The sequence below is a fragment of the Microbacterium sp. CFH 31415 genome (assembly GCF_022538185.1).
Lineage (GTDB): Bacteria > Actinomycetota > Actinomycetes > Actinomycetales > Microbacteriaceae > Microbacterium.
Window position 1 is genome coordinate 1 of the sequence record NZ_JAKYXC010000001.1, and the last position, 57,404, is coordinate 57,404.

Below are 57,404 nucleotides of genomic sequence, written 5' to 3' on the forward strand. Positions count from 1 at the left end.
CGAACCCGGAAGCTAAGCCTCTCAGCGCCGATGGTACTGCAGGGGGGACCCTGTGGGAGAGTAGGACACCGCCGGACTTCCATTACCGAAATGGCCACCCAACGCAGGGTGGCCATTTCGCGTTAACCGTCGCCTCCGGAGTGCAGATACTGCTGCCCGCGCGACGGAACGCATCAACGACGGCATCGGTAGACTCGGGGGATGCCGGCGCTCGATCTCACCGCGACCTCTGCCGACCTCACCCGCACGATCTGCGACATCCCGAGCGTCTCGGGTGACGAGACCACGCTGGCTGACCTCATCTTCGCGGAGGTGTCCGCACTCCCTCATCTCGAGGTCTATCGCGACGGCGACACGATCGTGGCGCGCACCACGCAGGGCAGAGCTCAGCGGGTCGCGATCGCCGGTCACATCGACACCGTGCCGATCAACGGCAACGTGCCGACGCGTGACATCGAGATCGACGGCGAGCCATTCATCTGGGGTCGCGGCACCGTCGACATGAAGGGCGGTGTCGCCGTCCAGCTCAAGCTCGCGGCCGAGCTGGTCGCGCCTCGAGTGGACATCACCTGGATGTGGTACGACCACGAGGAGGTCGACGCCGACCTCAACGGCCTCACCCGACTCGCCCGGACGCGCCCAGATCTGTTCGCGGCCGACTTCGCGATCCTCGGCGAGCCGTCCAACGGCGAGGTCGAGGGCGGCTGCAACGGCAACCTCCGCGCCATCGTGCGGACCCACGGTGTCCGCTCCCACAGCGCGCGGGCCTGGATCGGCCAGAACGCCATCCACAGCGCCGCCCCGGTGCTCGCCCGCCTCGCCGAGTACCGTCCGCGTGACGTGCCGGTGGAGGGACTCGTCTACCGCGAGGGCCTCAACGCCGTCCGCATCAGCGGCGGGGTCGCGGGCAACGTGATCCCGGATCTGTGCGAGATCGAGGTCAACTACCGCTTCGCACCGAGTCGCGACGCCGCCGAGGCGGAGCAGCACATGCGCGACGTGTTCGCCGGGTTCGACGTCGAGATCGTCGATCTGGCCGTCGGCGCGCGACCGGGACTCGATGCACCGCTCGCGCAGGAGTTCGTCGCCGCAGTCGGGGCCGAACCGCGCCCGAAGTACGGCTGGACCGATGTCGCGCGTTTCAGCGCACTGGGCGTGCCGGCGGTCAACTACGGTCCGGGCGACCCCCACCTCGCGCACCACGACGAGGAGCGCGTGCCCGTCGGCCAGATCGACGCGGTGGAGCGGGGCCTGCGCGCGTGGCTGAGCGGCAGCTGACCTCCGCGGTCCACCCGCGCCTGAGCGCGGGACGCGCGGCGGTCCGGGTCGGTGCGATCTACTTCGTGGCTCGCGTGGTGACGACGGGGTTCCTGCTGCTCGCTGCGGAGCTCTCGGGCTTCGACTCGCGATTCGGTCCGGACCCGACGCTCGCCGATTTCGTTCTGGGCTGGGACGCGCAGTGGTACTGGCTCGTCGCCGTAGGGGGCTACCCCACCGAGCTCCCGCTCACGGACTCCGGAGCGGTGGCCGAGAACGCCTGGGCTTTCATGCCCATCTATCCGCAGCTGGCGAAGATCGTCGCGCTGCCGTTCGGCACCTTCGCGGCAGGCGCGTTCGTCGTCTCGTTGGTGGCTGGGTACGCGGCATCCCTCGTCCTCTTCCACCTGCTGCGCAGCCGGATCGACGACACCGCGGCGCTGTGGGCGGTCACGTTCTTCGCTGCCGGCCCGCTCGCCGCGCTCTTCCAGGTGGGCTACGCCGAGGCGCTGTACCTGCTCTGGCTCTTCCTCGCCCTGTGGTGCGTGATGCGTCGCCGCTACGTGTGGCTGTACGGGCTTATCCCGGTGATGGGATTCACCCGCCCCGGCGTGCTGGCGTTCGCTCTGTTCCTCGGCCTCTTCGGCATCTGGCGCTGGTTCACGCGTCGCCGGGAGCCGTTGCCCGCCCGAGAGATCGTGAACATCGTCGCCCTCGGCCTCCTCGCCGTCCTCGTCGGGTTCGCGTGGCAGGTCGTCGCGGGACTCCTCACCGGTGACAGCGGCGCGTACCTCGCGACGGAGCTCGCATGGCGGCGCAACTGGATTCCGGGGGAGGCGGCGTTCTTCCCGTTCGAGGGATTCCTCACCGCGACCGCCTTCTGGTTCGACACCGTGTGGCACCTGCCCATCGCGCTCGGCTACGTCGTGGTCGGGGCAGCCGTCCTCGCCATCGGGGCCGTTCTCCTGTTCGTGCCGCAGGTCAAGCGACTCGGCGTCGAGGTGCGGCTGTGGAGCGCGAGCTACGTCGTGTACCTCCTGCTGGTCTTCTTCCCGCAGTCGAGCCTGTTCCGCCTGCTCGTCCCGCTGTCGCCGCTGTGGGGGGCGGTCGCCGTGCCGCGTTCGAACATCTGGCGAGTCGGCGTGCTCGTCGCCTGCCTCGTCGGGCAGTGGTGGTGGATCTACAACATGTACGCGCTCGGGAATGTGATCTGGCAGGTGCCGTGAAGTATTGCGGTATGGGACTCCATGTCCACAAGTGTCGCGCGAGCGTCGCAGGGTCACGATAAACTTGATGTGCAGACCATCGATGAAAGGGAGCCGCAATGGCAGCCATGAAGCCGAGAACCGGAGACGGGCCAATGGAGGCCGTGAAGGAGGGTCGCCTCATCATCGTGCGCGTGCCGCTCGAAGGTGGCGGTCGTCTCGTCGTCTCCGTCAACGACGCTGAGGCCAAGGAGCTCTACGACGTTCTGGGCGGAGTCGTCAGCCCCGCCTGAGTCACACTCGTTCCACGGAACGGCCGGTCTTCGGACCGGCCGTTTTCGCGTCCGCGGACGACGCGGCTCAGTCGGTCGGAACGGTGGTCAGCTGCAGGAGCCCCTCACCGACGATCGACAGTGCGCCGATGACAGCGGGCGACGCCTGCGTCTCCTGGATGAGCGATCGGTACGCGGTCGTCACGGGATCACGGCGCACCGGGTCGGCGACCGCGCCGCCGGCCATCACCCGCGGAACGAGCACCGTGCCTCCCGCGCGCACCAGCCGCAGGCCGTGCTCGACGTACTCGATGACTCCCTCGGGGTCGGCGTCGACGAGCACGATGTCGTACGAGGCCTCGTTCATCCGGGGGAGGACTTCGGCGGCGCGCCCCGTGATGAAGCGCGCCCGCGCCGGCGGGATCTTCGCGTCGGCGAACGCCTGGCGTGCAGCGCCGAGGTGCTCCGGCTCCTTGTCGATCGTCGTCAGCGTGGCCCGAGGCGAGCCGCGCAGCAGCCACAGACCCGAGACGCCGGCACCGGTGCCGATCTCGACGATGTTGAGGGCTTGGGATGCTGCGGCGATGAGGGCGCACTGAGCGCCGACGGGGGCGCTGATCGGCGCGGCACCGAGCTCGAGCGCGTGGGCACGCGCCCTCGCGATGTGGTCCGGCTCGACCGTCGCCTCGGCGGCGAATCGCTGATTCGCGTTCTGCTCTCCCATCGACATCCTCCGCGGAAAGCCTACGGGGAACGCGTGCGCTCACGGCTCAGGCGCGGCGGTAACCTGATCTCATGTTCTTCGGCCTCACGATCGAGAAGCTGCTGCTGATCGGCCTCGTCGCCGCGCTCATCGTCGGTCCCGAACGGCTTCCCCGGTACGCGGAGTCGCTCGGCAGCTTCACCCGTCGCGCACGGGACTGGCTCTCGACGGCGCGCACCCGCGTGCGCGACGAGATGGGGGAGGACTTCGACGACGTCGACTGGCGTACGCTCGACCCGCGGCAGTACGACCCGCGGCGGATCATCCGGGAAGCGCTGCTCGACGACGCGCCGGTTCCCACGGTGCGGGCTGCTCAGGCCGGTGCTGCCGTCGCGTCCACGGGGACCCCGCCGCCGCCCCCCGTGCGCTCGCCCTTCCGCGGACCGGAGGACGGGCCGACGCCGTACGACACCGAGGCGACCTGACAAGTCCCGATCACTGCGGACGCAGCGGCAGCGAACGACCCGCGAGACCCCGCGGCTCGACCAGGAGAGCCTGCGCGATGCGCCCGATCTCGCGCGCCGCCGCATCCTCGGGGTGGGCGAGGACGGCCGGGATGCCGGCGTCCGCGTCCCCTCGCAGAACGGGACTGAGGGGCACCGAGCCCATCAACGGCACCTCCGCCCCTTCGCGCGACAAGGCTGACGCGACCGCCGTCCCGCCGCCGGATCCGAAGAGGTCGAGCGTCGTGCCGTCGGGCAAGGTCATGGCGGCCATGTTCTCGACGACGCCGACCACCCGCTGACCGGTCTGGCGGGCGACGAGTCCGCTGCGCACGGCGACGTCGGACGCAGCCGCCTGGGGCGTGGTCACCACCAGCACATCGGCGTTCGGCAGCAGCTGACCGACGGAGATCGCGACGTCGCCCGTGCCGGGCGGCATGTCGAGCAGCAGCACGTCGAGATCGCCGAAATACACGTCGGTGAGGAACTGCTGCACGGTGCGGTGCAGCATGGGTCCGCGCCACGCCACCGCGCCGAGCGGCTCGGTGCCGGGCCCGCGGCGCAGGAACATGCCGATCGAGATGACCTTCACTCCGTGGGCGACCGGCGGAAGCATGAGGTCGTCGATGCGCGTCGGCTGCGGCACCGCGCCGTCGGGTCCGACGAGGCCGAGCTGCCCGGGGATGGAGAAGCCGTGCACATCGGCGTCGATCAGCCCGACGGCCAGCCCGCGGGCGGCCAGCGCGACGGCGAGGTTGGCGGTGACGGTCGACTTGCCCACGCCGCCCTTGCCGCTCGTCACGGCGATCACCCGGGTGAGGGTGCCGGGACCGAAGGGCATCTCGCGGGTGCGGCCGCCGCGCAGTCGCTCGGTGAGCCCCTGGCGCTCCTGAGGCGTCATCACCCCCACGTCGAGCGCGACCTCCGAGATTCCGGGAACGGATGCCGCGGCCCGGCGCACATCGGCCGCGATGCGCTCGGCGGCGGGGCAGCCGACGATCGTGAGCACGATGGCGACTTCGGCGATTCCGCCGTTGACGGCGATGTCGCGCACCATGTCGAGCTCGCCGATGGGCCGACGCAGTTCGGGATCGAGCACGGCGTCGACCGCCCGGCGGACGGCGTCCGCGGTGGGTTCGCTCATCAGCCGGTGCCGTCCGGCGTGTCGTCGCGCAGCTCGATCTTCTCGAGGAGCGCACGCAGCTCGGCGCGGAGCACCTCGCGCGTGACGACCTCGTCGGAGAAGTCGGTCACCGCCATGCGCAGCGCTACCACCTCGCGGGCCAGGTATTCGGTGTCGGCGAGGTTGCGCTCGGCGCGCTGGCGGTCCTGCTCGATCTGCACGCGGTCGCGGTCGTCCTGGCGGTTCTGCGCGAGGAGGATGAGCGGTGCGGCGTACGAGGCCTGCAACGAGAGGATCAGCGTGAGCAGGGTGAAGTTCTGCGCGCGCGGATCGAACTGCAGCGGGACGGGCGCGAAGGTGTTCCACGCGAGCCACACGACGACGAAGACCGTCATGCCGATGAGGAAACCCGAGGTGCCCATGCCCCGGGCGAATGCCTCGGAGAAACGGCCGAACCGGTCCTGCGACGGCTGCGGCGTGCGCTGCAGCATCCCGGAGCGGCCGCGCGGTGCGTCGAGCGCCACCTGGCGCGCCTGCCGGCGCGCCATCACGAGCGCCTCGGAATCGTCGCGGTCGAGACGGGGACCGCCGGTGGCGCCTCGCCGTGCGAGCGCCAGTCGTCGGGCAGCAGGTAGTCGAGCACGTCGTCGATGCTGACGGCGCCGACGAGCCGGTGCGCCTGGTCGACGACCGGCACCGACACGAGGTTGTAGCTCGCGAGGAGACGGGCGACCTCGGCGGCCGATGCCGAGGCCGGCAGCGGATCGAGCGTGTCGTCGATGATGGCGCCGAGCCGCTCGTGCGGCGGATAGCGCAGCATCCGCTGGAAGTGCACGGTGCCCAGCAGCCGACCTGTCGGCGTCTCGTACGGCGGGAGGGTGACGAAGACGGCGGCGGCCAAGGCGGGGTGCAGCTCGTGCCGGCGGATGAGGGCGAGGGCCTCGGCGACGGTCGCGTCGGCGGACAGCACGATGGGCTCGCTGGTCATGAGACCGCCCGCGGTGTCGGGGCCGTACTTCAGCAGCGCGCGCACGTCTTCGGCCTCTTCGGGCTCCATGAGCTCGAGCAGCTCTTCGGACCGCGATTCCGGCAGCTGGCCCAGCAGGTCGGCCGCGTCATCCGGCTCCATAGCATCGAGGATGTCGGCCGCGCGCTCATCGCCGAGCGCCTCGAGGATGTGGACCTGCTCCTCTTCGGGCATCTCTTCGAGCGCGTCGGCGAGTCGGTCGTCTGGCAGCTCCTCGGCGACCTCGATGAGCCGCTCGTCGGGAAGGTCGAGCAGGGTGTTGGCGAGGTCGGCCGGCTTGAGGTCGGAGTAGGTCGCCACGAGCTGCTCGGCCGACTGAGCCTCGCCGGGGTTCTGCTGCTCGCGCACGTCCTGCCACGACGCGAAGGTCGTCGGACCCTTGGCGAACGGCGACGCGCTCGTTCGCGGCCGGCGCAGGAAGAGCTGACCGATGTCCCATTCGCCGAGACGGTTGCGCTCGATCGCGACGTCTTCGATGACCGCGGTGCCCGAGCCGTCGTTGAGGTACACCTTGCGCCCGAGGAGCTCGGCCATCACACGCACCTCGCCGCCGCGCTGCTGGAACCGCCGCACGTTGATGAGACCGGTCGTGATGACCTGCCCGGTGGCGATCGACGTGACGCGGCCGATCGAGACGAACACGTGACGACGGCCCGGGATCTCGACCACCAGCCCGATCACCCGCGGCGGATCGTCCTTGCGGTATATGACCACGACGTCGCGCACCCGCCCGAGGCGGTCGCCTGCGGGGTCGAAGACGGAGCACCCGGACAGGCGCGCCACGAATACCCTCTGCGTGCTCACGCGTTCCAGCGTAGTCCGGACACCGTGGGAGGATGGGGAGATGACCATGATGGGCGGACGCTTTCCCCAGGGGTCTGAGGAGGTCGGTCAGACCGTCGCCAGCTTCCCCACGTACGACGCCGCGCAGAAGGCCGTGTCGTCACTCATCGCCGGCGAGGTGCCCGCCCGTGACATCGCGATCGTGGGGCAGGGCCTGCGCTCCATCGAGAAGGTGACCGGACGGCTCGGCTACGCCTCCGCCGCCCGCTCCGGCGCGATCAACGGACTGCTGCTCGGCCTGCTCTTCTCCGCCATCCTCGTGATCGGCTCGCCCACGGTGCCGATCCAGGCCTTCGTCGGTGTGCTGTTCGTCGGCATCGCGATCGGCATGCTCCTGAGCATCATCACCTACTCGTTCGTGCGCCGTCGTCGCGACTACGCGTCGGTGATGCAGGTGGTCGCGGACCACTACGAGGTCACCGTCGCGGCGACCAGCATCCACCGCGCCCGCCAGGTGCTCGGCCCGCAGGCCGCGCCCGACCCGCCCGCGCAGAGCTCGACGCCGCCGGTGGTCCTTGGGGCGCCCGAAGGCGACCCCGAACCGCCGCGCTACGGCGAGCGTGTGTCGCCGGCGTCGACCGCTGCGGCGGACGACGGTCCGGCGGGGGCCGCCCCCGCTGCTCCCGCTGCTCCCGCTGCTCCCGCTGCGCCTCGTGAGCCCTCGGAAGGCGAGGCCGCCGGGTCCGAGGCGGGCTCCGACCGCTGATGGCGACGGTCGAGACCGACCTGCGCATCGCGGTCGAGCTCCCCAGCGGCCAGGTCGAGGTGTCGGCCCTGCTCGGTCGCCCCGACGACGCGTGGGCGCTGCTCGGCATCGCGCACGGCGCCGGCGCCGGGATGCGGCATCCGTTCCTCACCGGACTTGCGCATGCGCTCCACGACAACGGCGTCGCAACCCTGCGGTTCACCTTCCCCTACCTCGAAGCAGGACGACGGATGCCGGGCCCGGCCGCCCACGCCGTCACGACGTGGGCCGCGGTCGAGGCGGCGGCGACGGAGCACGCCCCGGACCTGCCGCTCTGGGCGGCGGGCAAGTCGTACGGCGGACGCATGGCCTCGATGGCGGCGGCGGAGGGGCGCATCGCCCCGCGCGGCCTCATCTACCTGGGCTACCCGCTGCACCCGCCCGGCGACCCCGGCAAGGCGCGCACCGCGCACCTTCCCGACGTCACGCCGCCGCAGCTCTTCCTCGAAGGCACGAACGACCCGTTCATCCAGCCCGTCGAGCAGCTCGAACAGGCGGTCGCGTCGTGCCAGGATGCCGAGATCCTCTGGATCGACGGGGGCGGGCACTCGTTCGAGATCAAGGGCCGCAAGCGCCCGGCCGACGAGGTCGGCGCCGAACTGGCCCCGGCCGTCGCTCACTGGATGCGTCGTCGGTCGGAGTAGCGTCAGCGCCCGGCCGCGTATCCCTGCATGCCGCGCGGGTTCGCCGCCGCCCACAGGACGCCGGTCGCGGCATCCCTCCCCACCGCAGAGACACGGCCCAGCGACCAGTCGCCTGCGCGGGTCACGGCATGCCCCCGGCGCTCGAGGCCCGCGATGACCGACTCGCCCAGACGGTCTTCGACGACGGCGCCCGCGGGCGTCCAGGTGCGCGGCCAGAACGACTCCGGCATCGCCGTCGTGTGCAGCGACGGTGCGTCGATCGCCTCCTGCGGCGAGTAGCCGCCGACGATCATGCGCAGCAGAGCCAGCAGCTGCCACTGGTCCTGCTGATCGCCGCCGGGTGAGCCGATCGCGAACTCGGGTGCGCCGTCGCGCAGCACGAGTGTCGGCGTGAGTGTCGTGCGAGGACGGCGTCCGGGGACGAGGGAGGACGGATGCCCCGGCTCGAGCCAGGTCATCTGAAGGCGGGTGCCGAGGCAGAACCCCAGGCCGGGAATGGCCGGAGACGACTGCAGCCAGCCGCCCGACGGCGTCGCCGACACGATGTTGCCCCAGCGGTCGATGACGTCGAGGTGGCACGTATCGCCGCGGGTCTCGCCCGTCTTCGCGACGGTGGGCTCACCGGTCCCGACGCCCGTCGCGTCGTACGACGTGCGCAGCGGCGGGCGGAAGCCGGAGCGCCCGCCGAGCGCGCCGGGCCGGAACTCCGTCGAGGCCGACGAGACGATCAGCGAGCGCCGCTCGTCCAGGTAGTCGGGGGAGAGGAGGGCGTCGAGCTCGACGTCGGCGTCGCCGAACCACGCGTCGCGGTCGGCGAGCGCGAGCTTCTGCGCTTCCAGGATCGTGTGGGCGCCGGGTTCCTGCGACGGGTCGAGCAAGTCGTCGTCGAGTGGTTCGAGCAGCGCGAGGGTCTGCAGGAGCGCGGGGCCCTGCGTCCAGACGCCGGCTTTCACGATCGTGTGCCCGCGGAAGTCCCGGGTGACCGCGGGCTCGTACCCGGCGTCGAACGCCGCGAAGTCGTCGGCCGTGATGACGCCGGCGTGGACTCCGCCCGCCGAGTGACGGTGCGGATCGGCGGCGAACGCCGCGGCCTCCTGCGCGACCTGCCCGGTCTTCCACTCGTGGCGGGCGGCATCGATGCGCGCAGCGCGGCCGACCGGCCCGTCATCGCGCACCGTGCAGGAGGCATGCACGAGCCCGTCGAGCACGTCGCCGTACGCCGGATTCCGCACGACGTCGCCGGGCGCCGGCGGCGCACCGCCGGGCATCCACAGGTCGCGCGAGGTCGTCCAGTCCTCGACGAAGAGCTCCGCGACGCGGGCGATGGTCGCAGCGGCCTGCCGCACGATCGGATGACCGTCGCGCGCGTAGCCGATCGCGTACGACAGCACGTCGCCGAGCTCCCACGTGCCGTGGTCGCGCAGGAGCAGCAGCCACGCGTCCACCGCGCCCGGCACTGCCGCGGCCAGGGCGCCGGAGCCGGGGACGAGATCGAGTCCCTCGGCGCGGTAGTGCTCGATCGTGGCGCCGGCGGGCGCCGGTCCCTGGCCCATCAGGACCGTCGGGGACACGGCATCCGCCGTCTGGAAGATCCCGACGAGGTCGCCGCCGGGTCCGTTCAGATGCGGCTCGACGACGTGAAGCACGAACGCGGCCGCGACCGCCGCGTCGAACGCATTGCCGCCGCGCTCGAGCACCGACTGCGCGGTCGCGGTCGCGAGCCAGTGCGTCGAGGCGGACATGCCGAACGTGCCCGACAGGGTCGGGCGCGTGGTGAACGCGGGCGGCGGGGTGTAGGCCACGCTCAGGCGGAGAGTCGCGCGATCCAGGCCTCGACCTCGTCGGCGGTGCGCGGGATGTCGGCGGAGAGGTTGACCGGCCCGTCGGCGGTCATGAGGATGTCGTCCTCGATCCGCACGCCGATGCCGCGGTACTCCTCGGGCACCGTGACGTCGTCGATCTGGAAGTAGAGGCCGGGCTCGATCGTGAAGACCATGCCGGGCTCGAGGAGGCCGTCGTAGTACATGTCGCGCCGCGCCTGCGCGCAGTCGTGCACGTCGATGCCGAGGTGGTGGCTCGTGCCGTGAACCATGTAACGGCGGTGGTGGCCGCCGCTGTCGGCGTCGAGCGCCTCCTCGGCCGTCACCGGCAGCAGACCCCACTCGGCCACGCGGGTCGCGATGACCTGCATCGCCGCTTCGTGCACGGTGCGGAACTTCACGCCCGGCCTCGCCGCCGCGAACGCGGCGTCGGCGGCCTCGCGGACCGTCTCGTAGATGCGGCGCTGGATGTCGGTGAACGTGCCGCTGACCGGGAGCGTGCGCGTGATGTCGGCGGTGTAGAGGCTGTCCACCTCGGCGCCGGCGTCGATCAGGATGAGGTCACCCGGAACGACGGCGCCGTCGTTGCGCGTCCAGTGCAGATAGCACGCGTGCGGGCCGGCCGCCGCGATGGTGTCGTACCCGACCGCGTTGCCGTCGCTGCGGGCGCGCTGGTGGAAGACGCCCTCGACGATGCGCTCGCCGCGGGGATGGGCGACGATCGCCGGGATGTTGGCGACGATGTCGTCGAATCCGCGGGCGGTGACCTCGACGGCGAGCTTCATCTGCGCCACCTCGTACTCGTCCTTGACCAGGCGCAGCTCCGACACGAAGCGGGTGAGGTCCTCGTCCTCGTCGAGCTGGAGCTCGCCGTCGCGAGACGCGAACTCGTCGATGTGGGCGGTCGCGACGCCCAGGTCGGCGGCGACACCCGCCAGGGGGGGACGCGGGCCGATCCAGAACTCGCCGATCGAGGCATCCGAGTAGAACTCCGCCGTCGTGCGGTCGGCGCGCTCACGGAAGTACAGGGTCACGTCGTGACCGCCGCTCTCGCGCGGCTCGAACACGAGCACTGAGCCGGGCTCGGCGTCGGCAGCCCAGCCGGTGAGATGCGAGAACGCAGAGTGCGCACGGAACGGATAGTCGGTGTCGTTGCTGCGCTGCTTGAGCTCGCCCGCCGGGATGATGAGGCGCTTGCCCGGGAACGCCGCCGACACCGCGTCGCGCCGGGCGGCCGTGTACGCCGTCTGCTCGCGGGCCGGCGGCATCGAGTCGGGCCGCTCCGCCCATCCCTCGGAGATGGTGTCGAGGAAGCCCTGGCCGTAGGGCTGACGCCGGTTCGTGTTCGTCGAGGCGGGGGTCTCGGCGTCCGTCTGCGCGATCGTGTCGCTGTCGCCTGTGGTGGTCATGGCTCCAGTCTGTCACGCGACCGCCGCGCGACGGAGGGCTCAGTCCACAGGCTCCAGCTGCACGATGAGGGGGCGGTGGTCCGATCCGGAGCCGTCCATCGAGCGCAGCACGAGCGAGCCGGTGGCCTCCCAGTGAGCAGAGGTCATGACGTGGTCGATGGGCGTGCCGAGCACCGACGGCATCTCCGCCGACCATGTCCCGATGGCGCCGTTCCCCGTCGCGATCGCGGCGTCGTCGCACAGGCCCAGCGTGCGGTCGTCCACTCCGAGGGCCGACATATGGTCTACGGTCGCGTTGAAGTCGCCGGCCATGATGACGTTGGCCTCGGCGCACTGGTCGGCGAGCCACTGCAGGTCGTCGCGCCAGTCCTGCATGTAGCTGGGGCGCGGCGCGACGGCGTGCGCAGCGACGACGATAGGCCCTTTGCCGTCCGTGGGCATCGCCACGGCGCTCGGCACCGTCGACGTGTTGCTCGTGCCGTCGATCGACGACTCGATGACGGCGTAGTCGCCGAGCTCGGGGGAGATGAGCAGCGTCGTGGAGCCGGCATCCCACTCGGTCGAGGGGTCTTCGGCGTGGTGCGCCCACATCCGGTGCCCGAGCTCGCGCATCGCGATGGCGACCTGCTCGCCCGTCTCGATGGTCGTCTCGGGGAGCGCGACGATGTCGGCGTCCATCGCGACGGCGATCTTCGCGATCGTATCGGGCGGGGTCGCTGGTCCGGCCGTGTTCCACGTCATCACGCGGATCGCCGTGTCGGTCTTGGCAGGCAGGGCCTCGGTGCCCATGCCGCCCCTGCCCATCAGGATGACCCCGTTCGCGACGGCCGCCACACCGACGACGACCGCGATCGACAGTGAGAACGCACGGATCGGCCGCACGATGGCGATCAGCAGGGCGAGGACGGCGATCAGCGCGAACGCGAGCGCGAGGAGCCCGCGGAACGACACGATCTGGGCCACCGGGTAGAAGCGCTCCACGCGGAAGAACCCGGGCCACGTCAGCACGGCCGCCGTGATCGCGCAGAGCACGGTCACGAGGATCCCGAACAGGCGAAGCACGTCGGCGACTCTATGCGAGCAGGCTGGGAGATCGGTCAGCACCGGCCCGCATGTCGGCGCGCTACGCTCGGAGGATGCCGGGACGGTCGCGCTTCGAGGGCCCGAGCGATCTGCACCTGCACTCGGCCCTCTCCGACGGCACCGAATCGCCCGCGCAGGTCATGGCGGCCGCGCACCGGCACGGGCTGCGCACCGCCGCGCTCACCGACCACGACACCACGTCGGGATGGGCGGAGGCGGCCGAGGCCGCGGCATCCCTCGGTATGACCTTCCTCCCCGGGATGGAGCTCTCCGCGCGCCACGAGTGGCGCAGCGTGCACGTCCTCGCGTACCTCGTCGATCCGGACGACGAGGCGCTGCGCGCGATGACCGACAAGATCCGCTCCTCGCGGCTCGACCGCGCGCGGGTCATGGCCGACCGGATCGCGCGCGACTATGACCTGGGGTGGGACGACATCGTCGCGCAGACGACCGACGGCGCCACCGTGGGGCGTCCGCACATCGCCGATGCGCTCGTCGCGCGAGGCCTGGTTCGCGACCGCGCCGAGGCGTTCTCAAGCATCCTGAGTCCCGGCGGCGACTACTACGTCGCCCTGTACGCGCCGGATCCGGTCACGGCAGTCGGGCTCGTCGTCGGCGCCGGGGGAGTCCCGATCATCGCGCACCCCGCGGGTCGCGCCGGCCTGCTGCCCGCGCATCTGACCGATCGCATGCTCGGCGCCGGTCTCGCGGGATTCGAGCTGGGGCATCGTGAGAACCGCGCGTCCGGCATCCGTTCGCTGCGCACGCTGTGCGAGGAGCGCGATCTGATCATCACCGGATCGAGCGACTACCACGGCCTCGGCAAGCCGAACCAGCCCGGGGAATACACAACCGACGACGCCATGGTCGCGCGGATCATCGAGGCAGGAACAGGAAGCGCCCCCGTCTACCCGTGAGGGGGACGAGGGCGCTCACCGTGTGGAGAGCGGATGCCTCAGCCGAGCGCCTTCGCCTTGAGGGCGTCGAACTCGGCCTGGGTGATCGTGCCCGCGTCGAGGAGCGCCTTGGCCTTGGCGATCTCGTCGGTCGCGCTCGTGCCGCCGGCCACGGACTTGATGTAGGAGTCCTGAGCCGCCTGAAGCTGCTTCGCCTCGGCCGCTCCGCGACGGGCCATGCCGTTGCCGCGGGCGATCAGGTACACGAGCAGCGTGAGGAACGGGACGAAGATCAGGAAGATGATCCACAGGGCCTTCCACCACCCGCTGAGCTCGTGATCGCGGAAGAGGTCGCCGATCACGGCGAACAGCGCGAAGAGGTAGGCGACGAACACGAAGACCCAGAGGAACCACCAGATGAGGTCGCCGAGGGAACCCCAGAACCCCTGATACTCGTAGCCGGTCGTGACCGCGTCGATGAATCGCACGATGAGTGCCTTTCTGAATGCGAGGTGCGGCGCGAAGTGCGCCGCTTGCGCTCACGATAGCGCCCGGCCGCGTCGGAATCACGCGATTGGACGCGGATGTCGCCGTGCGTCGGTCGCCACGTGGGCGGTCGCGTGGGCCCACCCCGATCAGCGCGCGCCGCGGCTGGCGCGGCGCGCGTGACGAAGGTCAGGCGCTGGCGGGGGCGCCGCCGCCCGAAGCGGACGAGCCGCCGCGGCGACGGCGACGCCGGCGCGGAGCGGGCTTGCCGTCGTGGTGCTCCTTGCCGCCTCCGTCGTGCGTTCCGCCGCCCTCGGCAGGGCGCTCGCCCTGGACGGCAGGGGCGTGGCCGCCACCATGCGTGGCCGCAGATCCGCCGGAGCGGCGACGGCTGCGCCGACGCGCGGTGCCGTCGCCGTCGGCGCCGTCACGAGGTGTGGCATCCTGCGTCTTGACGGCCTGCGTCTTGGGCGCCGTGGCGATGCGGCCCTTGGTGCCCGCAGGGATGTCGAGGTCGGAGTAGAGGTGAGGGCTGGACGAGTAGGTCTCGACCGGCTCGGGCTGGCCGAACTCGAGCGCGCGGTTGATGAGCGCCCACTTGTGCAGGTCGTCCCAGTCGACGAACGTCACCGCGATGCCGGTCTTGCCGGCGCGGCCAGTGCGGCCGGCGCGGTGCAGGTACGTCTTCTCGTCGTCGGGGATCGTGTGGTTGATCACGTGCGTGACGTCGTCGACGTCGATGCCGCGCGCGGCGACGTCGGTGGCGATGAGCACGTCGCGCTTGCCGGCCTTGAAGCCCGCCATCGACCGCTCGCGCGCCTCCTGGCTCATGTCGCCGTGTACGGAGGCGGCGTTGAAGCCGCGGTCGCTGAGCTCGTCGGACAGCTTCTGCGCAGCGCGCTTGGTGCGCGTGAAGATCACGGTCTTGCCTCGGCCCTCGGCCTGCAGGATGCGGGCGATGACCTCGTCCTTGTCGAGCGAGTGAGCCCGGTAGACGAGGTGCTTGATGTTCGCCTGCGTGAGACCCTCGTCGGGATCGGTCGCGCGGATGTGGATCGGGTTCGACATGAACCGGCGTGCGAGGGCGACGATCGGGCCCGGCATGGTGGCTGAGAAGAGCTGGGTGTGACGCACGGCCGGCACCTTCGAGAAGATCTTCTCGATGTCGGGCAGGAAGCCGAGGTCGAGCATCTTGTCGGCCTCGTCGAGCACGACCTCGGTCGCGTTCGACAGGTCGAGCAGTCGCTGGTTGTTGAGGTCGATGAGTCGGCCGGGCGTGCCGACGACGATCTGCGCGCCGGCCTTGAGCTGGTCGATCTGGCCCTCATAGGCCTTGCCGCCGTAGATCGCGACGACGCTCGTCGCACGACCCGAGGTCAGCATGTCCATGTCTTCGTAGACCTGGACGCACAGCTCGCGGGTGGGGACCACGATGAGGGCCTTGACGCCCGGCTCGGGGTTCTGGCCGAGGCGCTGCACCACGGGGATGCCGAAGCCGAACGTCTTGCCGGTGCCGGTCTTGGCCTGCCCGATGATGTCCTGGCCGGGGAGGCCGAGGGGGATCGTCTGCTCCTGGATGGGGAAGGCATCGACGATGCCCTTGTGTGCGAGGACATCGACGATGTCCTGGTCGACGCCGAGTTCGGCGAAGGTCGTCACGATATGAGCCTGTCCGGCAGTGAGATGCTGCCTGGTCCGTGCCCTGGCGCGGTGATCATCGACGCCGCGCGGGCGGAAGTGCGGTCCACGCCCTCTCTCAGCCACAGGCGCGGGAGCCCCCGATCCGATGCCGGGGACGTCACCACGATACCGGAGGAGGGCGCCGGAGGGCATTTCGGACGGTTCGGAGGAGAGCGGATGCCGCGCCCGGCGCCGCGCGACCCTAGGCTGTAGCCCGTGGTGAAGTGGTTCTGGCAGCGTCGGGAACCCGGGCGGAAGCTGCAGCTCCGCTCGAGGGAAGACCTCGGCGACGCGACGCGCGTCGACTTCGAGGAGCTCGCGCCCGACATCGACACGTTCCTCGGCCAGGCCGCCTATCTGCAGCTCGGCTACTTCGAGACGCTGAGCGAGCTCATCGCGCTGACGCCGGAGCTCTCCGACAAGGAGTCGCTCTCGCGCGCCGCCGGCGCCGCGCTGACCAAGCACGAGGAGCTCGTGGCGCTCATCCGCGAGCGCGGAGACGACCCCACCGACCTGATGCTGCCGTTCCGCGAGCCGCTGGACGCGTTCCGGGGGGCGACGCACGGTGTGCGGGCACCCGAGACGATGCTGTCGGTGCACATCACGGCGGGCATGCTGGACGACTTCTACCTGGCGCTGTCGGCGAGCTATGCCGACACCGGGCGACGGGTCGCCCGCATCCTGCGCGCCGACGACGACCGCGACGCGATCGTCGACATCATCGGCCGGACGATCGAGAGCGATCCGGAGTGGAAGTCCCTGCTCGCGCTGTGGGGGCGGCGGCTCGTGGGGGACACGCTGCTCATCGCCCGGGCCGCGCTGCGGCCCGTGACGCTGCGCGTGGCAGACGAAGCGAAGGTCGAGCCGGTGTTCACCGAGCTCATGGCAGCGCACTCGCGCCGCATGGACGCGATGGGCCTCGCGGCCTGAGGCGCTCGACGGCGCCCTCCGTGGGGTGCGCGGGGAGTCAGCCGATCCGGAGGCGCGCACGCTCGCTGGCGTCGTGCGCCACGCGCATGCGCGCGAGAACCACCAGCACGGGGTAGGTGACGACCACCGGCGCGACGAACATCGACAGCCACAGCCACACGCTGTCGATGCCCACGCCCGCCCACGTGAGGATCGTCCACACCAGTCCGGCCGCGAACGCGCCGAGCGCCGGGCCGATCACGACGCCGCGCGTCGAGCGGTGGGCGACGAGGAAGTGCGCGGCGAGGCCGAGCACGGCGCCGACGATGATCGCGAGGATGATCTGCATCGGCGGGTCAGGCGACGAAGCCGACGCGGCGGGACTCCTCGGTCCCGAGCTCGATGTACGCCAGGCTCGCGGTGGGAACGATGTAGCTGTTCCCCTTGTTGTCGGCGAGCGTGAGGTGCGTGGCACCGGCGTCGAGCGCCGCAGCCACGGACTTCTTCACGTCGGCCGCAGCCTCGTTCGTCTCGAAGTTGAGCTCGCGTCCGGTGTTCGCGATGCCGATGCGGATCTCCACGTGACTGCCTCTCTCCCACTGCGCGGCCGAGTTCCCCGGCGCATGGCAACTCTACGACACGGCCGCACGCGCCCAGGTCGTCCGTCGCTCGCTGTCGGCGAACGGCGGTGTCGTGAGTCCGCGCTACGGTCGAGGGCATGGTGTTGCGGGACGGATCCAGTGCGACGGCCGCGCTGGACGATCCCCAGCGCGTCGTCGTCGAGCTGGCGGGCGATGCCTCCGGCGTCGTCGTGGGGGCGCCCGGCACCGGCAAGACGACAGCCCTCGTCGCCCGCGTGGCCGCCCTCGTCGGCCGAGGCGTCGACCCCGACGCGATCCTCGTGCTGACACCCACGCGGCAGACGGCGACCGCCCTCCGCGACCGGCTCGCGCTCGCCGTCGGGCGCGCCACGTCCGGCCCGCTGGCCCGGTCGGTGGCGTCGTTCGCCTTCCAGCTCGTGCGCGCGAACGCGGTGGCCGTCGACGCCGATCCGCCGCAGCTGCTGACGGGGGGCGACGAAGACCAGCTCATCGGCGACCTGCTCGACGGCGATGCCGAGGACGAGCGGGAGACCAGCAGGTCGCGCTGGCCGGAGTGGCTGGGCGCAGGCATCCGCTCCACTCCCGGGTTCCGCACCGAGGTGCGCACCTTCCTCGCGGAGTGCACGACGCTCGGCATCGAACCGGGGCCGCTGCGGGCGCTCGGCGAGCAGCACGACCTGCCGGTCTGGGTCTCGCTCGCGTCCTTCGCGGGCGAGTACCACGAGGTGCGTGCGGGCATGCGGGGCGCGCACCGCGATGCGGCGGGTCTCGTGCGGGAAGCGGTCGGACTCCTGCGCACGGCGGGCGACGGCATCCCTGCCATCGACCGGCTGCGAGCGATCCTCGTCGACGACGCGCAGGAGCTCACCCTCGGCGGCGTCGAGCTGCTCGAGGCAGCGCGCGGTCGCGGGATCCCGGTGGTCGCGTTCGGCGATCCCGACGTCGGCGCCGGATCGTTCCGCGGCGCCACGCCTGAGAACTTCGCGCGACTCGCGGCGAGTCTCGGGGCGGTGTCCGTCCTCGACACGCGCCACCGCGGCACGCCCTGGCAGGGCGACCTCGTGCGGCGGGTCACGCAGCGCATCGGCGCCGTCGGCGTCGTCGCGCACCGTGGCGCAGCCACCGGCGCCGAGCCCGACGATTCCGTGCGTGCTCTGCTGCTGAGGTCGCCGGCCGAGGAGTACGACGCGATCGCCCGGCTGCTGCGCGAGCGCCACGTGCACGACGGCGTGCCGTGGAGGCGCTGCGCCGTGATCGCCCACGACACCCGGCAGGTCGCGGCGCTCGAGGCCGAGCTGTCGGCGCGCGAGGTTCCCGCCCGTTCGAGCGGCCCCGGCCGTGCCCTCGGTGCGCTCACACCGGTGAACGATCTGCTGCGGCTGATCGAGCTCGCCGCCGGTGACGACCGCACCTTCGACGACGTGTCGGCTGCGCTGCTGGGCACGTATGGCCGTCTCGACCCGATCGAGCTGCGCCGTCTCCGCTCCGCGCTGCGACACGCCGAGCTCGCTGCGGGGGGAGAGCGGTCGGGCCGCGACCTGCTGGTGTCGGCGATGTCCCAGCCGCTCGAGTTCGACCTGGTCGACACCCGCGAAGCCCGCCGGGCGGCGGCCCTCGCCCGCACGCTCGCCTTCCTGCGCGAAGAGCTCGACCGCGGCGCGACCGCGCACGAGCTGCTCTGGGCGGCATGGGATCGCAGCGGACTGCAGCGCGTGTGGTCCGAGCTGGCGCGCGGCCACGGTCCCCTCGCCGAGCAGGCGAATCGCGATCTCGACGCCGTGGTCGCGCTGTTCCAGGTCGCCAAGCGCTTCGTCGAGCGGTCGCTCGACGCCGACCCGCGGGTGTTCGTGCGCGGCATCCTCGACTCCGACGTGGCCGAAGACCGGCTAGCCGCGCCCGTCCGCGACGACACCGTGCAGCTGCTGACGCCCGCGGGCGCGCTGGGGCTGGAGTTCGACACCGTCGTCGTCGCCGGCGTGCAGGACGGCATATGGCCGAACACGCGCCTGCGCGGGAGCCTGCTCGAGACGTGGCGGCTGGCGGATGCCGCGACCCGCACCGGCGAGGCGGCAGCGGGCGTCTTCGACCGGCGCCGCTCCGCGATGCACGACGAGCTGCGGCTGCTCGTGCGCGCGCTGTCGCGTGCGACGCAGCGTGTGGTCGTGACGGCCGTCGACGACGACGACACCGGACCCAGTGTGTTCTTCGAGTTCCTCCCCGACCCTGAGCGTCACACCGTCGATCACCCGCTGTCGCTGCGCGGGCTCGTCGCCCGCCATCGGCGTGTGCTCACCGACGGGGCGAGCCGGGGAAGCGCAGCGCACGCCGCCGGGCAGCTGGCGCTGCTGGCCGACGCGGGCGTGCCTGGCGCCGCGCCGGGCGAGTGGTACGGCGTGCCGCGGCCGACATCGACCGGTCCGCTGCGCGACCTCGAGAAGGAAGACGTGCGCGTCTCGCCCTCGCGCCTCCACACGCTCGAGGAGTGCGAGCTCAACTGGGTGATCGGAGACTTCGGCGGTGATCCGGGCGGCACGACGGCCGGGCTCGGCACGATCATCCACGCGGCGCTCGAGCATGCGGCCGACTCGACCGAGGAGAGCCTGTGGGCCGAGGTGGAGGCGCGCTGGAGCGAACTCGCGTTCGAGGCGGACTGGCGCGACCGGTCCGAGAAGACACGGGCGAGGGATCTGGTGCGACGCCTGCACCTCTACCTGCGCCGATTCGAGGCGTCGGGCGGAACGCTCATCGGCGCCGAACCCCACTTCGAGGTGGCGATCCCGCTCGACGACGCCGAGGCGTTCGAGCACGGTGCGATCCTGTCGGGCTACATCGACCGCGTCGAGCTCACACCCGAAGGCACGGTGGTGATCATGGACCTCAAGACGGGCAAGCGCGAGCCGCAGACGAATGCGAAGGTCGTCGACAACCCGCAGCTCGGCGCCTATCAGCTGGCGTTCGAGGCAGGTGCGATCCCGGCGGCCGTCGGACATGCGCCGGGCGGTGCGAAGCTGCTGGTGCTGCGGCCGACCGCCACCCGATCCGACTACGCCGAGCCGTGGCAGCCGCCCTTCGACGACGAGCGCCGCGAGGCCTTCCTCACCCGCATCCGGCACGCGGTCACGACCATGCGCGGTGTGTCGTTCGCCGCGCCTTACGAGGAGCACTGCCGTGACGACCATTCGTACGGGCTGTGCCGCATCCACACGATCGGGGCGGTGAGCGCGTCGTGATCACCGACCAGTCCGTGTCTGCGCCCGCGGCGGCGGACCCCGCGACCGCGCCGCTGCCCGCTCGGGTGATCGCCGCCGCACTGGGCCAGTTCCCGCCGACCGACGAGCAGACCGCGGTGATCGAGGCGCCGCTCTCCCCGGCGCTGGTCGTTGCGGGTGCCGGCAGCGGCAAGACCGAGACCATGGCCTCGCGGGTCGTGTGGCTCGTCGCGAACCGGCTCGTGCGCCGCGACGAGGTGCTCGGGCTCACGTTCACGCGAAAGGCGGCCGGTGAGCTCGCGGAGCGCATTCAGCGTCGGCTGGCGCGCCTGAGCGAGTTCGAGCGACGCGGACTGGTGGGTTTCCTTCCCGCACTCCACGAGGCGGGGCGCCTCGACGTCTTCGCCGAGCTCGAACGCGCGGGCGGCGATGGGGCACGGGCCACGACGGCACGCCACGAGGCCATGGACGCGCTCGCCCGGCTGGTCGGCGCGGAGCCGCAGGGGGCTGACGACGACGCGCTCCTGCACCGGCCGACGGTGTCGACCTACAACAGCTTCGCCGACCAGATCGTGCGCGAGCACGCGGTGCGGATCGGGCGGGATGCCGAGTCCGCCGTCATGTCGGAGTCGGCGGCGTGGCTGCTGATGCGGCGGGTGGTGTTCGGTTCCGACGATCCGCGGCTCGAGACGCGTGGCGAGGCCGTGCGGAGCATCATCGACGGCGCACTGCGCATCGCCCGCGACGGCGTCGACAACCTCGTGGACCTCGATGAGCTCGCCGCGTTCCCCGCGAGCTTCCAGCGAGTGATGGATCTCCCGTCGACGAACGCGCGCACCGTCGTCTACGCCGAGGTGGCCGAGGCGAACGAGAAGGTCGCGGCGCTGTCGCTGCTGGCCGATCTTGCACGCGACTACGCTGCCGAGAAGCGACGCATCGGCGTGATCGACTTCTCGGACCAGGTCGCCGGCGCGCTCGAAGTGGTCGCCGGGCACCGCGCCGTCGCCGACGAGCTGCGCGACCGCTATCGGGTGGTGCTGCTCGACGAGTACCAAGACACGTCGGTGGTGCAGACAGACCTGCTGTCCTCGCTGTTCGCGGGTACGGGGGTCATGGCGGTCGGCGACCCCCATCAGGCGATCTACGGGTGGCGCGGTGCGAGCGCGGGCAACCTCGGCGGATTCGCCGCGGCGTTCTCCCCGTCTGGGGAGTGCGCGGAGTACTCGCTGCTCACGAGCTGGCGCAACAGCGCCGACGTGCTCACCGCCGCGAACGCCGTACTCGCCCCGCTCGCCGCCTCGGCCGCCGTGCGCGTCCAGGAGCTGCGTGCGCGGCCCGGCGCCCCCGCCGGCGCGGTCGAGACCGCGTTCGATCCCGATCTCGACTCCGAGGCCGATCGCGTCGCAGAGTGGTTCGCGCGAGTCCGAGCCGACCGCGCCCGGGCCGGACTGGCGACGACCGGTGCCGTGCTCTTCCGCAGCAAGAAGCACATGGTGCGCTTCGGTGACGCGCTGGGGCGGCGCGGCATCCCCCATCGGATCCTCGGGCTCGGCGGACTGCTGTCCACGCCCGAGGTGGTCGACGTGGTGAGCGCGCTCCGGGTGGTCAGCGACCCGAGCGCGGGCTCCGCGCTCATCCGTCTGCTGTCGGGGCCGCGGTGGTCCATCGGACTGCCCGACCTGCGAGAGCTCGCTGCGCTCGCCCGGCGCATCGCACGCCACGACGCGGCGCTGCAGCCACTCGCTCCCGAGGTCGTCGAGCGCATCCGCTCCGGTGCGGGCGACGACGACGGCTCTCTCGTCGACGCGCTCGACTTCGTGCTCCGGCATCCCGCCGACCACGGCTGGCTGGCCGGCTTCACCGCCGCGGCGCGCGAGCGCCTCCGCGAGGCCGGCGCCGTCTTCGCGGGTCTGCGGCAGGCCGTCGGCATGCCGATCCCCGAACTCGTGCGGCTGATCGAGATCGAGCTGCGGCTCGACGTCGAGCTCGCGGCGAACGAGGCCCGCGGCCCGGCGCGCATCGCGAGCGCCCAGCTGCGCGCGTTCGTCGACGAGCTGCACGCCTTCCTCGCGGCGGACGAGTCGGGCTCGCTGTCGAGCCTGCTCGCGTGGCTGGATCACGCCGAGCAGCTCGACGAGTTCGCTCCGCGCACCGAGCCGCCTGAAGACGACGTCGTGCAGCTCCTGACGATCCACGGTTCCAAGGGACTGGAGTGGGATGCCGTCGCCGTGGTGCGCCTCGTGAAGGACGAGCTGCCCAGCGCGCCCCGCGACACCAGGGGCTGGCTCGGGTTCGGGGTGCTGCCGTACGCGTTCCGCGGGGATGCGGCGTGGCTCCCCGCGCTCGCGTGGCGCGGGGCCGGCACGCAGCAGGAGCTCAAGACGGCCCTCGAGGATTTCGTCGCGGCCAACCGCGCGCGGCAGCTCGAAGAGGACCGCCGGCTCGCCTACGTCGCGGTCACCCGTGCCCGTGACCATCTGCTGCTGACCGGGTCGACGTGGTCCGGCACGAAGCGCCCGCGTGAGCGGAGCACGTTCTTCACCGAGATCGCCGCGGCCCTGGAGCACGAGCTGCCGAGTGACGAGCCGGGGGAGAACCCGTACCTCGGCGAGCGTCGCATGCTCCAGTGGCCGATCGATCCGCTCGGCTCTCGTCGCGCGGTGGTCGAGCGCGCCGCCTCCGCGGTCGAGGCCGCGCTGTCCGCTCCGCGACCGGCGCCCGACTCGGACGTGGCGCTGCTGCTCGCCGAGCGTGAGGCCCGGCGTGCCCCGGCGACGCAGGACGCGCCGACGCGCATCGCGGCCTCCCGCTACAAGGAGTTCGTCTCCGACTACGAGGGCACCGTCGCTGCGATCGCCCGGCCGCTGCCCGAGCGCCCGTTCCGGCAGACGCGCCTCGGCACGCTGTTCCACGCATGGGTCGAGCAGCGCGCCGGCACGCCGGGCCTCGGCGGGTCGATCGACGATGCGCTGTGGGAGTCCGACGACGACCTGCCCGGCACCGAATCCTCCGCCGAGGACGCCGCGGCGCTCGACGTGCTGCAGGCGCGATTCCTCGCCTCGGAGTGGGCGCCCCTGCGCCCGCTCGAGGTCGAGACCGAGATCGACTTCACCATGACCGGCCTCGACGGCCGTCCGCACGTCGTGATCTGCAAGCTCGACGCCGTCTACCGTCGCGACGACCGCGGCGGCAGGATCGAGATCGTCGACTGGAAGACGGGCGCGGCTCCACGCACCGATGCCGAGAAGGAGGAGCGGATGCTGCAGCTCGAGCTCTACCGGCAGGCGTATCACACCAAGCACGGCGTGCCTCTGGAGGAGATCGACGTGGCGCTGTACTACGTCGCGGCCGACCTCGTGCTGCGGGGCTGACCTCGCCGACAGGCTACGGCGCGAGCCAGCGGCGCAGCGCGGCCTCGGATGCTCGCTCGGCCTCCGCCGCGGCGTCGCCGTCGTGGCTCGTGTCGTGGGCGTCACCGGTGTCGGCGATGTCGGCGGTGCGCACGGGGTCCCCGGTCACGATGTCGATCGGCGAGGTCGACAGGTCATCGGCATGCCATGCCCCGGAGGCCGCGCGCTGCTCGGGAACCTGCCCCGGCCCGGCGTCCCCGAGATCGATCTCGGCGGTGTCCTCGGGCTCGCGGTCAGCGGGGTCGCCGTCGGTCGAGACCCACAGCGACAGCTCCTCCGGGTCGTACGCATCGGTGTGCATCGACGTGTCGACGGCCGCCGCCGACGCCTCGGGCATGCGGTCGAGAAGGGCGATGGCATCGTCGACGCCGAGCGGGGCATCCGTCACGATGTCGTCGCCGGCCACCCCCGTCGCCAGCGTCTCGAGCAGCTCGACCGCGTCGTCGACGACCTCGTCGCGGCCGGATTCGTGGCCGTGCACCAGCCACGACGCGAACTCCAGTTCGGCGTACAGCCGGGCGCGCTCACGTGCGCGGGCATCGGGGGCGCGCCCGCTGCCGGCGACGTACGCCGCGTAGACGTCGTCGGCCGCCGCAGGTGCGGAGGCCAGCCACTGCAGGTCGGTCGCCGGGTCGCCGACGGACAGGCCGTGCCACTCGAGCAGACCGGTCACCTGCGGCACGCCCTCGACGTCCTCGAAGAGGAACGACGCCGCGCCTGCTCCGCCGAGCACGACGGCGGACTCGAAACGCCACAGTTCGTCGTTGTCGATCGCCCGCTGCCAGCGATCGGCGAGCGCCACGGGCAGACGCCGAGTCGCCTGTGCGCGGTCGACCAGACGGGCGGTGTCGGTGCGGACCTGCTGCGGGGTGCGCACGGGCAGGCCCTCGGTGCGGACGATCGACAGCGGGAGGGCGTGCAGAGCCGCCAGTGCAGCGCCGAGCGACGTGGCGGCACCGCGGCCGGGCGGCAGGTGTGCGGCGTCGACGCGGTACCCCGGCAGGAAGTCGACGACCACGGCACGGGCGTCGCCGAGGCCGGTCTCGCCGAGCAGCTCGGGAGCGCGGAACGGCAGTAGACCCCGCACGCCGGGCGTGAGGGCGCGGAGAGCGCGCACCTCGGCCGCGAGCTCCGGCGAGACGGCTGCGTCTGCGGGGACGCGGACGACGACGCGGCGGCCGTCGTCGAGTTCGGCGACGGCGGAGTCGTAGCGCCCGACGGTGCCCTCGGTGAGTTCGCCGACCCCGACGACGCCGACCCGGGGCAGTGCCGATGTCACGGACGCGGCTAGAGTGAAGGGTGAGCGTGCCATGTGCCCAGGGTAGGTCGGTCGCGCTCGTCCATCCCCGCGCCACGCCCTTGCTGGAGTTCCTCGATGACGGCGTCCGACAGCACGCGGCTCCCGCCGCTCGCCGCCGCAGCGGTCGACCGCGCGCCCGATGAGCGCGCGACGCCCGGTCTGATCGAGACCGCTCGAGCCGATGCCGCGACCCGGGTGCTCGTGCTCGCGGGCGACGCCGCCCCGCTCGCCGGAACCGCCGAACTGCGCTGGGTCGCGCCCGATGCGGTGCCCCCCGGCGCGGAGTGGGCGCTCCTCGGCCGCGACGAGGCCGGCGGCGCGCTGCTGACCGCCGTGTTCGAGAAGGCCGAGACGAAGCCGTTCGACAACCCCGGCGGGTGGGCCGGTCTGCGCGCGATCGGCGGCGCTCTGGCGCCGCATGACGCGGGGGCGTTCGTCGAGGCGCTGAGCCTCGGGCGCTGGCTGCTCGAAGCAAGGTTCTGCCCCGCCTGCGGCGCCCTGACGATGCTCGCCGACGCCGGGTGGTCACGCCGCTGCCCTTCGTGCGGCCGACAGCACTTCCCCCGCACGGATCCCGCGGTCATCGTCGCGATCACCAGTGCGCAGGATCCCGATCTGCTGCTGCTCGGGTCGAACGCCCTCTGGGGTGCTGAGCGGTTCTCGTGCTTCGCGGGTTTCGTCGAGGCGGGGGAGTCGCTCGAGGCGGCGGTGCAGCGCGAGGTCGCCGAGGAGTCCGGCATCCAGGTAGCAGCCGTGGAGTACCGTGGCTCGCAGGCATGGCCGTATCCGCGGTCGCTCATGCTCGGGTTCCTCGCGACGGCTTCCGATGACGACGCCGCACGTGCCGACGGCGAGGAGATCGCCGCGGTGCGGTGGTTCAGCCGCGACTCCATCGGGGCGGCGCTCGCGGGTGAGGGTGACGTGGTGCTGCCAGGCCGCGCCTCGATCGCTCACCGGCTGATCAGCGACTGGTACGCGGGGGTGGAATGAGCCGGGCGCTCGCGGGTCTCGATGAGAGCCAGCTCGAAGCGGTGCGCTCGCTGCGCGGACCGCTCGTCGTGCTGGCCGGAGCCGGAACCGGGAAGACCCGTGTGATCACGCACCGGATCGCGCACGGCGTCGACACCGGCGCCTACTCGCCCGGACGTGTCATGGCGGTGACCTTCACCGCCAAGGCCGCGGGCGAGATGCGGGGCCGCCTGCGCGCGCTGGGTGTCGAGGGCGTCGCCGCGCGCACGTTCCACGCGGCCGCCCTTGCACAGCTGAACTACTTCTGGCCGACGCTCGCCGGCGACACCGCACCCGGAATCGTCGACAACAAGGTGCGGCTGCTCGCGCATGCGGCCGACGGCATCGGATTGAACCCCGATACCGCGACGCTGCGCGACGCGGCCAGCGCGATCGAGTGGCGCAAGGTCTCGATGCTGAGCATCGACGACTACGCGTCAGCTCGGCCGCAGGGCATCGGCCGCATGTCGGTCGACCAGGTCGTCGCACTCCAGCGGGCGTACGAGAAGCTCAAGGACGAGCGGCGCCAGCTCGACTTCGAGGACGTCCTGCTCGCGTGCGCCGGCATGCTCGAGGCCGAGCCCCACGTCGCGCGCGCGGTGCACGAGCAGTATCGCCACTTCACGGTCGACGAGTTCCAGGACGTCTCGCCGCTGCAGCACCGCCTGCTCGCGCTGTGGCTCGGCGACCGCCGCGACCTGTGCGTCGTGGGCGACGCAAGTCAGACCATCTATTCGTTCGCCGGCGCCGATGCGCGCTTCCTGCTCGAGTTCTCCGCACGGCATGACGATGCACGCGTCGTGCGTCTCGAGACGAACTACCGATCGGATGCCGCGATCCTCGGCGTCGCCAACGAGCTCATGCGCGACCGCCCAGGCGCCCTGCACCTGGTCGCGGCACCGGGACGGCCCGCGGGAGCCGAGGCACCTACGGTCGCCGCGTTCGTCGACGACGACGAGGAGGCGCGCGCCGTCGCCGCGCGCATCTCCGGCCAGATCGCGTCGGGGATCGATCCGCGGCAGATCGCGGTGCTGTACCGGGCGCACGCCCAGTCCGCGGAGCTCGTGCGGGCGCTCGCCGACGCGGGCATCGCGTCGACGGTGCTCGGCGGTCGCCGGTTCTTCGACCTGCCCGAAGTGCGGCAGGGGATCATGGCGCTGCGCGGGGCCTCCGTCGCGCCGATCGAGGGCGGGTTCGTCGACACCGTGCGCGATGTGCTGCGCTCGCTCGGTCTGACCGACGAGCCGCCGCAGGCGGGTGGTGCCCTGCGCGATGCGTGGGAGCTGCGAGCCGCGCTGCTGCGGCTCGCCGAGGAGGCGCCGCCGGGAACCACGCTGCGCGAGTTCACCGACGAGCTGACGGCTCGGGCGCGCAGCCACGACGAGCCCGCGCTGCGCACCGTGACACTCGCCACGATCCATGCCTCCAAGGGTCTCGAGTGGGATCACGTGCACCTCGTCGGCATGGCCGAGGGGCTGCTGCCCATCGCCTACGCGACGACGTTCGACCAGGTCGATGAGGAGCGGCGTCTCGCCTACGTCGGAATCACGCGGGCCGCGCGTACGCTCTCGGTGTCGTGGGCTCGAGGCGTGCGGGATCGCCAGCCGTCGCGCTTCCTGCGAGAGATCGGCAACGGCACTCTTCGTGCGGTCGGTGCTTCCGGACGCCCCGCCGCAGCGACCCGGCGTGGAGCGTCAGGGAGCGCGTCCTCGGGCGGGGCGGACACGACTCGGCGCCGGTGATCAATCGCGCGGCCACGATCCCCGCTTCCCACAGAGTCGAGGCGTCGACGGCGGGCAGCGGTCGCCCGAGAAGCTGCGCTGCGATGACCGGCCACGCCGGGTCGTCGTCGCGTCGGTGTGCGGCGACGCACGCCAGGCACGCGGTGGCCCCCGGCGTCACGTAGGGTCCGACCTCGGCGCCCGTGGCGGTGAGGACGACGGGGAGATGCGGACGGTCGTCGGCCATGAGCGCCGCGGCGAACGACGGGGCGACGAGATGATGCGCCACGACGACCACGGGCGCGGCTCCCGAGGGCGCTCCAGGCGGGTCGAACGGATCTGCGGTGGCGACCTCGCACCCCGCCAGGCTGAGCGCTGCCGCCACCGCGTCGACATGCGCGCGCGGGAGGTGGCCGACCGCCTGCACGATCACGCGCGGGTGCGGGGGAGCGGCCGACGCGAACACGTCGCCCATGCGCGAGACGAACTCCTCGGCGGCGCGGGCATCGGCACCGAGCGCCACGGCGAACGGGACCGCGGCCTGATCGGGGATGCCACGCTCGAACTCGCGCACGAGCCGTTGCTGCCAGGGCGCAGGGTCATCCAGCACGAGCACCGGCTCGTGCCCGAACTGAAGGGTCGTCGGCGTGCGCCACAGCGGGGGATGGGCGGGATCGATCCGGAGCATCCCCTGATTCTGATGACACTGCGCCACCGCCGGGAGGTTTCCACAGCCGCGGCCGCGGCACCCCGGTCACAGGGGCTTCTGGGGAGGAACGGGCGCCCTGATCACACCGGCCGGTGGTCGTCCGGCGCGGCGCCCTGGTCGTCGGCGTCGCCGTCGTCCCGGGTCTCGCCGGCCAGAAGCCGCGCGAGCGCGTCGTCCAGCTCGTCGGGTGCCGGCTGCTCGCCGCGTGCACGTGCCTCCAGGCGCGCCACCAGGCCCGCGGGATCGTCGATGTCGTCCGCGCCGGGCATGAGGTCGGGGTAGTCCCACAGTGCGTCGCGGGCGGCCGGGCCGACGGCATCCGTCACCGCTCGCCACATCGCAGCTGCCTCACGCATCCGACGCGGACGCAGCTCGAGCCCGACCAGCGAGCCGAGCGCGCGCTCGGCCGGGCCGCCGACGGCACGCCGGCGGCGAACCGCCTCGGCGATGCGGTCGGCCGAAGGGAGGCGTGACGTCGCCTGCTCGGTGACGACCTCGACCCAGCCCTCGATGGTGGCGAGGAGGTTCTCGAGGCGCGTGAGCGCCGTGTTCTGGGCCTCGGAGCGCGCGGGCAGCAGGGCGCCGCTCTCGAGCGCGCGGCGCAGCTCGTCGGGCTCCGACGGGTCGAAGCGGGACGCGAGGTCTTCGAGCGCGTCGGTATCGACGTGGACCCCGCGCGCGAAGTCGGTCACCTGCGAGATGACGTGCAGGCGCAGCCATCGAGCGTGGCGGAACAGCCGCGCGTGAGCGAGCTCGCGCGTGGCGACGTAGAGCGCCAGCTGGTCGTCGGGCACCTCGAGGTCGCGCCCGAAGTCGGCGAAGTTCTGGGGGAGGATCGCGGCGTGGCCGTCGGGCATGAGCGGGATGCCGACATCGCCACCGCTCACCACCTCCTTCGAGAGGCTGCCCACGACCTGGCCCAGCTGCGACGCGAAGAGGGACCCGCCGACGGTGCGCATGAGGCGACCGGCGCCCTGCACGAGGCCCTGCATGTCTTCGGGGGCGTTCTGGCCGAGCGCGGACGTCAGCGCATCGGCGATGCTCGTGGCCACCGGTTCGGCGAGCTGCTGCCACACCGGCATGGTCGACTCGACCCAACCGCCGCGGGTGAGAGTCTGGGGCTGCTCGGCGAGCTCCGAGATCGTGGTCGCCTCGCTCAGCCACAGCGAGGCGAGCGCGAAGGCCTGATCGAGGTCGGTGCGCTGACCGGTGGTCACCCCGAGGCCGTCCTGGTTGGCGATGTGCAGTGCCTGGCGCTGCGCGAGGTCCCATGAGATGCCGGTCTCGCCGCCGCCCGTGAACGCGCCCTGGAGGTGCTGCATCACGGTCTGCATCATCGCCGGGTCGATGTTCATCCCCGACAGGGCGGAGAGCTGCTCCGGGTCGAGCCCACCGGATCCGCCGAACAGCTGGCGGATCAGCTCTTGGAACTCTTCCTCGGGACTGCGATCGTCGTCTGCCACTTCAGCCGCCTTTCAGCCGGTTCATGACGTCGCGCTCTACGCTAGTCGCAGCATCCATCGCACTCCCCGGCAGAGCCTCGAACGCCTTACGCCGGTCGCGAACGACCAGGCAGAGAGAGGTCCCGCGTGGCCCTGTTCGACGAGAACGTCACGATCACGCCCTCACCGCGGCGTCGCATGTCGCGCGGCACGCTGGTCGGCGTCTGGGCGCTGGCCATCGCGCTGGTCGTCCTGCTGGTCATCACGTTCCTGCCCACGTCGTACGTGATCCAGCGCCCCGGCCCGGTGTACAACACCCTCGGCACGGCCGAGTCGGCCGACGGGGACGAGGTCCCGCTCATCTCCGTCGAGGGTGCCGAGACCTTCGAGACGGACGGCGCGCTCGACCTTCTTACCGTGCAGGTCGTAGGCAACCGCGAGCGCACGCCGTCGTGGTTCGAGCTCGCGCTCGCGTGGTTCGACCCGAGCAAGGCTGTGCTGCCCCTCGACGCCGTGTTCCCCGAGGGCACGACCACCGAGGACCGCAACGCCGAGAGCGCGCAGATGATGGTCGACTCGCAGCAGGAGGCCACCGCCGCCGCACTCACCGAGCTCGGCTACGACGTCGGCGCCCGGATCTCGGTGCACTCCATCCTCGAGGACTCGGCCGCCGAGGGCGTGCTCGAGGAGGACGACGTGATCGTCGCCGCAGACGGCGAGCCGGCGACGGATGCCGCGGCCCTGCGGAAGATCGTGAACGACGCCGGCGGGGCTCCGGTCGAGCTGCTCATCGACCGCGACGGCGAGGAGCAGACGGTCTCCATCACGCCGAAGGAGACCGAGGTCGACGGCGAGAAGACGCTCCTCCTCGGCGTCAACCTCATCACCGACTACGACTTTCCGATCGACGTCACGATCCAGCTCAACAACGTGGGCGGCCCGAGCGCCGGCATGATGTTCGCGCTCGGCATCATCGACACCCTCACGCCGGACCAGCTCAACGGCGGTCAGAACGTCGCGGGCACCGGGACGATCACGGCAGACGGCGAGGTGGGGCCGATCGGCGGCATCCGTCAGAAGCTGTTCGGTGCGAAGGATGCGGGCGCCGAGTGGTTCCTCGCACCGGAGGCGAACTGCGACGAGGTCGTGGGTCACGTCCCCGACGGTCTGCAGGTCTTCGCGGTCGAGACTCTCGACGACGCGCTGGACGCCCTCGAGGCGGTGCGCGACGGCGGCGACGTCGATGCGCTGCCGACCTGCACGGCGGGCTGATCCGGATCGCATAACCGCGCACGGATGTTCGGGGAGTACGCCCAGGGCGGACTCGGCGGCCGCCCAGATCCGCGCGCCTAGGATGGGACGGTGACCACGACCTCGGCGCCGACCCCGGCCACACCCTCCCGCTCCCGACGTGTCATCGCGATCTCGCTCGCGATCATCGCCGCCCTCGTGGTGGCGTTCTTCGCGTTCGCGAACCTGTACGCCGACTTCCTCTGGTACGACCAGCTCGGATTCGACTCGGTGCTGATCACCCAGTGGGTCGCGCGCGTCGTGATGTTCGTCGTCGGCTTCCTCGGGATGGCGGTGCCCGTGTGGCTCGCCATCCAGCTCGCCTACCGACTCCGCCCGGTCTACGCGCGGCTGAGCTCTCAGCTCGACCGCTACCAGGAGGTCGTCGAGCCGCTGCGTCGCCTCGCCATGTGGGGGATCCCCGTCTTCTTCGGCTTCTTCGCCGGGTTCGCGGCATCCGCTCAGTGGGAGACGACCTGGCTGTGGTTCAACGGCGTCGCCACCGATGTCGTCGACCCCGAGTTCGGCCTCGACACGGGCTTCTACCTCTTCGCCATGCCGTTCTACAGCGCGCTCGTCGGCTTCGTGTCGGCCGTGCTGCTGGTGTGCCTCCTCGTCACCGCGCTGGTGTCGTACCTGTACGGCTCAGTGCGGGTCGGTCAGCGCGAGCTGCGCATCTCGAAGTCGGCGCGCATCCAGCTCGCGGTGATCGCGGGCCTCTACCTGCTGGTTCAGGGCGCGAGCCTGTGGCTCGACCGCTACAAGACGCTCGTCGAGCCGGGCGACCGCATCACCGGCCCGGGCTACACCGGCGTGAACGCGATCATCCCCGGGCAGACGATCCTCGCGTTCGCCGCGGTCATCGTCGCCCTCCTCTTCTTCGTCACGGCGATCATCGGCCGCTGGCGCTACCCGCTCATCGCCACGGCTCTTCTCGTGGTCTCGGCGATCGTGCTGGGCATCGGCTACCCGTGGGTGGTCAACACGTTCCAGGTGCAGCCCAACCGCTTCGCCCTCGAGCAGGACTACTACCAGCGCAACGTCGACATGACCCACGAGGCGTACGGCGTGGACGGTCTGGAGAAGCAGGACTTCCAGGCGGTGACGGATGCCGAGGCCGGCCAGCTGCGTGAAGACGCGGCCACAACCGCCCAGATCCGCATCATGGACCCGGCGATCATCTCGCCGACCGTGCGCCAGCTCGAGCAGTATCGCGGCTACTACCAGTTCCAGAACCCGCTGGACGTCGACCGCTACGACATCGACGGTGTCTCGCAGGACACCGTGGTGTCGGTGCGTGAGCTCGATCTCGCGGAGCTCGGCGCCGCCGCCGACTGGCAGAACTCCGCGGTCGTGTACACGCACGGCTACGGCCTCGTCGCCGCGAAGGGCAACGACCGCACGGGCGACGGCGACCCCGTCTTCCTCGAGCGCGGCATCCCCGCCTCCGGCTTCCTGTCGGATCAGGAGGACTTCCAGCCGCGCGTGTACTTCGGCGAGTACTCGCCGACCTACTCGATCGTCGGCGCGCCCGAAGGGTCCGAGCCGGTCGAGCTCGACTACCCGACCGGCGGCGACGGCGGCGGCGAGGTCAAGACCACGTTCGTGGGCGACGGTGGACCGAGCATCGGCAGCGTCTTCAACCGCCTGATCTACGCGCTCAAGTTCCAGGCCGAGCAGATCCTCTTCTCGGACTATGTGAACGAGGACTCGCAGATCCTCTACGATCGCGACCCGCTGACCCGCGTGCAGAAGGTCGCGCCCTACCTGACGCTCGACAGCGACCCGTACCCCAGCGTGGTCGACGGCCGGATCGTGTGGATCATCGACGGCTACACGCTGAGCGCCAACTACCCGTACTCGTCGACCGTGAGCCTCGCCTCGGCGATCTCCGACTCGTCGAACCCGGCGCCGCGCTTCGCGCTCGACGACATCAACTACATCCGCAATTCGGTGAAGGCCACGGTCGACGCCTACGACGGCTCGGTCACGCTCTACGCGTGGGACGAGGAGGACCCGGTCCTGCAGTCGTGGCAGAACGTGTACCCGACCACGGTCGAGCCGATCAGCGAGATGTCGGCCGAGCTCATGAGCCACGTGCGCTATCCGACCGATCTGTTCAAGGTGCAGCGCACAGTGCTCGGCATCTACCACGTCGACGACGCCCGCTCGTTCTACCAGAGCGACAATCGCTGGCAGACGCCGAACGATCCGCAGGCCGACTCGCAGCTGCAGCCGCCGTACTACCTGACGATGCAGATGCCGGGGCAGGACAACCCGACGTACTCGATGTTCACCTCCTTCATCCCGTCGTCCACGGGCGGGAACGCACGCAACGTCCTGATGGGCTACCTCGCCGTGGACTCGAACGCCGGAGCCGAGGCGGGCAAGAAGGCCGCCGACTACGGCAAGCTGCGGATGCTGGTGATCGACGCCGACACGACGGTGCCCGGTCCCGGCCAGGTGCAGAACACCTTCAACGCCGATCCGCTGGTGTCGTCGCAGATCAACCTGCTGAAGCAGGGTCAGTCCGACGTGCTCAACGGAAACCTGCTGACCCTCCCGGTCGGCGGCGGACTGCTCTACGTGCAGCCTGTCTTCGTGCAGTCGTCGGGTGCCACCAAGCTCCCGACCCTGCAGAAGGTGCTGGTGTCGTTCGGCAACGACATCGCCTTCGAGGACACCCTCAACGAGGCGCTGGACGCTCTGTTCGGCGGTGATTCCGGCGCGGCGGCCGGCGATGACGACGTCGCGCCGACGCCGGGGGCGACCCCGACGCCGGGCGCCACCCCGACGCCGGGCGCCACCCCCGAGCCGGGGACGCCCACCGTGCCGTCCGACGAGTACCAGGCGGCGCTCCAGGACGCGCAGGAGGCGATGCTGGCGCGTGAGGCGGCCCTGAAGGCCGGGGACCTCGCCGCCTTCGCCGAGGCCGATGAGAAGCTCACCGCCGCGGTCGAGAAGCTCATCGAGCTCGGCGCGCTGGAGCCGTAGACCGTCTGGGGCTCACCTGTCACGACACGCCGTCGGAGGGCGCACATCGTGACAGGTGAGCCGCTCGCCTGGCTCCGGCGTTCAGTCGGTCAGGAGCCAGAACCAGATCAGCAGCAGGGTGACGACGAACCCGGCGAACTGGTTGAGCCACAGGAAGCGGTCCCAGCCGCGCGTGGCGGTGTCGGCGGTCTCGTCGGTCACGCCGCGGTAGGGCCACACGGTGACGAGATACGGCACCGCGACGAGGGTGGCGAGCGGCCCGGGCCAGGCCGCGAGCAGCATGACGAGGCCCGACCCCGCGTAGCAGGCGAGGGCGAACCAGACGGTCCAGCGCGCGCCACGAGCCGTCGCGATCGAGGAGATCCCGGCCGCGCGGTCGGCTTCGACATCCTGCACCGCCCCGAACGCATGCGAGGCCACACCCCACAGGGCGAACGCGACGATGACGGCGCCGAGCTGCCAGGTCCACTCGGCTCCCGCGAGCACGAGCCCGTACACGGCGGGGGAGAAGAAGTGGATGCTGCTCGTCAGCGAGTCCGCGAAGGGGACTTCCTTCAGCCGCAGCGGCGGCGCGCTGTAGAACACGACGAAGAAGAGGCTCGCCGCGAGCACCGCCCACGAGGCGGGAGAGCCGACGACGACGAGGTAGACGACGAACGGCAGGCACGACAGGCCGGCCGCCCACAGCGTGATCGGATGCATGCGCCGGTCGAGGACAGCACCGTGCGCGCCGCCCTTGCGCGGATTGCGCAGGTCGGACTCGTAGTCGAACACATCGTTGATCCCGTACATCGCGAGGTTGTACGGGATGAGGAAGAAGATCGTGCCGATCACCAGTGTGACATCGATCTCGCGCGTGGTGAGCAGGTACGCCGCCGCGAACGGGTACGCGGTGTTGATCCAGCTCACCGGTCGCGACGAGACGAACAGCTCGCGGATCACCGCGCCCGTGCGCAGGGGGGGTGCATCGGTCATGCCCGCTCCTTCGGCGTCAGCAGGGTGAGGACGGCGGGAATGAGGAAGGCCGCGCACACCGCGTAAGAGAAGTCCTCGATCGGCGCCAGCCCGATCCGCAGTCCGCTGAGGTGCTCGGGCGGATACGTGAACAGCCCGGCCGCGATCATCAGGTTGTCGAACACCGCGGTGAGCAGGATGAGCGCGGCCGCAGTCAGTCCCGACGCCGCCATGCGCCTCGCGAAGCGCGGCCGCCGGGCGGAGGCGCCCACGACCGCCGCCGTGACGACGGCGAACGGCAGGACGATCAGTGCATAGGTCATGTCGCCCCCTGCCGGTCCAGGCGCTGCGTGCGACGACCGAGTGCGCGCACGGCGCCCGCATGCAGGACGAGCGCCAGGTAGCAGAGGAAGGCGAGGAAGAACGGCTCCTCGAGGGGGAGATGCGGCGCGAGATCGATCCCGATCAGCAGCGGACTGTCCCCCTTCACGAACACGCCCGTGGCGATTCCGACGGCGTCCCACGCGACGAAGAACACCGTGCCGATGCCGACGGCGGCCGCGGTGCGACCGGGGGCCGCCCACGCGGCGAGCCGCCAGCGGCGATCCAGGAGCGCGACGCCGGCGGCCGAGACGAGGATCGCAGCCAGGTACAGTCCCGGCACGTCACACCCTCGCGGGTTCGGCGAGCGGTCCCGGGGTGCGATCGCCCCGCAGCCGCTTCACGACGAGCTCCGCCGAGATGAGGCACATCGGCAGGCCGATGCCGGGCAGGGCCGAGCCGCCCGCATAGGAGAGCCCCGCGACCTTGCGCGATGCGTTGCGCGGACGGAACATCGCACTCTGCCCGAGCGTGTGCGCGAGGCCGAGCGCGTTGCCGCGCCACGCGTTGAGGTCGTCCGCGAAGTCTCCCGGCGCGATCGTGCGGCGCACGACGATGCGGTCCGCCAGGTCGGGGATGTCGCACCACGACGCCAGCTGCTCGATCACGCGATCAGCCGCCGTCTCGATGCGTGCGTCACCGTCACCATTCTCCCCGCCGCGGCCGAGCGACGGGTCGGCCGGCACGGGGACGAGGACGAAGAGGTTCTCGTGCCCGGCGGGTGCGACGGTCGGATCGGTCGCGCTCGGGCGGCAGACATACAGCGACGCCGGGTCGGAGATCCGCGGATTCGCTCCGAAGATGTCGTCGAAGTTCGAGCGCCAGTCGTCGGTGAAGAGGAGGGTGTGGTGGGCGAGCTGGGGCAGCGAGCCCTCGACGCCGAGCAGCAGGAGGAGCGCCCCCGGGCTGGGATCCTTCTTGGCCCACCACGACTCGGGGTAGCTCTGCAGCCCGGGCGCGACGAGGGCGGTCTCGGTGTGGTGCAGGTCGGCCGCCGACACGACCAGGTCGGCCTCGACGCGGCGCCCGTCGGCGAGCATGACGCCGGTCGCGGTGGCACCGGTCGTGTCGATCGAGATGACGCGCGCGCCGGTCTCGATGACGGCTCCGGATGCCACGGCCAGGCGCTCGATCGCGCGGATGATCTCGATGAAGCCGCCGCGCGGGTAGAGCACGCCTTCGTCGAGGTCGAGGTGGCTCATCAGGTGGTACAGGCTCGGCACGCCGTACGGCGACCCGCCCAGGAACACGGCCGGGTACCCGAGGATCTGGCGCAGCCGCGGGTCGGCGAACCGGCGGTCCACGTGCGAGGCGAGGCTTCTGGTCAGCAGCGGCGCGAGCTGCGGCACCCGCCGGAGCAGCGCGGGATCGCGCAGCCCTGCCGTGGTCTCGTACGTGTCGTAGAGGAAGCGGGTGACGGCGAGGTCGTACGCATCGCCGGCCGAGTCGAGGTACGCGCTCAGCTTCGCGCCGGCGCCGGGCTCGACGCTCTCGAAGAGCGCGGTCGCGGCCTCACGCCCCGAGCGCACGTCCAGCGGTGCCCTCCCGGTGGCGGGGTCGGAGTAGACGCGGTACGCGGGGTCGAGCGGCACGAGGTCGAGCTCGCGCTCGGCGGTCGTGCCGAGCAGACGGAAGAAGTGGTCGAAGACCTCGGGCATGAGGTACCAGCTCGGCCCGGTGTCGAACCGGAACCCGTCCTGGTCCCACGATCCGGCTCGGCCGCCCACGACGTCGCGCGCCTCGAGGACCGTGACGTCCCACCCTTCGGCGCCGAGGAGGGCCGCGGTGGCGAGTCCGGCGATGCCGCCGCCCACGACCACCGCGCGTCGGCGCGTGACGGGCACTGCCCCGCCGCTCATGCGCGCACCTCGCGCGGAGCGAATCCGAGCCAGGCGCGTGCGGCGAGACGGGCTTTCACCGGGTCGGGTACGCGTACCCGCTCTCCTGCCGCGCGGGAGCGGCGGAGCCGCGTCGAGAGCTCGGCGAACAGATCGTGCGCGGCGGTCACCGCCCGGCGGCAGTCGGAGGGAAGCTTCGGGATCACGGCCGCGGCGGCCGCGAGGTCGGCATCGATCCGGTCGAGGACTGCGGCGCGCGAGACGCCGCCGGTCTCCAGACCGAGGTAGTCGCGACCGAGCGCGGACGCGTCGTGGTCGAGGTCGCGCAGGAAATTGACGTCCTGGAACGCGGCGCCCAGGCGTCGTGCACCGTCGACCAGCTCCGCGGAGGGGGTGATCGGATGCGGCGCCCCCGCGTTCACGAACACCTGCAGGCACATCAGGCCGACGACCTCCGCCGAGCCGTACACATAGGCGTCGTGCGACGCGTCGTCGTGACGGCTCGTCGAGAGGTCGGTGCGCATCGAGGCGAAGAAGGGACGGATCAGTTCGCCGTCGATGCCGCACTCACGCGCGGTCCGGGCGAACGCGTGCACGACCAGGTTCGCGCTGAAGCCGCGCTCGACGGCGGCGAGGGTCTCGGCCTCCAGGTCGTCGAGGACGGCTCCTGCCTGGGCGGGGGAGAGCCCGGCGGCCTCAGCGGGACCGTCCACGATCTCGTCGGCGACCCGCACGAGGGCGTAGACGGTGCGCACGTGCGGCCGCGGCCGCGGTCCGAGCAGGCGGCACGCCAGGCTGAACGACGTCGAATACCGCGAGATGACGGTGGCCGCGGCATCCCGAGCCGTGCGATCGTACAGGTCGAGGCCCGTCTCACGCGCGCTCACGGGATGCGCCCTTCGACGCCGTCCGCCAGATCCCGAAGCAGCGATCCGACCGCGGCCGGAAGGGCCGAGTCGCGCGACGCGGTGCGCACCCGATCGAGGGTGTCGGAGATCAGGCTGCGCAGGCGCATGGGGGCGCCGCTCTCGAGCAGGGCGACCTGCGCGTCGCGCACGGCGATGGGGCCGGTGTGCGCGACGGCGAGCGCTTCGTTCACCTTCGGCCACGACGTCGACTCGCGCGCGAGGGCGACCAGCGGCGTGCGCTTGGACTCGCGCAGATCCCCGCCCGTCTCTCGGCCGGCCTGCTCGGCCGAGCCGAAGGCGCCGATGAGGTCGTCCACCAGCTGGAACGCCAGACCGAGCGACCCGCCCGCGGTGGACAGCACGCCGCGTGCCTCGTCGCCCGCGCCGGCGAGCACGGCCCCGGCCTGCAGCGGCGCCTGGAACGAGTACACCGCCGTCTTGTTGAACGCGGCGTCGAGGATGTCGTCGTGCGATGCGTGCTCGGGCACCACGGCGTGCGTCACGTCGGCCAGCTCTCCGGCCGCCGACACATAGACCGCGTCGTCGAGGAGCCCGTGAAGCTGCTCGCGCGCGACCGGATCCACCTCGGCGAACGCGACGAGGCGGAAGGCCTCGTGCAGCAGGAGATCGCCGGCGAGGATGGCGGCCGCATCTCCGAGAACTGCCGCGCCCGCGGCATCCGCTCCCTGCACGCGGGCGTGCTCGCGGAATTCGCCGGCCACATTCGGGATGCCGCGGCGTTCGGTGTCGTGGTCGATCACGTCGTCGTGCACGACGAAAGCGGCGTGCAGCAGCTCGAACGCGGCGGCGACGGGGTACAGGCTCGGTGTCGCGTCCGGATCGCCGCCGAACGCGCCGAAAGAGGCGGCGACGAGCGCGGGGCGGAACCGTTTGCCTCCGCGCGAGGCCCGCGCCACGGCGTCGCCCAGGGCGCCGAAGCCCGCGCCCAGCGTTCTCGCGCGGGTGACGATGCGGTCGAGCGAGGCGTCGATCGCCGCATCCACGCGGGGATCGGGGGGCAGGGCGATCATGATGCGCGGCGACGCTGGGCGACGGTGTCGAAGAGGTGCAGCTGCTCGGCCTGCAGCACGAGCCAGGGGCTGAACGCCCAGGGAGTCGTCTGCAGGGATGCCGCGAGCTCGGCCGGCTCCACCCAGCGGGCGTCCACCACCTCGAGGGGGTTGAGGACCGGCTCGTCATACGTCAGCGCGGTGTACACCGGGCAGACCTCGTGCTCCACGATGCCGTTGGCGTCGGTCGCGCGGTAGCGGAAGAGCGGCAGGGCGAGCTCGATATCGGTGAGGCTGATGCCCAGCTCGAACTCGGCACGGCGGTGCACGGCGGCGAGCACGGGCTCGGCCGGCTTCGGGTGGCCGCAGAACGAGTTGCTCCATACGCCGGGCCAGGCCTGCTTGTCGAGCGCGCGGCGCGTCACCAGCACCAGGCCGTCGGGGTTGACGACGTGGCAGGAGAAGGCGAGGTGGAGGGCCGTGTCCGTCCCGTGAACGCTGCTCTTGGGAGCCGTGCCGATCGCCCTGCCCTCGTCATCGAGAAGAACCACGTGGTCGGCATCGGTCATGGGATCCTCCTTGGAATTCGCTAGTTTAACTAGCGATTGTAGTGTCCCGATGATACAAGGGTAGGGAAGGGGTGTCCACATGGCGCACGAGTGGTATCCGCAGTCCCCGCACGACAGGGCCGTTCTCGAAGTCTTGCAGGCTGTGCGCGCCTTCAGCGACGCCATGGACCGCATGCACGGCGGGATGAAGGACGACATGGAGATGAACGCGTCCGATCTCTCGGCGTTGCGCATGCTCATCATGCGCGAACAGAGGGGGGAGTCCGTCAGTCCGCACGATGTGGCCGCGCATCTCAAGATCTCCACCGCGTCGACGACGAAGCTGCTCGATCGGCTGACCGTCTCCGGGCATGTGGAGCGCCGCCCGCACCCGAGTGACCGGCGGGCGCGGGTGATCGTGCTCACGGACGAGTCCCGCCGTGCGTTCTTCCGGCACTTCGGCGAGCGGCTGCAGGCGATGAGGAGCGTGGTGACCACGTACTCGGACGAAGAGCTGGCCGTCATCGCGCGGTTCCTGGACGAGCTCGGGGCCGTCCTGCGACGGGAGTGAGCGCCCGTCGGGGGAACGAAGAAGGACCCTCCGAAACCGGAGGGTCCTTCTTCTTCTTGTTGCGGGGACAGGATTTGAACCTGCGACCTCTGGGTTATGAGCCCAGCGAGCTACCGAGCTGCTCCACCCCGCGGCACAAGAAGAAAGCCTAGCACGGTTTCGGAGAGGGTCACGACGCCGGGCCGGTTCGCTTGCCGCCGGGCGCGATGGGGCGGGAGGATGAGCGCATGCCACCGCCGCGCGACGACACGCACGACGACTTCGACGACGGCCGGGACGAGACCCCGACGGAGCGGGCCGATCGCAACTGGAACGAAGTGCTGCAGGAGCTGCGCGTTCTGCAGACGGGCACCCAGATCCTCACCGGCTTCCTGCTCGCCCTCGCCTTTCAACCGGCCTTCGCCGATCTGACAGAGGGGCAGCGCACGATCTACCTGACGCTCGTCGTGATCTCGGCACTGAGCGCCATCATCGCGCTCGCACCTGTGGCGCTCCACCGGGTGCTCTTCCAGCAGCGAGCGAAGGCAGCGGTGGTCACGTACGGCCATGCCGCTCTCATCACCGCCCTGTTCACGGTGTCGATCCTCGTGGTGGGTGTGGTGGCCTTCGTCTTCGACGTGGTCGTCGGGGATGCCGCCGCGTGGACGGCGCTCGCGATCCTGAGCGTGCTGATCATCCTGCTGTGGCTCATCGCGCCCGCGATCATCCGCGCCCGCGTCGGGGACGGCGACGGCGTCGGCCGGAGGTGGCGTTCATGACCGCCGCCGACGACCTGGGGATCGCGGTCGCCCAGTTCTCCCCGGCCGCCGACACCGAGGCGAACCTCGCCGTCATCGCTCAGCTCACCGCCACGGCGTCGGCCCGCGGTGCTCGGGTCGTGGTCTTCCCCGAGTACTCCAGCTACTTCGTCGACCCATTCGACGCCTCGCTGACCGAGCACGCGCAGGAGGTCGACGGGCCGTTCGTCCGCCGGCTCACCGAGATCGCCGCCCAGCACGGTGTGCACCTCGTCGCGGGACTCCTCGAGCGAGCCGACGACGAGCGTCGCGTGCGGAACACGGTCGTCGCGGTAGGCGGCGGCGGACTGCTGGCGAGCTACCGCAAGCTGCACCTCTACGACGCGTTCGGTCAGCGCGAGTCGGACTGGGTCGAGCCCGGCGTGGTCGGCACGCCCGAGACGTTCGAATCGGGCGGCCTGCGCTTCGGTCTCATGACCTGCTACGACCTGCGCTTCCCCGAGGTGGGCCGGCTGCTGGTCGACGCAGGAGCCGACGTCTTCCTGGTGCCCGCGGAGTGGGTGCGCGGCCCGCTCAAGGAGCACCACTGGCGGACGCTCCTGCACGCGCGGGCGATCGAGAACACGGTGTTCGTCGCCGCCGCCGATCACCCGCCGCCGCTAGGCGTGGGCAACTCGATGATCGTCGACCCGCAGGGCGTCGAGCTCGCCGCGGTCGGCACGGCGACCGATGTCGCCGTCGCGCACCTCGATCCGACTGCGGTCGAACGCGTGCGCCGCGTCAACCCGGCGCTGCGCCTGCGTCGACTCGCGGTGACGCCGCGCGACGGCTGATCGATGCCGTCAGCGGAGGTCGGCGAGACGGGATGCCGCCTCCTCCAGCACCTCCACGCGCTTGCACGCAGCGAATCGCACGAGCGTCGCGTAGTCGCCGCGGTGCTCCGGCGTGGCGAACGCGGTGAGCGGGATGGCGACGACGCCGGCGCGGTCCGGCAGCTCGCGGCAGAACTCCGCGGCATCCGTCGTACCGAGAGCGCGCGCGTCGGCGACCGTGAAGTACGATCCGGCGGGGACCGACACCTCGAGGCCGGCCGCGCGCAGACCGGCGCCGAGCACGTCGCGCTTGTCGCGCAGGTCGCGGGCGATCCCGCGGAAGAACTCGTCGCCGAGCCGGAGTCCGGTGGCGATCGCGGGCTGGAACGCACTGCCGTTCACATAGGTGAGGAACTGCTTGACCGCGAGCACCGCCGAGATCAGGTCGGCGGGCCCTGTGACCCAGCCGATCTTCCAGCCCGTCGTCGAGAACGTCTTGCCGCCGGACGAGATCGTGACGGTGCGCTCGTAGGCTCCCGGGAGCGTGGCGATCGGCACGTGCGGCTCGCCGAACACGAGGTGCTCGTACACCTCGTCGGTGATGATGAGCGCGTCGTGGCGCTCTGCCAGGCGCACGACCTCGTCGCGCACCTCGGCGGTGAACACCGCCCCCGTCGGGTTGTGGGGGTCGTTGACGAGGATCATGCGCGTGCGGTCGCTGACCGCCCGGCGCAGGTCGTCGAGGTCGGGCTGGAAGTCCGGCCACCGCAGGGGCACCGTCACCAGGCGCGCGCCGGCGAGGGCGACGACGGCCGCGTACGAGTCGTAGTAGGGCTCGAAGACCACGACCTCGTCGTCGGGCCCGTCGATGAGGGCGAGCAGCGTCGCGGCGAGCGCCTCGGTCGCGCCGGCCGTCACGAGGACCTCGGCCGCGGGATCGAGCTCCAGACCGTAGAAGCGGCTCTGGTGCTCGGAGACGGCAGAGAGGAGGTCCGGGATGCCGCGCCCCGGCGGGTACTGGTTCAGGCCACCGCTGATGGCCGCACGCGCCGCCTCGAGGACTTCTGCCGGGCCGTCCTCGTCGGGGAAGCCCTGACCGAGATTGATCGCGCCTGTACGGGCCGCCAGTGCCGACATCTCGGCGAAGATGGTGGGGTGGAGGGATCCGTCCGCACTGACGAGTCCGGCGCCCGTCGCCGCGCGGTGCCATGCCCCGGGGATGTGTCGCATCGGACTCACGGTACTCGACCTGCTCAGGTCGATTGCATAGTCCCGTCCCATCGGCGGCATAAGAAACGCACAGCATCGGTGGGCAATGTGGTCCTTGCTTGGCACCAGAAGGAGCAATCATGAGCGACAACCAGGGCAACGCCCCCGCAGACCAGACCCCCGCCGACGCGGCCGGCGAGCCCTTGCCCGCTGCCCCCTCGGCCGAGACCACCCCCGCGCCGCCCGCGCCCGCCGCGGCTCCGCAGCCCCCGGTCGCGCCCGCGCCGCCGACGACGGCGGCCTGGCAGGCCGCGCAGCAGGCGCCCACCGCGTACCCGGTGCACCAGCAGGCCTATGCCCGGCCGCAGGGCTACGCCGGCCAGCCCGCCCCGTATCCGCAGTCGTACGCCGGCCAGCAGCCGCAGGGCGCGGCGTTCGGCCAGGCGGCGACCGGCACCCAGCCGACCGTCCCCCTCGGCAAGCCGGCTCCGACCGGACCGAAGAAGCCCACCGGCGCCGGCAGGATCGTCGGCCTCATCGCCGCGGCGGCCATCGTGGGGGGTGCCGCAGGTCTCGGCGGGGCGTACGCCGGCGTGAACCTCTTCGCCCCCGACGGCACCGTTCCCGCGGCCGGCCCGGCCACGGTGACTGTCAACGACTCCGACGCGGTCAACCAGACCACCGCGATCGCCGCCAAGGTCGTGCCGAGCGTCGTCACGATCCAGGCCACGAGCAGCGGCGGCGGCGGCACAGGGTCTGGTGTGGTGCTGACCGAGGACGGCTATGTGGTCACGAACACGCATGTCGTCACCCTCGACGGCGCCACGGGTGACGCGGCGATCCGCGTGACGACATCGGACGGCCGCGTCTACGACGCCACGGTGGTCGGCACCGACCCCACCTACGACCTCGCCGTCATCAAGCTCGAGGACGCGAAGGACCTGACGCCGATCGAGTTCGCCTCGTCCTCCGACCTCAACGTGGGGGATACGGCGATCGCCGTCGGCGCGCCGCTCGGCCTCGCCAACACCGTCACCACCGGCATCGTGAGCGCGCTGAACCGGTCGATCGAGATCGCCTCCTCGGCGGCACCCGACTCGGGCGACGCGAACGGGGGCGAGGACGGCGAGCAGGCGCCCGAGCAGGGCAGCCCGTTCCAGTTCGACTTCGGCCAGGGCCAGCAGCAGCGCACGCCGGGCCGGTCCATCTCGATCGCGGTCATCCAGACCGATGCGGCGATCAACCCGGGCAACTCCGGCGGCGCGCTCGTCGACGACGAAGGACGTCTGATCGGCATCAACGTCGCCATCGCGACGGCCGGCGGATCGTCGGAGGGCTCCGGCTCGATCGGCGTGGGCTTCTCCATTCCCTCCGACATCGCCCAGCGCATCACCGACGAGATCATCGAGAACGGCGAGGCGACGCACGGTCTCCTCGGAGCGAACGTCCTGCCTGCGGCATCCGTCGAAGGCGCCACCACCACCGGTGCGTACATCGACGAGGCCGTCCAGGGGGGTGCCGCTGCGGAGGCGGGTCTGCGCAAGGGAGACGTGGTGACCTCGTTCAACGGCGTCCCCGTCACCGACGCGGTCGATCTGACCGCCCAGGTGCGTGCGGCCGCGGCCGGCAGCGAGGCGACGGTCACGTACGTCCGCGACGGCGAGACCAAGACCGTCGACGTCACGCTCGGCGAGCTCCAGCAGTAAGACGCGACGCTCAGGACGCCGTCCTGCGAAGCCTGTCCGCCAGCGCGGACGCTAGGCTCGCGGGATGGCGTCCTTCTCGTTCGGTGCGGGGAATGCGCGAAAACTCGCGACGATCCCGCTGTATGCCGCCGGACGCATGCTGACCCTCGTCGTTCCGCGCTCGCGTGACGAGTGGGTGTTCGGATGCGGGGGCGGTATCGGCGACGGAGCTCTTGCGCTGTGGGATGTCGCGGCTGCCGGCGGTCGGCGTGCGGTGTGGCTCGTGGGGAGCGACCGGGAGGAGAAGGATGCCTCGGCCCGCGGCATCCCGACACTGCGGAAGTCCTCGCTGCGCGGCCTCTGGCGCACGGCGCGCGCCCGCGTCGTCGTCGTCACCCACGGCTTCGGCGACGTCAATCGCTATGCGGTCTCGGGAGCCTTCGTGGTGCAGCTGTGGCACGGCATCCCGCTCAAGCGGATCGGGCTGGACTCTCCCGAGACGCTTCGCGTCCCCGGGGCAGTCGCACGCCTGCGGCTGGGCCGCGTTCTGCGACGCCTGCTCGGCGCGATGTACCGCGGAGCAGCACGCCGCATCCGGATCCTTCCGGCCGCGTCGCACGCCATCCGGGGCCGGCTGGAGTCCGCCTTCGCACTCCCCGACGAGTGCGTGCCCGTGACGGGCGAGCCGCGCGTCGACGTGCTGTCCCGCGGCACCGCCGACGAGCGGCGCGCGTCCGCCCGGCAAGCCATCGCCGAGGCCGTCGGCCCGCTCGACGACGCGTCGCGGATCGTGCTGTACGCGCCGACGTGGCGCGACGGCGCTGCCGACCCGGCTGTGCCGTCGACCGACGAGTGGCGCGCGCTCCTGGCTCTGCTCGAACAGCACGATGCGGTGCTGCTGGTGCGGTCGCATCCGCTCGGCGCGGGGGACTACCGCCCGCCGCCGGGCACCGACCGCGTGCGGCTGCTCGGAAGCGACCTCGTCGCCGACGTGACTCCGGTGCTCCCCGGCGCCGACGTCCTGGTCACCGACTACTCCTCCCTCGTGTTCGACAGCGCGCTCGTGCCGCTGCCGGTGGTGTTCCTCGCGCCGGATGTCGAGGAGTACGGCCGTCGTCGCGGCTTCTACGGGCGGTACGCCGACGTCGCGGGCGACGACTGGGCGCGCGACTGGGAGGCCGCGCGAGCGCAGCTCGATGCCGTGCTCGCACGCGACGACGAAGCGGAGCGGCGACGCGGGCGGGCACGGGCGCTGAGCGCCCGCGTGCACGCCTTCCGGGACGGCGCCAATGCGGAAAGGGTGTACCGTGCGATCCTGGCCGGATCGCGCCGAGACGCCGGCGAGAGAGGACCACGATGACGGACGCCCGCTTCACGACCGACGGCGGTCCTGCGCTCGTCCTGTCGGGCGAAGGCCCTCGCCCCGCCTCGGTGGAGCTCGTCGGCCGTCGCGCGCGCGTCCCGGCAGCGCTCACGGGCCGAGGGAAGACGTGGCGCGCCGTGCTGCCGCTGCGCGCGCGCCGCTGGGGCGGGCCGGAGCTGCCGCTGCCGACCGGTGACTACGACGTGCAGGTGACCGCTGCGGAGGGCGTCGCTGTCTCCGAGCCCGCGGCCCTGGCGCTGGCGCAGCTGGGCACGGTGCGGGCGTCGCTGGACGGCTGGACGCTCCGCGTCGGGCCGCCCGTCGATCCCGCGTACGACTCGGGCGAGGGACAGGACGCCCTCGAGCGCCGCTACGCGCATCGCGCCGCGCGGCTCGAGAATGCGGTGTTCTTCGAGAGCTTCTACGGCCGCAACGCCAGCTGCAACCCCCTCGCGATCGACCGCGAGCTCGCACGGCGGGCGCCCGGCGTGACGCGCTACTGGAGCGTGGTCGACCTGTCGGTCTCCGTTCCCGAGGGCGCTGTCGCCGTCGTCGAGGGCAGTCCCGAGTGGTGGCGCGCCCGCGGGTCCGCGCGTCTGCTCGTGGTGAACGACTGGCTGCGGAGGCGCTTCTCGCGGCGCAAGGGCCAGATCGTGCTGCAGACCTGGCACGGCACGCCGCTCAAGCGGCTCGCCCTCCATCGCCCCGGGTTCGACCCGCGGCGCGCCATCGCCGTGCTGCGCGAGTCGCGCCGGTGGAACGTGCTGCTGGCGCAGAACCCGTACGCGGCGCGGATCCTCGGCAAGGCCTACGCCTTCCTCTCCCGGCCCGTCTGGGTCGAGGGATACCCGCGCAACGACGTGCTCGTGACCGGCGACGGCGCGGCCACACGCGCGTCGCTCGGCATCCGCGAGGGGGAGCGCGTGCTGCTGTACGCGCCGACGTGGCGCGACGACCGCGACGAGATCGTCGACTTCGTCGACCCGGCCGCGCTGGCCGCCGCCGCCGACGCGGTCGTGCTGGTGCGCGGCCACTCCCGCACCCTGCAGCAGGGGAAGGATGCCGAGGGCCCTCGGGTCGTCGACGTCACGGGCTTCCCCGACACCTCTCTGCTGCTGCTGGCGGCGGATGCGCTGATCACCGACTACTCCTCGGTGATGTTCGACTTCTCCGTCACGGGCAAGCCGATGTACTTCCTGGTGCCCGACATGGAGCACTACCGCGGCGAACTCCGCGGCTTCTACTTCGACCTCGCCGTGCACGCGCCGGGCCCGGTCGTCCGTTCGCAGGAGGAGCTCGTCGCGGCGCTGTCGACCGCCCCCGACGCCGCGCACGCCATGCGCTATGCGCGGTGGCGGGAGAAGTTCAACTCGCGCGACGACGGGCATGCCGCCGAGCGCGTCGTGGCGCGCATCCTGGATCAGGGCTTCGTCGACGCCGGCTGACCCGAGGGGCTACGGCAGCGGAGTGTTGCGCGAGCCGAGGCGGGACGTGTCGACGGTGTCGTGCGCCCCGCGCAGCACGCCGACGATGAACCCCCATCCCCACGAGAGATGCATGGTCGGCAGGACGGCCATCGTCCAGAGCTTGTCGCGCCATCCGCGACCGCCACCCGGTCCCAGCGCGACGATCACGACGAGCGCCGCGTACACCAGCACGGGAAGGTAGACGAGGGATGCCGCGGCCGACCACCAGCCGGCGAGCGCACCCGTCAGCTGCAGCACGCCCACGACGACCGCGAGCACGATCGTGGCGACGAGCGCCGGGGGGGCGAAGAAGCGGAGCGAGTTGCCGCGCCCGAAGCGGCGCACGAGCTCGCCGCGCCAGCGACCGGTCGCGGAGAACTGCCGTGCCAGGCGCGACCAGCTCTCGCGCGGCCAGTACGTCACCGACAGCGCCGGATCGAACCACACGCGGTAGCCGGCGCGCCGGATGCGGAGATTGAGCTCCCAGTCCTCGCCGCGGCGGATGGTCTCGTCGAACAGGCCCACCTCGTCGAGCACGGCCCGCCGCATCACCCCGAGGTACGCGGACTCGGCTTCGCCCTCCTGGGTGCCGCCGTGGTACGCGCCGCCACCCAGGCCGATCGGGGAGTTGTACGCGCGGGCGACCGCACGCTGGAAAGGCGTACGGCCGTCGGCGCGCATGACTCCGCCGACGTTCGCGGCGCGCACGCGGTCGAGGGTCGCCAGTGCGCGTCGTGTGTAGTCGCTCTCGAGCTCGGAGTGCGCGTCCACCCGGACGATGGTCGGATATCGCCCGGCCGTGATCGCGCGATTGAGTCCGACGGGGATGTCCGCGGCGGGATTGTCGACGAGCACGATGCGCTCGTCACCGGCCGCGATCTCGCGAGCGAGCTCGGTCGTGCCGTCGGTGGACGGCGCGAGGGCGAGGATCAGCTCGGAGGGGCCGTCCACGTCCTGGGCGAGAACCGTCTCGACCGCGCGCCGCAGGTAGTCGCGCTCGTTGAGGACGGGCATGACGAACGTCACGCCGGCGTCGCGGGGGACCTCTGGAGCGTCCTTGCGCCCGCGCTGCTCGTCCTGCACGCGTCGATCATGTCACGGGTCGCCTGAGTAGGCTGGACGAGTGAGTCTGGTCTCGGATGCGAAGAAGGCGGTCGCGCTCGTCCGCAAGGCGGTGCGCAGCCGGTCAGCGGTGAAGGACGTCCGCCGCACGCTGGCCGCTCGCCCGCAGCATCCGCGATTCCACTACCGGGTCGCGGTGTATTTCGCCGACGGCGCGGTCAACATGTACCAGATGCGGCAGTGGTACAAGCCGCTCGCCGAGGTGGCGAAGACCTGGCCGGTCGTGGTGCTCAGCCGGGCGGCCACGGGGGCGCAGGCGCTGCTGGCCGAGGACGCCCCGCCGGTGGCGTTCGTGCCGACCGTGCGCGACCTGGAGCGGTTCGTCGCCGAGCAGGACATCCGCGTCGTGCTGTACGTCAACCAGAACACCCGCAACTTCCAGATGTTCCGGTACGGCCGTCGGTGGCACGTGTTCATCAACCACGGCGAGTCCGACAAGATGTACATGACCACGAACCAGTACAAGGCGTACGACTACGCGCTCATCGCCGGCGATGCCGCCCGCGAGCGCCTGTCGCGGGTGCTGTGGGACTACGACGTCGACCGCCGCGCTATCGCGATCGGCAGGCCGCAGGCCGACCACTACTCGGGCAGGCTCGCGTACACGCCCGACGACCGCACCGTCGTTCTCTACGCACCCACGTGGGAGGGCGACCGGCCCTCCGCGCACTACGGCTCGATCGTGACGCACGGTGAGGCGCTCATCGGCGCGCTGCTGGCGAGCAAGCGTCACCGTGTGATCTATCGGCCGCATCCGCGCTCGGGGGTCGTGGTGGCCGAGTACGGCGACGCCGACAAGCGGATCATCGCGGCGATCGCGGCGGCCAATGCCGCCGACCCGTCGGCCCAGCACGTCTACGACAACGGGCCCGATCTGGGATGGCAGCTGTCGGCCGCCGACGTCGCGATCGTCGACATCTCGGCGATGGTCTACGACCGGCTCGCGGCGGACAAGCCGCTCATGATCACGCGCCCCGTCGACCCCGCCGCCGCGATCGACACGCACGGCTACCTGTCGGCCTGCGAGTGGCTGGATGCCGCGGACGCGCCCTCGATCATCGCGGAGACGGACCGGGTGCTGAACGACCCGGAAGCCGTCGAGCGCCTCGAACGATGGGTGCGCCACTACTTCGGCGACACCTCGCCGGGGGCGGCGACCGAGCGTTTCCACGATGCCATCCGCCGGCTCATGGACGAATGGGACGACTGGTACGCACGGTCCGTGGTCGAGAGCGAGGACGACGAACCCGACCCCGACGAAGCAGAGCTCGACGACGCGGGCGAGAGCTGATCAGCCGACGGGGGCCGGGCGCTCGACCAGCCGCGCGATCGCGCGGAGCGGGATCGTGACCCACGTCGGGCGGTTGCGCGCCTCGTAGATCGCCTCATACACGGCCTTGTCGAGCTCGAGCGCCGCCAGCAGCGCGCTGTCGGCCACCAGGTCGGCGCCTGACGCCAGCGCGTACCCCTCGAGGAACGCCTCACGCGCGGCGCGGGCCCACTCTCGGGCGGCGGCGGGGGAGCGGTCGGGGTCGTCCAGGCGGATGGACCCGGCGACGTAGTCGAACGAGCGCAGCATGCCGGCGACGTCCCGCAGCGCCAGATCGGCGCGGGTGCGCTCCGACATCGGCCGCAGCGGTTCGCCCTCGAAGTCCAGCAGCACCCAGCCCCGCCCGGGGACGTGCAGCACCTGCCCCAGGTGATAGTCGCCGTGGATGCGCTGATGATCGGGCCAGTCGCCGGCCGCCGCCCGCTCGTACACCGACTCGATGGCCTCGCGCCGCTCCGCGATCTCCGGGACCTCCGCGATCGCGATCGTCAGGCGCCGGTGCCACGACTCGGCCGTGGTCGCACGGTCCTCGAGCAGCGTCTGACGAGTCGGGAAGAGCGCCGCCAGTGACACGTGGACGTCGGCCGTGGCCGCGCCCAGCGCTCGCGCCGGTCCGCGGAAGTCGTCGCCGCGCGCGGCCGCGCGCAGTGCGACGCGCCACGCGTCCTCGACGTTGGGCAGGAACTCCTGGGCCGTGGCGAGCGATCCGGTCACGGTGCCCTGTGCGGTGGCCGGGTCGGGCCACGCTCCCTCCACCCAGCCGATCGCTCGCGGCACGTGCGATGATCCGGCTGCGGCCAGCGCCGTCGGCAGCTCGATGTCGGGGTTGAGACCGGGATGCAGCTGACGGTAGATCTTGCAGATGATGGGCATCCCGTGCGAGCGGAAGATGAGCGATGTGTTCGACTGCTCGCCGGAGACGACGCTCGCGCTGCGCGGCTCGTCGGGGGGCGCATCGGGCGCGGGGTGGCCGGTCGCCACTGTGCGGGGGCCTTCGGCGGTGCCGCCGAGGGTGACGAGCCGGATCAGGGCACGCGCGTACGCCGGGTCGAACGGTCCGTCGATGAACGTCGTGCCGGGTTCGGGGCTGCCGATGACGTGATCCGGCGACGCGTCCACGGTCTCGGTCGCACGTGAGACGACGGGCAGCTGGTACAGCACGGCGGGGAAGGCGCCCTCGTCGGCGACGAGATACGTGCGGATGCGCGCGCCCGCATCCTCGGCGGCGGTCGGCGCGAGATCCCACCACGAGATCAGGCGAAGGCTCGGCGGGCGGCCCTTGGCCGCGTACCACCGCTGCCTGGGCATCCATGCCGCCAGGCACGCCAGCGTGCTGTCCATGTCTCCGAGGGTATGCCCGAACGCGCTCGGCGAGCCAGCCGGTCAGTCCTCCGCGTCACCGTCCGTCATGGCAGGCCGCGTAACGTCGACGATCGGCGCGACCGGGATCACGATGGACTTGTGCTCGGGCCCGCGCGTGAACAGTCCCATGCGTCCATTGTGCGCGCCAGCGCGGCCGGGCGTCAGTCGTCGGCGAGATCCCCCGGATCGGACGGGCTCTGAGAAATGGCCTTGCGGGAGCCGGGGCGAAGACGCCTGGCGCCGTTCACGACTGCCGCGCCGGCGTGGCGGATCGTGCGGGTCGCCGCGCGCTCGAACGGCGTCGCCCCCGGTCTGGGCTCGAGGTCGGGTGGGAGGATCGCGGGCGCCTGCCCGAAGGCGCGACGCGAGTTCACGAGCACGCGCCGGCCGAGAAGGTGATTGCCGGTGCCGCCGATCGCGGCGCCGATGCCGAACGGCAGGGCCTTGCCGATCCACGACGCGCCGCCGCGCACGGCGAACTGGTGGATGAAGGTCGTCTTGAGCCGATCGACGATCGGGCCCATGGCGGCGCGGGGGATCGTCTTCGTGATCAGCTCGCCCCAGTACTTGTCGCGGGACGGACCGCGGCCCATGGCCTGCCCGGCGAGCTGCGAAACGAGATCGACGCCCTCCTTGCCGAGCATGAGCGTGAGCACGAGGGCGCGCGCACGATCCGGATCGGCGACCGGGATGCCATGGACCTCGGCTACCGACTGGGCGAACAGCGCGGTCGCCTCGATGAACCCAACGGTCTCGACGCCGCTGAGCGCGAGCGTCACACCGGTGCCGATGCCCGGCACGACGGCCGTGGCTCCCACCGCGGCGCCGCCCGCCGTCACCGCTGCGAGGTACCGCCGCTCGAGGATGCGAACGAGGTCGGCCGTCGATGCGTGCGGATGGCGGAGACGGATGCTGCGCAGATGCGCCAGCACGACCGGGCGCTGGATGGCGAGCACACGGTCGAGGGCGCGGATGGTGCGCGGGTGCTCCTCCGAGCCGACGGGCGGCAGACCGCCCTGCCACGGAGAGTCCCCGGGCAGGGAGTGGATCGTGTGCACCTTGTCGACCATCGGGCCGATCCTATGCGGCCGAGCCTGAGCGCGGCCTGCGGGTTGACAGGCTCCGCCGGATGGGTCAGACGAAGAGGTTGGCGCGCTCGAGGTCCTCGGCGAAGTCGACCTCGACGGCGTACAGGTCGGAGATGTCGAGCGGCTGCAGCAGCACGCCGTCCTCGGCGATCGCCAGCTCCAGGCCGCGCTCGAAGTAGTCCTGGTCGTCGACGCGCGTCAGCTGGCGGATGAACGCCTTCTTGTCGCCGCTCGAGATGTAGTTGATGCCTACGGCCTCGCCGATCCCGCCTTCGACGGTCTTGGAGAGCTCCTTGATGAAGCCTGCGCCGTTGACCGTGTACTTGACCTCTTCGTCACTCACCTTCGAGGTGTTGACCGTCACGAACGACTGGTCGCGCTCGATCAGCTCGATCGCGCGGCCGAGGACCATGGGGTCGAAGACGACGTCGCCGTTCATCCAGAGCACGCCGCCCCTGCCGGTCTTGGCCAGGGCGCGCAGCAGGCTCTTGGAGGTGTTGGTCTGGTCGTAGCGGTCGTTGTAGACGTAGTCGACCGACGGGAAGGCCTCGACGATGGTCTCTGCGCGGTAGCCGACGACCGTGGTGATCTTCGCCGCGGCGCCGAACGCCGCGCGGATGTTGTCGTGCTGCTGCTGCATGATGCTGCGGCCGTCGTTGAGCTCGGTCAGCGGCTTCGGAAGGCTCCGGCCGAGGCGCGAGCCCATACCGGCTGCGAGAATGACGGTCTGAAGGGTCAAAGGTCTGCTCCTGAGTGTGAGATTCACTGTCGGTACACCGACTCGACACCCCTTCGTGCCGCGTCCATGGTAGCGACGGCACCTGTGAACGTGCAGAATGATCGGCCGCCGTTGTCGATTCGTGACAAATCCGTGTTCGTGAGACTCGGCGTCACTCAGTGACCGCTCTCAGAGAACCGCTTGATACCTTGGATCGGTGACAGCCTCCCTCCCGGTGCCGAACGACATCGATCCGGAAGAGCCGGACGGTCACGACAGTGCGCCCATCGTGTCGCTGCCGTCGAGCCCCAAGGCTCCGTCAGTCGAGCGCAAAGCGCCCCGCAAGAAGGCCGCGAAGGGCAAGCGCCCTGCCAAGCCTGCGCCGGTCGCCGAGGAGCCGGTCGCCGAGGAGCCGCCCGTCGAAGAGGGCCTTCCTGACGAGCCGGCATCCGGCGACGCTCCGGCACCCCCTTCCGCGAAGCTCTCTGAACTCGCCGCCGCCGACATCGTCATCCCGCCGAAGCCCCCGATGCCAGGGCCTGCGATCGAGACCGAGCCTGCGGTCGAGACCGAGCCCGCGGTCGAGGCGGAGCCCATCGCCACGCCGGCCCCCGCGGAGGACGTCCTCGTCCTGCGTGGCGTCTCCAAGCGGTTCGGCGACACCCTCGCCGTCGACGGCATCGACCTGACCGTGCCCGCCGGCACCTTCTACGGCGTCGTGGGTCCGAACGGCGCAGGCAAGACCACGACGCTGTCGCTGATCGCAGGCCTCCTCGAGCCCGACCGCGGCACCATCACGGTCGGCGGTGCGGATGCGGCATCCGATCGACTCGGCGCGAAGCGCGTCATGGGCGTCCTGCCCGATCGGCTGCGCACATTCGACCGGCTCACCGGTCGGCAGCTCCTCCACTACTACGGCGTGCTCCGCGGGCTCCCGGCGGCGGTGGTGGAGAGCCGCACGGCCGACCTCGCGCGCGCCTTCGATCTGACCGATGCGCTCGGGCGCGTCGTCTCGGACTACTCCGCCGGAATGCTCAAGAAGGTCATGCTCGCGGGAGCCCTCATCCACTCGCCCCGGCTGCTGGTCCTCGACGAGCCGTTCGAAGCGGTCGATCCGGTCTCGAGCGCGATCATCCTCGACATCCTCTCCACCTACGTCGCCCACGGCGGCACGGTGATCCTGTCCAGCCATGGCATGGAACTCGTGGAGCGCGTATGTTCGCGCGTCGCGGTGATCGTGGCCGGGCAGGTGCTCGCGGAAGGCACCGTCGACGAGGTGCGCGGCGAGCTCAGCCTCGAGCAGCGGTTCATCGAGCTGGCCGGCGGGCTCAGCGACGTGGAGGGCCTCGAGTGGCTGCACACGTTCTCCGACTGAGGCTTGCACTGCTCTTCGGCACGCTGCGCGGCGGCCGCGTCCACGCGGCGCGCGTGATCTCGGCGGTGCTGATCCTGATCGCGGCGACGGTGGCCGCCTGCTGGGCGATGCTCACGCTGCGGGATGCCGACGCCGACGCCGCTCAGACGGTGATCGTGCTCGGGGGCTCGGCCGTCACCCTGGGCTTCGGCCTGGCGCCGCTCATCGGCGCGGTGGAGGACCCCCTCGACCCGCGACGCTTCGCGCTGCTCGCGGTGCCTCGCGGACGCCTTGCGCTGATTCTCGCGCTGGTCGGGCTGGTGAGCGTCCCCGTTCTCGCCCTCGCGGCGATCGCGGCATGCGCCGCCATCGTGTGGGTCGAGCACGGTGTGGCGTGGCCTGTGGCCGCGGCGAGCGTCGTCCTCGGTGTCCTCACGTGCGCCCTCTTCGCCCGCGTCTGCATGGCGGTGGCCGCTCTCTACCTGCGGGAGCGCCGCTCGCGCGAGCTCTCGGGCCTGTTCCTCCTCGCGATCGTGGTCGTGGTGGTGCCCGTCGGCGTCTTCCTCGCGTCGCTGGAGTGGGGCGAAACCGTGCCCACCCAGCTGACCGGAGCCGTGAACGCGCTCGCGCTGACGCCGCTCGGCGCGGCCTGGGCGTTCCCGGGAGCGGCCGACCTCGATCCCGAGGGGGCGTGGCTGTCGGTGGTGATCGCCGTGGCGACGCTCGGCGTCCTCGCGCTGCTGTGGGCCTGGTCAGTGAACCGGCTCCTCACCACAACCGAGCGCCCGGTCACGAGTCGCGAGCGCGCGGGCCTCGGGTGGTTCGCCGTGGCGCCTGGCACGCCCGGAGGTGCGGTCGCCGCGCGAAGCCTCCTGTACTGGTTCCGCGATCGCCGCTATGTCGTCAACATGCTGGTCATCCCGGTGGCGGCGGCCGTGACGGTCGTGCCGCTGCTCGTCGCGGGGGTGCCGCTCGAGCTGGCGATCCTGGTGCCCGTGCCGTTCGCCGCCCTGCTGCTCGGATGGCTTCCACACAACGACGTGGCCTACGACTCCACCGCGGTGTGGATGCACATCGCCAGCGGCATGCGCGGGGTCTCGGACCGCCTGGGCCGCCTCGTGCCGGTGCTGCTCCTCGGCATCCCGGTCCTCACCCTGGCGATCCCCGTGGTGATCTCGATCCACGGGCGCTGGGCGCTCCTGCCGGCCATGGTCGGTGTCTGCGCCTCCCTCTTCTTCGCGGGGCTCGGGCTGTCGAGCGTCTCCTCCGTCGTAGCGCCCTATGCCGTCTCACGGCCCGGTGAGAGCCCGTTCCAGCAGCCGCAGCGCACGGGCGCGACGGGTGCTGTCTCGCAGAGCCTGGTCATGCTGGGCGCCGTGATCGTCACCGTCCCGGCGCTGTGGTGCGCATGGGTCGCTCTGACCGACGACATCGAGTCCGCGATGCTCGCCCTGTGGGCCGGACTGGCGACCGGACTCGGGGTGCTGATCATCGGCGTGACCGCCGGTTCGATGGTCTTCTCGCGGCGCGGAGGGCGCCTCATGGAGTTCGCCGAGTCGACCTGAGCGGGTCCCGACGCCGGCGGGCCGGACTACACTGGCTGACCATGAGCACCCCTCTCGAAGGCCCGGACCAGGGCGGTCTGGCCACCCTCGACCGAGAGCTCGAAGAGCTCATCCGCGAAGAGAACATCGAGCCCGGAGACCACGAGCGCTTCTCGCACTACGTGAAGAAGGACAAGATCCTCGAGTCCGCCATCACCGGCAAGCCGGTACGGGCTCTGTGCGGCAAGAAGTGGACGCCCGGGCGCGACCCCGAGAAGTTCCCGGTGTGCCCGACGTGCAAAGAGATCTACGAGTCGCTGGCCAAGTGAGCTGCGTCCGCGGCATCGGCGTAGACCGTCGGGATCGCCGGGTCGGACTTGCTGAGCGCGAGCCCGCGCACCGGCAGCTCCTCGCGGGCGAACGCGTGGTGCTCGCGCGCCGCCTCCACTCCCTCGTGGCCCTCGAACGCCCCATCCGGCTCGCCGTCGGTCATGAGGGCCACCTGCAGCGGGCGGGCATCGGGATGGGATGCCGCGGCCGCGACGTCTTCGAACCCGTCCGACACGACGATGAGCTCACTCGTTGCCGTGCCGCGGTGGAGGGTGCGGAACGCGGCTTTGCGACCGCCCTTCGAGGCCTTGTCGGTCGATGCCTTCGCGACGGCCACCCAGCCCCCTGCGGAGTCCTGGCGGGCGACGAGCTTGTAGACCATGCCGGCGGTGGGCGTGCCCGAACCGGTGACGACCGACGTGCCCACGCCGTAGGAATCGACGGGGGATGCCGCGAGCGCGGCGATCGCGTACTCGTCGAGGTCGCTCGTCACGGTGATGCGGGTGCCGGTGGCGCCGAGTTCGTCGAGCTGTGCACGCACCTCGGCGGCGACGAGCGGCAGATCGCCGGAGTCGATGCGCACCCCGCCGAGGTCCGTGCCGGCTACCCGGATCGCCGTGGCGACGCCCTCACGCGTGTCGTAGGTGTCCACGAGCAGCGTGGTGTCGGTGCCGAGCGCCTCGATCTGCGAGCGGAACGCCTCCTCCTCGGTGTCGTGCAGCAGCGTCCACGCGTGGGCTGCGGTGCCCATGGTCGGGATGCCCCAGGCGCGCCCCGCCTCGAG

The 57,404-nt window shown here is 71.5% G+C and carries 50 protein-coding genes, 1 tRNA gene and 1 rRNA gene (1 of these 52 running past the window's edge); 25 read left to right on the forward strand and 27 right to left on the reverse strand.

Annotated elements, in window-relative coordinates:
* The 4 genes from rrf to MK786_RS00020 all read left to right on the forward strand — a co-directional run.
* A 5S ribosomal RNA gene (rrf, locus tag MK786_RS00005) occupies positions 1–77 on the forward strand; the annotation flags it as partial.
* A 124-nt stretch (positions 78–201) separates the two neighbouring features.
* Complete coding sequence (dapE, locus tag MK786_RS00010; protein WP_241110223.1) at positions 202–1,278, forward strand: succinyl-diaminopimelate desuccinylase; 1,077 nt, start codon at positions 202–204, stop codon at positions 1,276–1,278.
* On the forward strand, positions 1,260–2,483 hold the full coding sequence (locus MK786_RS00015) for a hypothetical protein (RefSeq protein ID WP_241110224.1): 1,224 nt from the start codon (positions 1,260–1,262) through the stop codon (positions 2,481–2,483). The genes dapE and MK786_RS00015 overlap by 19 nt, the downstream gene beginning before the upstream one ends.
* Before the next feature lie 98 nt (positions 2,484–2,581).
* Positions 2,582–2,755, forward strand: a complete 174-nt coding sequence (locus MK786_RS00020) for a DUF3117 domain-containing protein (RefSeq protein WP_127474371.1) — start codon at positions 2,582–2,584, stop codon at positions 2,753–2,755.
* A gap of 67 nt (positions 2,756–2,822) precedes the next feature.
* On the opposite strand, the gene MK786_RS00025 is transcribed toward MK786_RS00020, so the two are convergent.
* The gene (locus MK786_RS00025) at positions 2,823–3,458 is read right to left on the reverse strand and encodes an O-methyltransferase (RefSeq protein ID WP_241110225.1); all 636 of its coding nucleotides are present in this window, start codon (positions 3,456–3,458) and stop codon (positions 2,823–2,825) included.
* Positions 3,459–3,529: 71 nt separating this feature from the next.
* On the opposite strand from MK786_RS00025, the gene MK786_RS00030 reads away from it, so the two are divergent.
* A complete protein-coding gene (locus MK786_RS00030) occupies positions 3,530–3,922 on the forward strand; it encodes a twin-arginine translocase TatA/TatE family subunit (protein ID WP_191766629.1) in 393 nt (130 codons plus the stop codon).
* A gap of 10 nt (positions 3,923–3,932) precedes the next feature.
* On the opposite strand, the gene MK786_RS00035 is transcribed toward MK786_RS00030, so the two are convergent.
* From MK786_RS00035 to MK786_RS00045, 3 genes are read right to left on the reverse strand one after another with little or no spacing between them, the layout of a single operon-like run.
* Entirely contained in the window at positions 3,933–5,084 is a 1,152-nt protein-coding gene (locus MK786_RS00035; RefSeq protein WP_241110226.1) for an Mrp/NBP35 family ATP-binding protein, read from the reverse strand.
* Entirely contained in the window at positions 5,084–5,611 is a 528-nt protein-coding gene (locus MK786_RS00040; RefSeq protein WP_241110227.1) for a DUF1003 domain-containing protein, read from the reverse strand. The genes MK786_RS00035 and MK786_RS00040 overlap by 1 nt, the downstream gene beginning before the upstream one ends.
* On the reverse strand, positions 5,611–6,894 hold the full coding sequence (locus MK786_RS00045; protein ID WP_241110228.1) for a magnesium transporter MgtE N-terminal domain-containing protein: 1,284 nt from the start codon (positions 6,892–6,894) through the stop codon (positions 5,611–5,613). Before MK786_RS00045 ends, MK786_RS00040 begins: the two co-directional genes overlap by 1 nt.
* Positions 6,895–6,934: 40 nt before the next feature.
* Between MK786_RS00045 and MK786_RS00050 the strand changes: the two genes are divergently transcribed.
* The gene (locus MK786_RS00050; RefSeq protein ID WP_241110229.1) at positions 6,935–7,639 is read left to right on the forward strand and encodes a general stress protein; all 705 of its coding nucleotides are present in this window, start codon (positions 6,935–6,937) and stop codon (positions 7,637–7,639) included.
* Positions 7,639–8,322, forward strand: a complete 684-nt coding sequence (locus MK786_RS00055; protein WP_241110230.1) for an alpha/beta family hydrolase — start codon at positions 7,639–7,641, stop codon at positions 8,320–8,322. Before MK786_RS00050 ends, MK786_RS00055 begins: the two co-directional genes overlap by 1 nt.
* 2 nt (positions 8,323–8,324) lie before the next feature.
* On the opposite strand, the gene MK786_RS00060 is transcribed toward MK786_RS00055, so the two are convergent.
* Genes MK786_RS00060 through MK786_RS00070 form a run of 3 tightly spaced genes read right to left on the reverse strand, consistent with a single transcriptional unit; the run spans position 8,325 to position 12,613 of the window.
* Complete coding sequence (locus MK786_RS00060; protein ID WP_241110231.1) at positions 8,325–10,124, reverse strand: gamma-glutamyltransferase family protein; 1,800 nt, start codon at positions 10,122–10,124, stop codon at positions 8,325–8,327.
* A 2-nt stretch (positions 10,125–10,126) separates the two neighbouring features.
* Positions 10,127–11,551, reverse strand: a complete 1,425-nt coding sequence (locus tag MK786_RS00065) for an aminopeptidase P family protein (RefSeq protein ID WP_241110232.1) — start codon at positions 11,549–11,551, stop codon at positions 10,127–10,129.
* Positions 11,552–11,590: 39 nt separating this feature from the next.
* The gene (locus tag MK786_RS00070; RefSeq protein ID WP_241110233.1) at positions 11,591–12,613 is read right to left on the reverse strand and encodes an endonuclease/exonuclease/phosphatase family protein; all 1,023 of its coding nucleotides are present in this window, start codon (positions 12,611–12,613) and stop codon (positions 11,591–11,593) included.
* A gap of 74 nt (positions 12,614–12,687) precedes the next feature.
* Here MK786_RS00070 and MK786_RS00075 point away from each other — a divergent pair, with 74 nt between their 5' ends.
* Positions 12,688–13,551, forward strand: a complete 864-nt coding sequence (locus MK786_RS00075) for a PHP domain-containing protein (RefSeq protein ID WP_241110234.1) — start codon at positions 12,688–12,690, stop codon at positions 13,549–13,551.
* Positions 13,552–13,589: 38 nt separating this feature from the next.
* Here the strand turns inward: MK786_RS00075 and MK786_RS00080 are convergent, their stop codons facing one another.
* Positions 13,590–14,018: an SHOCT domain-containing protein gene (locus MK786_RS00080; RefSeq protein ID WP_374200389.1), complete on the reverse strand. Its 429-nt coding sequence runs from the start codon at positions 14,016–14,018 to the stop codon at positions 13,590–13,592.
* A gap of 187 nt (positions 14,019–14,205) precedes the next feature.
* Positions 14,206–15,675: a DEAD/DEAH box helicase gene (locus MK786_RS00085; RefSeq protein ID WP_241110235.1), complete on the reverse strand. Its 1,470-nt coding sequence runs from the start codon at positions 15,673–15,675 to the stop codon at positions 14,206–14,208.
* Between the two features lie 237 nt (positions 15,676–15,912).
* On the opposite strand from MK786_RS00085, the gene MK786_RS00090 reads away from it, so the two are divergent.
* On the forward strand, positions 15,913–16,626 hold the full coding sequence (locus MK786_RS00090) for a ferritin-like fold-containing protein (protein WP_241110236.1): 714 nt from the start codon (positions 15,913–15,915) through the stop codon (positions 16,624–16,626).
* A 37-nt stretch (positions 16,627–16,663) separates the two neighbouring features.
* Here the strand turns inward: MK786_RS00090 and MK786_RS00095 are convergent, their stop codons facing one another.
* A complete protein-coding gene (locus MK786_RS00095; protein WP_241110237.1) occupies positions 16,664–16,954 on the reverse strand; it encodes a hypothetical protein in 291 nt (96 codons plus the stop codon).
* 7 nt (positions 16,955–16,961) lie between these two features.
* On the reverse strand, positions 16,962–17,186 hold the full coding sequence (locus MK786_RS00100) for a DUF3107 domain-containing protein (RefSeq protein WP_241110238.1): 225 nt from the start codon (positions 17,184–17,186) through the stop codon (positions 16,962–16,964).
* A gap of 137 nt (positions 17,187–17,323) precedes the next feature.
* Between MK786_RS00100 and MK786_RS00105 the strand changes: the two genes are divergently transcribed.
* Entirely contained in the window at positions 17,324–20,437 is a 3,114-nt protein-coding gene (locus tag MK786_RS00105) for an ATP-dependent DNA helicase (RefSeq protein WP_241110239.1), read from the forward strand.
* 65 nt (positions 20,438–20,502) lie between these two features.
* On the forward strand, positions 20,503–23,787 hold the full coding sequence (locus MK786_RS00110; protein ID WP_374200391.1) for a UvrD-helicase domain-containing protein: 3,285 nt from the start codon (positions 20,503–20,505) through the stop codon (positions 23,785–23,787).
* Positions 23,788–23,800: 13 nt separating this feature from the next.
* On the opposite strand, the gene MK786_RS00115 is transcribed toward MK786_RS00110, so the two are convergent.
* Positions 23,801–25,138: a phosphotransferase gene (locus MK786_RS00115; protein ID WP_241110240.1), complete on the reverse strand. Its 1,338-nt coding sequence runs from the start codon at positions 25,136–25,138 to the stop codon at positions 23,801–23,803.
* A 63-nt stretch (positions 25,139–25,201) separates the two neighbouring features.
* On the opposite strand from MK786_RS00115, the gene nudC reads away from it, so the two are divergent.
* Positions 25,202–26,116: an NAD(+) diphosphatase gene (nudC, locus tag MK786_RS00120; RefSeq protein WP_241110241.1), complete on the forward strand. Its 915-nt coding sequence runs from the start codon at positions 25,202–25,204 to the stop codon at positions 26,114–26,116.
* Entirely contained in the window at positions 26,113–27,876 is a 1,764-nt protein-coding gene (locus MK786_RS00125) for an ATP-dependent helicase (RefSeq protein ID WP_241110242.1), read from the forward strand. The genes nudC and MK786_RS00125 overlap by 4 nt, the downstream gene beginning before the upstream one ends.
* Positions 27,877–28,644: 768 nt before the next feature.
* Here the strand turns inward: MK786_RS00125 and MK786_RS00130 are convergent.
* Positions 28,645–30,027 carry a zinc-dependent metalloprotease gene (locus MK786_RS00130; RefSeq protein ID WP_241110243.1) on the reverse strand — a complete coding sequence of 461 codons (1,383 nt, stop codon included), beginning with the start codon at positions 30,025–30,027 and terminating at the stop codon, positions 28,645–28,647.
* Positions 30,028–30,153: 126 nt separating this feature from the next.
* Between MK786_RS00130 and MK786_RS00135 the strand changes: the two genes are divergently transcribed.
* Together MK786_RS00135 and MK786_RS00140 are read left to right on the forward strand one after the other, a co-directional pair.
* The gene (locus tag MK786_RS00135; protein WP_241110244.1) at positions 30,154–31,278 is read left to right on the forward strand and encodes a S16 family serine protease; all 1,125 of its coding nucleotides are present in this window, start codon (positions 30,154–30,156) and stop codon (positions 31,276–31,278) included.
* 90 nt (positions 31,279–31,368) lie between these two features.
* On the forward strand, positions 31,369–34,290 hold the full coding sequence (locus MK786_RS00140) for a UPF0182 family protein (RefSeq protein ID WP_241110245.1): 2,922 nt from the start codon (positions 31,369–31,371) through the stop codon (positions 34,288–34,290).
* Positions 34,291–34,371: 81 nt separating this feature from the next.
* On the opposite strand, the gene MK786_RS00145 is transcribed toward MK786_RS00140, so the two are convergent.
* The 7 genes from MK786_RS00145 to idi are packed head-to-tail and all read right to left on the reverse strand — an operon-like array spanning position 34,372 to position 39,950.
* On the reverse strand, positions 34,372–35,265 hold the full coding sequence (locus MK786_RS00145; RefSeq protein WP_241110246.1) for a prenyltransferase: 894 nt from the start codon (positions 35,263–35,265) through the stop codon (positions 34,372–34,374).
* Positions 35,262–35,567 (reverse strand): lycopene cyclase domain-containing protein, encoded by a 306-nt coding sequence (locus tag MK786_RS00150; RefSeq protein ID WP_241110247.1) that lies wholly within the window; start codon positions 35,565–35,567, stop codon positions 35,262–35,264. The genes MK786_RS00145 and MK786_RS00150 overlap by 4 nt, the downstream gene beginning before the upstream one ends.
* The gene (locus MK786_RS00155) at positions 35,564–35,908 is read right to left on the reverse strand and encodes a lycopene cyclase domain-containing protein (protein WP_241110248.1); all 345 of its coding nucleotides are present in this window, start codon (positions 35,906–35,908) and stop codon (positions 35,564–35,566) included. Before MK786_RS00155 ends, MK786_RS00150 begins: the two co-directional genes overlap by 4 nt.
* 1 nt (position 35,909) lies before the next feature.
* Complete coding sequence (locus tag MK786_RS00160) at positions 35,910–37,484, reverse strand: phytoene desaturase (protein ID WP_241110249.1); 1,575 nt, start codon at positions 37,482–37,484, stop codon at positions 35,910–35,912.
* Positions 37,481–38,350, reverse strand: coding sequence for a squalene/phytoene synthase family protein (locus MK786_RS00165; RefSeq protein ID WP_241110250.1), 870 nt, complete (start codon positions 38,348–38,350; stop codon positions 37,481–37,483). Before MK786_RS00165 ends, MK786_RS00160 begins: the two co-directional genes overlap by 4 nt.
* Positions 38,347–39,402, reverse strand: coding sequence for a polyprenyl synthetase family protein (locus MK786_RS00170; protein ID WP_241110251.1), 1,056 nt, complete (start codon positions 39,400–39,402; stop codon positions 38,347–38,349). Before MK786_RS00170 ends, MK786_RS00165 begins: the two co-directional genes overlap by 4 nt.
* Positions 39,399–39,950 (reverse strand): isopentenyl-diphosphate Delta-isomerase, encoded by a 552-nt coding sequence (gene idi / locus MK786_RS00175; protein WP_241110252.1) that lies wholly within the window; start codon positions 39,948–39,950, stop codon positions 39,399–39,401. The genes MK786_RS00170 and idi overlap by 4 nt, the downstream gene beginning before the upstream one ends.
* A 79-nt stretch (positions 39,951–40,029) precedes the next feature.
* Here idi and MK786_RS00180 point away from each other — a divergent pair, with 79 nt between their 5' ends.
* On the forward strand, positions 40,030–40,500 hold the full coding sequence (locus tag MK786_RS00180; RefSeq protein ID WP_241110253.1) for a MarR family winged helix-turn-helix transcriptional regulator: 471 nt from the start codon (positions 40,030–40,032) through the stop codon (positions 40,498–40,500).
* A gap of 59 nt (positions 40,501–40,559) precedes the next feature.
* Here MK786_RS00180 and MK786_RS00185 read toward each other — a convergent pair.
* Positions 40,560–40,633 (reverse strand) — tRNA-Met (locus tag MK786_RS00185).
* Between the two features lie 94 nt (positions 40,634–40,727).
* On the opposite strand from MK786_RS00185, the gene MK786_RS00190 reads away from it, so the two are divergent.
* On the forward strand, positions 40,728–41,258 hold the full coding sequence (locus MK786_RS00190) for a DUF6328 family protein (protein WP_241110254.1): 531 nt from the start codon (positions 40,728–40,730) through the stop codon (positions 41,256–41,258).
* A complete protein-coding gene (locus MK786_RS00195) occupies positions 41,255–42,070 on the forward strand; it encodes a carbon-nitrogen hydrolase family protein (RefSeq protein ID WP_241110255.1) in 816 nt (271 codons plus the stop codon). Before MK786_RS00190 ends, MK786_RS00195 begins: the two co-directional genes overlap by 4 nt.
* A gap of 9 nt (positions 42,071–42,079) precedes the next feature.
* On the opposite strand, the gene MK786_RS00200 is transcribed toward MK786_RS00195, so the two are convergent.
* A complete protein-coding gene (locus MK786_RS00200) occupies positions 42,080–43,279 on the reverse strand; it encodes an aminotransferase class I/II-fold pyridoxal phosphate-dependent enzyme (protein ID WP_241110256.1) in 1,200 nt (399 codons plus the stop codon).
* Positions 43,280–43,398: 119 nt separating this feature from the next.
* Here MK786_RS00200 and MK786_RS00205 point away from each other — a divergent pair, with 119 nt between their 5' ends.
* The 3 genes from MK786_RS00205 (at position 43,399) to MK786_RS00215 (ending at position 47,751) form a co-directional block, all read left to right on the forward strand.
* Positions 43,399–44,964 (forward strand): S1C family serine protease, encoded by a 1,566-nt coding sequence (locus MK786_RS00205; protein ID WP_241110257.1) that lies wholly within the window; start codon positions 43,399–43,401, stop codon positions 44,962–44,964.
* 64 nt (positions 44,965–45,028) lie between these two features.
* Entirely contained in the window at positions 45,029–46,303 is a 1,275-nt protein-coding gene (locus tag MK786_RS00210; RefSeq protein ID WP_241110258.1) for a CDP-glycerol glycerophosphotransferase family protein, read from the forward strand.
* The gene (locus MK786_RS00215) at positions 46,300–47,751 is read left to right on the forward strand and encodes a CDP-glycerol glycerophosphotransferase family protein (RefSeq protein ID WP_241110259.1); all 1,452 of its coding nucleotides are present in this window, start codon (positions 46,300–46,302) and stop codon (positions 47,749–47,751) included. Before MK786_RS00210 ends, MK786_RS00215 begins: the two co-directional genes overlap by 4 nt.
* A 9-nt stretch (positions 47,752–47,760) precedes the next feature.
* On the opposite strand, the gene MK786_RS00220 is transcribed toward MK786_RS00215, so the two are convergent.
* Positions 47,761–48,786, reverse strand: a complete 1,026-nt coding sequence (locus MK786_RS00220) for a glycosyltransferase (RefSeq protein WP_241110386.1) — start codon at positions 48,784–48,786, stop codon at positions 47,761–47,763.
* A gap of 109 nt (positions 48,787–48,895) precedes the next feature.
* On the opposite strand from MK786_RS00220, the gene MK786_RS00225 reads away from it, so the two are divergent.
* Complete coding sequence (locus tag MK786_RS00225) at positions 48,896–50,185, forward strand: CDP-glycerol glycerophosphotransferase family protein (RefSeq protein WP_241110260.1); 1,290 nt, start codon at positions 48,896–48,898, stop codon at positions 50,183–50,185.
* On the opposite strand, the gene MK786_RS00230 is transcribed toward MK786_RS00225, so the two are convergent.
* The 3 genes from MK786_RS00230 to MK786_RS00240 all read right to left on the reverse strand — a co-directional run bounded on the left by MK786_RS00230 (position 50,186) and on the right by MK786_RS00240 (position 53,413).
* The gene (locus tag MK786_RS00230; RefSeq protein WP_241110261.1) at positions 50,186–51,565 is read right to left on the reverse strand and encodes an aminoglycoside phosphotransferase; all 1,380 of its coding nucleotides are present in this window, start codon (positions 51,563–51,565) and stop codon (positions 50,186–50,188) included.
* Positions 51,566–51,747: 182 nt separating this feature from the next.
* Positions 51,748–52,656: a hypothetical protein gene (locus MK786_RS00235; RefSeq protein WP_241110262.1), complete on the reverse strand. Its 909-nt coding sequence runs from the start codon at positions 52,654–52,656 to the stop codon at positions 51,748–51,750.
* Between the two features lie 64 nt (positions 52,657–52,720).
* Complete coding sequence (locus tag MK786_RS00240; RefSeq protein ID WP_241110263.1) at positions 52,721–53,413, reverse strand: NTP transferase domain-containing protein; 693 nt, start codon at positions 53,411–53,413, stop codon at positions 52,721–52,723.
* A 196-nt stretch (positions 53,414–53,609) separates the two neighbouring features.
* Here MK786_RS00240 and MK786_RS00245 point away from each other — a divergent pair, with 196 nt between their 5' ends.
* Genes MK786_RS00245 through MK786_RS00255 form a run of 3 tightly spaced genes read left to right on the forward strand, consistent with a single transcriptional unit; the run spans position 53,610 to position 56,619 of the window.
* A complete protein-coding gene (locus MK786_RS00245) occupies positions 53,610–54,767 on the forward strand; it encodes an ATP-binding cassette domain-containing protein (protein ID WP_308220007.1) in 1,158 nt (385 codons plus the stop codon).
* Positions 54,743–56,311 carry a hypothetical protein gene (locus tag MK786_RS00250; protein ID WP_241110264.1) on the forward strand — a complete coding sequence of 523 codons (1,569 nt, stop codon included), beginning with the start codon at positions 54,743–54,745 and terminating at the stop codon, positions 56,309–56,311. Before MK786_RS00245 ends, MK786_RS00250 begins: the two co-directional genes overlap by 25 nt.
* Positions 56,312–56,352: 41 nt before the next feature.
* Entirely contained in the window at positions 56,353–56,619 is a 267-nt protein-coding gene (locus MK786_RS00255) for a DUF3039 domain-containing protein (RefSeq protein ID WP_127474413.1), read from the forward strand.
* Here the strand turns inward: MK786_RS00255 and MK786_RS00260 are convergent.
* Positions 56,598–57,404 carry the 3' portion of a nicotinate phosphoribosyltransferase gene (locus tag MK786_RS00260; RefSeq protein ID WP_241110265.1) on the reverse strand. The gene runs 552 nt beyond the window's last position, so only the last 807 of its 1,359 coding nucleotides appear in the window; its start codon lies off the right edge, out of view; the stop codon is at positions 56,598–56,600. The two genes, MK786_RS00255 and MK786_RS00260, sit on opposite strands and share 22 nt — an antisense overlap.

Bases quoted from the DNA above. Each gene is read 5' to 3' on its own strand.
- MK786_RS00030 (WP_191766629.1), top strand. From the start codon at position 3,530: ATGTTCTTCGGCCTCACGATCGAGAAGCTGCTGCTGATCGGCCTCGTC.
- MK786_RS00025 (WP_241110225.1), bottom strand. From the start codon at position 3,458: ATGGGAGAGCAGAACGCGAATCAGCGATTCGCCGCCGAGGCGACGGTC.
- MK786_RS00020 (WP_127474371.1), top strand. From the start codon at position 2,582: ATGGCAGCCATGAAGCCGAGAACCGGAGACGGGCCAATGGAGGCCGTG.
- MK786_RS00075 (WP_241110234.1), top strand. From the start codon at position 12,688: ATGCCGGGACGGTCGCGCTTCGAGGGCCCGAGCGATCTGCACCTGCAC.
- MK786_RS00235 (WP_241110262.1), bottom strand. From the start codon at position 52,656: ATGGTCGACAAGGTGCACACGATCCACTCCCTGCCCGGGGACTCTCCG.
- MK786_RS00055 (WP_241110230.1), top strand. From the start codon at position 7,639: ATGGCGACGGTCGAGACCGACCTGCGCATCGCGGTCGAGCTCCCCAGC.
- MK786_RS00190 (WP_241110254.1), top strand. From the start codon at position 40,728: ATGCCACCGCCGCGCGACGACACGCACGACGACTTCGACGACGGCCGG.
- MK786_RS00180 (WP_241110253.1), top strand. From the start codon at position 40,030: ATGGCGCACGAGTGGTATCCGCAGTCCCCGCACGACAGGGCCGTTCTC.
- MK786_RS00220 (WP_241110386.1), bottom strand. From the start codon at position 48,786: ATGCCCGTCCTCAACGAGCGCGACTACCTGCGGCGCGCGGTCGAGACG.
- MK786_RS00145 (WP_241110246.1), bottom strand. From the start codon at position 35,265: ATGACCGATGCACCCCCCCTGCGCACGGGCGCGGTGATCCGCGAGCTG.
- MK786_RS00035 (WP_241110226.1), bottom strand. From the start codon at position 5,084: ATGAGCGAACCCACCGCGGACGCCGTCCGCCGGGCGGTCGACGCCGTG.
- MK786_RS00205 (WP_241110257.1), top strand. From the start codon at position 43,399: ATGAGCGACAACCAGGGCAACGCCCCCGCAGACCAGACCCCCGCCGAC.
- MK786_RS00170 (WP_241110251.1), bottom strand. From the start codon at position 39,402: ATGATCGCCCTGCCCCCCGATCCCCGCGTGGATGCGGCGATCGACGCC.
- MK786_RS00210 (WP_241110258.1), top strand. From the start codon at position 45,029: ATGGCGTCCTTCTCGTTCGGTGCGGGGAATGCGCGAAAACTCGCGACG.
- MK786_RS00115 (WP_241110240.1), bottom strand. From the start codon at position 25,138: ATGGCACGCTCACCCTTCACTCTAGCCGCGTCCGTGACATCGGCACTG.
- MK786_RS00065 (WP_241110232.1), bottom strand. From the start codon at position 11,551: ATGACCACCACAGGCGACAGCGACACGATCGCGCAGACGGACGCCGAG.
- idi (WP_241110252.1), bottom strand. From the start codon at position 39,950: ATGACCGATGCCGACCACGTGGTTCTTCTCGATGACGAGGGCAGGGCG.
- MK786_RS00195 (WP_241110255.1), top strand. From the start codon at position 41,255: ATGACCGCCGCCGACGACCTGGGGATCGCGGTCGCCCAGTTCTCCCCG.
- MK786_RS00255 (WP_127474413.1), top strand. From the start codon at position 56,353: ATGAGCACCCCTCTCGAAGGCCCGGACCAGGGCGGTCTGGCCACCCTC.
- MK786_RS00095 (WP_241110237.1), bottom strand. From the start codon at position 16,954: ATGCAGATCATCCTCGCGATCATCGTCGGCGCCGTGCTCGGCCTCGCC.
- MK786_RS00200 (WP_241110256.1), bottom strand. From the start codon at position 43,279: ATGCGACACATCCCCGGGGCATGGCACCGCGCGGCGACGGGCGCCGGA.
- MK786_RS00040 (WP_241110227.1), bottom strand. From the start codon at position 5,611: ATGGCGCGCCGGCAGGCGCGCCAGGTGGCGCTCGACGCACCGCGCGGC.
- MK786_RS00160 (WP_241110249.1), bottom strand. From the start codon at position 37,484: ATGAGCGGCGGGGCAGTGCCCGTCACGCGCCGACGCGCGGTGGTCGTG.
- MK786_RS00215 (WP_241110259.1), top strand. From the start codon at position 46,300: ATGACGGACGCCCGCTTCACGACCGACGGCGGTCCTGCGCTCGTCCTG.
- MK786_RS00105 (WP_241110239.1), top strand. From the start codon at position 17,324: ATGGTGTTGCGGGACGGATCCAGTGCGACGGCCGCGCTGGACGATCCC.
- nudC (WP_241110241.1), top strand. From the start codon at position 25,202: ATGACGGCGTCCGACAGCACGCGGCTCCCGCCGCTCGCCGCCGCAGCG.
- MK786_RS00050 (WP_241110229.1), top strand. From the start codon at position 6,935: ATGACCATGATGGGCGGACGCTTTCCCCAGGGGTCTGAGGAGGTCGGT.
- dapE (WP_241110223.1), top strand. From the start codon at position 202: ATGCCGGCGCTCGATCTCACCGCGACCTCTGCCGACCTCACCCGCACG.
- MK786_RS00125 (WP_241110242.1), top strand. From the start codon at position 26,113: ATGAGCCGGGCGCTCGCGGGTCTCGATGAGAGCCAGCTCGAAGCGGTG.
- MK786_RS00230 (WP_241110261.1), bottom strand. From the start codon at position 51,565: ATGGACAGCACGCTGGCGTGCCTGGCGGCATGGATGCCCAGGCAGCGG.
- MK786_RS00150 (WP_241110247.1), bottom strand. From the start codon at position 35,567: ATGACCTATGCACTGATCGTCCTGCCGTTCGCCGTCGTCACGGCGGCG.